General features: G+C 71.2%; 44 protein-coding genes. 22 read left to right on the top strand and 22 right to left on the bottom strand.

Going from position 1 to position 44,952, the window contains the following annotated elements; all coding sequences use genetic code 11:
* Positions 1 to 87: 87 nt before the first annotated feature.
* Positions 88 to 321 (bottom strand): DUF7455 domain-containing protein, encoded by a 234-nt coding sequence (locus Vqi01_RS20315; RefSeq protein WP_093410327.1) that lies wholly within the window; start codon positions 319 to 321, stop codon positions 88 to 90.
* Positions 322 to 564: 243 nt separating this feature from the next.
* Entirely contained in the window at positions 565 to 2,181 is a 1,617-nt protein-coding gene (locus Vqi01_RS20320) for an RNA polymerase sigma factor (RefSeq protein WP_204036409.1), read from the bottom strand.
* A 285-nt stretch (positions 2,182 to 2,466) separates the two neighbouring features.
* On the opposite strand from Vqi01_RS20320, the gene Vqi01_RS20325 reads away from it, so the two are divergent.
* On the top strand, positions 2,467 to 3,288 hold the full coding sequence (locus tag Vqi01_RS20325) for an inositol monophosphatase family protein (protein ID WP_204036445.1): 822 nt from the start codon (positions 2,467 to 2,469) through the stop codon (positions 3,286 to 3,288).
* Positions 3,289 to 3,390: 102 nt separating this feature from the next.
* Here the strand turns inward: Vqi01_RS20325 and Vqi01_RS20330 are convergent, their stop codons facing one another.
* Positions 3,391 to 3,909: a LytR C-terminal domain-containing protein gene (locus Vqi01_RS20330; RefSeq protein WP_204036446.1), complete on the bottom strand. Its 519-nt coding sequence runs from the start codon at positions 3,907 to 3,909 to the stop codon at positions 3,391 to 3,393.
* Positions 3,910 to 4,341: 432 nt separating this feature from the next.
* Between Vqi01_RS20330 and Vqi01_RS20335 the strand changes: the two genes are divergently transcribed.
* Positions 4,342 to 4,638 carry a DUF4193 domain-containing protein gene (locus tag Vqi01_RS20335; RefSeq protein ID WP_007075406.1) on the top strand — a complete coding sequence of 99 codons (297 nt, stop codon included), beginning with the start codon at positions 4,342 to 4,344 and terminating at the stop codon, positions 4,636 to 4,638.
* Positions 4,639 to 4,861: 223 nt separating this feature from the next.
* Positions 4,862 to 5,695 (top strand): hypothetical protein, encoded by an 834-nt coding sequence (locus Vqi01_RS20340; RefSeq protein ID WP_372444383.1) that lies wholly within the window; start codon positions 4,862 to 4,864, stop codon positions 5,693 to 5,695.
* An 81-nt stretch (positions 5,696 to 5,776) separates the two neighbouring features.
* On the opposite strand, the gene Vqi01_RS20345 is transcribed toward Vqi01_RS20340, so the two are convergent.
* A complete protein-coding gene (locus Vqi01_RS20345) occupies positions 5,777 to 6,268 on the bottom strand; it encodes a DUF3093 domain-containing protein (protein ID WP_204036411.1) in 492 nt (163 codons plus the stop codon).
* 85 nt (positions 6,269 to 6,353) lie between these two features.
* On the opposite strand from Vqi01_RS20345, the gene dut reads away from it, so the two are divergent.
* The 4 genes from dut (at position 6,354) to Vqi01_RS20365 (ending at position 8,789) form a co-directional block, all read left to right on the top strand.
* Entirely contained in the window at positions 6,354 to 6,884 is a 531-nt protein-coding gene (gene dut, locus Vqi01_RS20350) for a dUTP diphosphatase (RefSeq protein ID WP_204036412.1), read from the top strand.
* Positions 6,881 to 7,552, top strand: a complete 672-nt coding sequence (locus tag Vqi01_RS20355) for a DUF3710 domain-containing protein (RefSeq protein WP_204036413.1) — start codon at positions 6,881 to 6,883, stop codon at positions 7,550 to 7,552. The genes dut and Vqi01_RS20355 overlap by 4 nt, the downstream gene beginning before the upstream one ends.
* Before the next feature lie 129 nt (positions 7,553 to 7,681).
* Positions 7,682 to 8,062 carry an OB-fold nucleic acid binding domain-containing protein gene (locus tag Vqi01_RS20360; protein ID WP_204036414.1) on the top strand — a complete coding sequence of 127 codons (381 nt, stop codon included), beginning with the start codon at positions 7,682 to 7,684 and terminating at the stop codon, positions 8,060 to 8,062.
* A gap of 31 nt (positions 8,063 to 8,093) precedes the next feature.
* Positions 8,094 to 8,789, top strand: coding sequence for a DUF3159 domain-containing protein (locus Vqi01_RS20365; protein ID WP_204036415.1), 696 nt, complete (start codon positions 8,094 to 8,096; stop codon positions 8,787 to 8,789).
* A gap of 13 nt (positions 8,790 to 8,802) precedes the next feature.
* On the opposite strand, the gene Vqi01_RS20370 is transcribed toward Vqi01_RS20365, so the two are convergent.
* Together Vqi01_RS20370 and Vqi01_RS20375 are read right to left on the bottom strand one after the other, a co-directional pair.
* On the bottom strand, positions 8,803 to 9,498 hold the full coding sequence (locus Vqi01_RS20370) for a potassium channel family protein (RefSeq protein WP_204036416.1): 696 nt from the start codon (positions 9,496 to 9,498) through the stop codon (positions 8,803 to 8,805).
* The gene (locus tag Vqi01_RS20375; protein WP_204036417.1) at positions 9,495 to 10,160 is read right to left on the bottom strand and encodes a potassium channel family protein; all 666 of its coding nucleotides are present in this window, start codon (positions 10,158 to 10,160) and stop codon (positions 9,495 to 9,497) included. Before Vqi01_RS20375 ends, Vqi01_RS20370 begins: the two co-directional genes overlap by 4 nt.
* A 235-nt stretch (positions 10,161 to 10,395) precedes the next feature.
* On the opposite strand from Vqi01_RS20375, the gene Vqi01_RS20380 reads away from it, so the two are divergent.
* The 3 genes from Vqi01_RS20380 (at position 10,396) to dxs (ending at position 15,802) form a co-directional block, all read left to right on the top strand.
* Positions 10,396 to 12,468: an APC family permease gene (locus tag Vqi01_RS20380; protein ID WP_239098530.1), complete on the top strand. Its 2,073-nt coding sequence runs from the start codon at positions 10,396 to 10,398 to the stop codon at positions 12,466 to 12,468.
* Positions 12,469 to 12,485: 17 nt separating this feature from the next.
* Complete coding sequence (locus Vqi01_RS20385) at positions 12,486 to 13,748, top strand: class I SAM-dependent RNA methyltransferase (RefSeq protein WP_204036447.1); 1,263 nt, start codon at positions 12,486 to 12,488, stop codon at positions 13,746 to 13,748.
* 110 nt (positions 13,749 to 13,858) lie between these two features.
* The gene (gene dxs, locus Vqi01_RS20390; RefSeq protein WP_204036419.1) at positions 13,859 to 15,802 is read left to right on the top strand and encodes a 1-deoxy-D-xylulose-5-phosphate synthase; all 1,944 of its coding nucleotides are present in this window, start codon (positions 13,859 to 13,861) and stop codon (positions 15,800 to 15,802) included.
* Positions 15,803 to 15,964: 162 nt separating this feature from the next.
* On the opposite strand, the gene Vqi01_RS20395 is transcribed toward dxs, so the two are convergent.
* Positions 15,965 to 17,140, bottom strand: coding sequence for a hypothetical protein (locus Vqi01_RS20395; protein ID WP_204036420.1), 1,176 nt, complete (start codon positions 17,138 to 17,140; stop codon positions 15,965 to 15,967).
* Between the two features lie 485 nt (positions 17,141 to 17,625).
* On the opposite strand from Vqi01_RS20395, the gene Vqi01_RS20400 reads away from it, so the two are divergent.
* The gene (locus Vqi01_RS20400) at positions 17,626 to 19,422 is read left to right on the top strand and encodes a DUF6311 domain-containing protein (protein ID WP_372444384.1); all 1,797 of its coding nucleotides are present in this window, start codon (positions 17,626 to 17,628) and stop codon (positions 19,420 to 19,422) included.
* Positions 19,423 to 19,690: 268 nt separating this feature from the next.
* On the opposite strand, the gene Vqi01_RS20405 is transcribed toward Vqi01_RS20400, so the two are convergent.
* On the bottom strand, positions 19,691 to 21,538 hold the full coding sequence (locus Vqi01_RS20405; protein ID WP_204036421.1) for a hypothetical protein: 1,848 nt from the start codon (positions 21,536 to 21,538) through the stop codon (positions 19,691 to 19,693).
* 79 nt (positions 21,539 to 21,617) lie between these two features.
* On the opposite strand from Vqi01_RS20405, the gene Vqi01_RS20410 reads away from it, so the two are divergent.
* From Vqi01_RS20410 to Vqi01_RS20425, 4 genes are all read left to right on the top strand, one after another.
* The gene (locus Vqi01_RS20410) at positions 21,618 to 22,928 is read left to right on the top strand and encodes an outer membrane protein assembly factor BamB family protein (RefSeq protein WP_204036422.1); all 1,311 of its coding nucleotides are present in this window, start codon (positions 21,618 to 21,620) and stop codon (positions 22,926 to 22,928) included.
* Between the two features lie 188 nt (positions 22,929 to 23,116).
* Positions 23,117 to 23,785 (top strand): response regulator transcription factor, encoded by a 669-nt coding sequence (locus Vqi01_RS20415; protein ID WP_204036423.1) that lies wholly within the window; start codon positions 23,117 to 23,119, stop codon positions 23,783 to 23,785.
* A gap of 23 nt (positions 23,786 to 23,808) precedes the next feature.
* Entirely contained in the window at positions 23,809 to 24,987 is a 1,179-nt protein-coding gene (locus Vqi01_RS20420) for a sensor histidine kinase (protein WP_204036449.1), read from the top strand.
* Positions 24,988 to 25,008: 21 nt separating this feature from the next.
* Complete coding sequence (locus Vqi01_RS20425; protein ID WP_204036424.1) at positions 25,009 to 25,803, top strand: endonuclease/exonuclease/phosphatase family protein; 795 nt, start codon at positions 25,009 to 25,011, stop codon at positions 25,801 to 25,803.
* Positions 25,804 to 25,907: 104 nt separating this feature from the next.
* Here Vqi01_RS20425 and Vqi01_RS20430 read toward each other — a convergent pair whose 3' ends face one another.
* A complete protein-coding gene (locus tag Vqi01_RS20430) occupies positions 25,908 to 26,756 on the bottom strand; it encodes a hypothetical protein (RefSeq protein WP_204036425.1) in 849 nt (282 codons plus the stop codon).
* A 263-nt stretch (positions 26,757 to 27,019) separates the two neighbouring features.
* Here Vqi01_RS20430 and Vqi01_RS20435 point away from each other — a divergent pair, with 263 nt between their 5' ends.
* The gene (locus Vqi01_RS20435; RefSeq protein WP_204036426.1) at positions 27,020 to 27,403 is read left to right on the top strand and encodes a VOC family protein; all 384 of its coding nucleotides are present in this window, start codon (positions 27,020 to 27,022) and stop codon (positions 27,401 to 27,403) included.
* A 66-nt stretch (positions 27,404 to 27,469) separates the two neighbouring features.
* Here Vqi01_RS20435 and Vqi01_RS20440 read toward each other — a convergent pair whose 3' ends face one another.
* The 4 genes from Vqi01_RS20440 to Vqi01_RS20455 form a co-directional block, all read right to left on the bottom strand.
* Positions 27,470 to 29,539 (bottom strand): 3-hydroxyacyl-CoA dehydrogenase NAD-binding domain-containing protein, encoded by a 2,070-nt coding sequence (locus tag Vqi01_RS20440; RefSeq protein ID WP_204036427.1) that lies wholly within the window; start codon positions 29,537 to 29,539, stop codon positions 27,470 to 27,472.
* Between the two features lie 50 nt (positions 29,540 to 29,589).
* Positions 29,590 to 30,810 carry a thiolase family protein gene (locus tag Vqi01_RS20445; protein ID WP_204036428.1) on the bottom strand — a complete coding sequence of 407 codons (1,221 nt, stop codon included), beginning with the start codon at positions 30,808 to 30,810 and terminating at the stop codon, positions 29,590 to 29,592.
* Positions 30,811 to 31,062: 252 nt separating this feature from the next.
* On the bottom strand, positions 31,063 to 32,388 hold the full coding sequence (locus Vqi01_RS20450; protein WP_204036429.1) for a ribonuclease D: 1,326 nt from the start codon (positions 32,386 to 32,388) through the stop codon (positions 31,063 to 31,065).
* 63 nt (positions 32,389 to 32,451) lie between these two features.
* Entirely contained in the window at positions 32,452 to 33,024 is a 573-nt protein-coding gene (locus Vqi01_RS20455) for a DUF3000 domain-containing protein (protein WP_204036430.1), read from the bottom strand.
* Between the two features lie 135 nt (positions 33,025 to 33,159).
* Here Vqi01_RS20455 and hemE point away from each other — a divergent pair, with 135 nt between their 5' ends.
* From hemE to hemQ, 3 genes are read left to right on the top strand one after another with little or no spacing between them, the layout of a single operon-like run.
* Positions 33,160 to 34,254 carry a uroporphyrinogen decarboxylase gene (gene hemE / locus Vqi01_RS20460; RefSeq protein WP_204036431.1) on the top strand — a complete coding sequence of 365 codons (1,095 nt, stop codon included), beginning with the start codon at positions 33,160 to 33,162 and terminating at the stop codon, positions 34,252 to 34,254.
* 5 nt (positions 34,255 to 34,259) lie between these two features.
* Positions 34,260 to 35,669, top strand: a complete 1,410-nt coding sequence (hemG, locus tag Vqi01_RS20465; RefSeq protein WP_204036432.1) for a protoporphyrinogen oxidase — start codon at positions 34,260 to 34,262, stop codon at positions 35,667 to 35,669.
* Positions 35,666 to 36,367 (top strand): hydrogen peroxide-dependent heme synthase, encoded by a 702-nt coding sequence (hemQ, locus tag Vqi01_RS20470; protein ID WP_204036433.1) that lies wholly within the window; start codon positions 35,666 to 35,668, stop codon positions 36,365 to 36,367. The genes hemG and hemQ overlap by 4 nt, the downstream gene beginning before the upstream one ends.
* 197 nt (positions 36,368 to 36,564) lie before the next feature.
* Here hemQ and Vqi01_RS20475 read toward each other — a convergent pair whose 3' ends face one another.
* The 3 genes from Vqi01_RS20475 to Vqi01_RS20485 all read right to left on the bottom strand — a co-directional run bounded on the left by Vqi01_RS20475 (position 36,565) and on the right by Vqi01_RS20485 (position 38,697).
* Positions 36,565 to 37,662, bottom strand: coding sequence for a lytic polysaccharide monooxygenase auxiliary activity family 9 protein (locus tag Vqi01_RS20475; protein WP_204036434.1), 1,098 nt, complete (start codon positions 37,660 to 37,662; stop codon positions 36,565 to 36,567).
* Between the two features lie 205 nt (positions 37,663 to 37,867).
* Positions 37,868 to 38,308: a GNAT family N-acetyltransferase gene (locus tag Vqi01_RS20480; RefSeq protein ID WP_204036435.1), complete on the bottom strand. Its 441-nt coding sequence runs from the start codon at positions 38,306 to 38,308 to the stop codon at positions 37,868 to 37,870.
* A 128-nt stretch (positions 38,309 to 38,436) separates the two neighbouring features.
* Complete coding sequence (locus Vqi01_RS20485; protein ID WP_204036436.1) at positions 38,437 to 38,697, bottom strand: metallothionein; 261 nt, start codon at positions 38,695 to 38,697, stop codon at positions 38,437 to 38,439.
* A 193-nt stretch (positions 38,698 to 38,890) separates the two neighbouring features.
* On the opposite strand from Vqi01_RS20485, the gene Vqi01_RS20490 reads away from it, so the two are divergent.
* Together Vqi01_RS20490 and Vqi01_RS20495 are read left to right on the top strand one after the other, a co-directional pair.
* On the top strand, positions 38,891 to 39,166 hold the full coding sequence (locus Vqi01_RS20490; protein WP_204036437.1) for an isoamylase early set domain-containing protein: 276 nt from the start codon (positions 38,891 to 38,893) through the stop codon (positions 39,164 to 39,166).
* Between the two features lie 98 nt (positions 39,167 to 39,264).
* Entirely contained in the window at positions 39,265 to 40,011 is a 747-nt protein-coding gene (locus Vqi01_RS20495; protein ID WP_204036438.1) for a lytic polysaccharide monooxygenase, read from the top strand.
* Positions 40,012 to 40,141: 130 nt separating this feature from the next.
* On the opposite strand, the gene msrB is transcribed toward Vqi01_RS20495, so the two are convergent.
* On the bottom strand, positions 40,142 to 40,552 hold the full coding sequence (gene msrB / locus Vqi01_RS20500) for a peptide-methionine (R)-S-oxide reductase MsrB (protein WP_204036439.1): 411 nt from the start codon (positions 40,550 to 40,552) through the stop codon (positions 40,142 to 40,144).
* Positions 40,553 to 40,599: 47 nt separating this feature from the next.
* On the opposite strand from msrB, the gene ligD reads away from it, so the two are divergent.
* A complete protein-coding gene (gene ligD / locus Vqi01_RS20505; protein WP_204036440.1) occupies positions 40,600 to 41,625 on the top strand; it encodes a non-homologous end-joining DNA ligase in 1,026 nt (341 codons plus the stop codon).
* 467 nt (positions 41,626 to 42,092) lie between these two features.
* On the opposite strand, the gene Vqi01_RS31635 is transcribed toward ligD, so the two are convergent.
* From Vqi01_RS31635 to Vqi01_RS20530, 5 genes are all read right to left on the bottom strand, one after another.
* Positions 42,093 to 42,209, bottom strand: a complete 117-nt coding sequence (locus Vqi01_RS31635) for a ribosomal protein L7/L12 (protein WP_204036450.1) — start codon at positions 42,207 to 42,209, stop codon at positions 42,093 to 42,095.
* Positions 42,206 to 42,394, bottom strand: coding sequence for a hypothetical protein (locus Vqi01_RS20515; protein ID WP_204036441.1), 189 nt, complete (start codon positions 42,392 to 42,394; stop codon positions 42,206 to 42,208). Before Vqi01_RS20515 ends, Vqi01_RS31635 begins: the two co-directional genes overlap by 4 nt.
* Positions 42,395 to 42,450: 56 nt before the next feature.
* Complete coding sequence (locus Vqi01_RS20520; protein ID WP_204036442.1) at positions 42,451 to 42,648, bottom strand: DUF397 domain-containing protein; 198 nt, start codon at positions 42,646 to 42,648, stop codon at positions 42,451 to 42,453.
* Positions 42,641 to 43,510 carry a helix-turn-helix domain-containing protein gene (locus Vqi01_RS20525; protein WP_204036443.1) on the bottom strand — a complete coding sequence of 290 codons (870 nt, stop codon included), beginning with the start codon at positions 43,508 to 43,510 and terminating at the stop codon, positions 42,641 to 42,643. Before Vqi01_RS20525 ends, Vqi01_RS20520 begins: the two co-directional genes overlap by 8 nt.
* Before the next feature lie 702 nt (positions 43,511 to 44,212).
* Positions 44,213 to 44,665, bottom strand: coding sequence for a GNAT family N-acetyltransferase (locus tag Vqi01_RS20530; RefSeq protein WP_204036444.1), 453 nt, complete (start codon positions 44,663 to 44,665; stop codon positions 44,213 to 44,215).
* Positions 44,666 to 44,952 lie beyond the last annotated feature (287 nt).

The following is a 44,952-nucleotide window of genomic DNA, read 5'->3' on the forward strand; positions in this document are numbered from 1 at the left end:
GGGGGGGGGGGGAGGGGGAGGCCGGCAGGGAGAAAGGGGCGGCCGGAGACATCGTGGATGTCTCCGGCCGCTAGGTCGAGCTGTGATTCAGTTCGCCATCAGGTCGGCGCCGCGCCACGTGAATTCCGGGTCCGTCGCATACCGCACAGTGATCTTCACGAGATCCTCGGCGTACTTGTTCGCGTGGTGTCCGCAGAACACGAGCTCACTACCACCCGCGAGGGTGATCCGGAGCTTGCCGGCGGCATTGCAGCGGTCGCACCGTTCATCGGCGGCCGGGGGGCTCACCGTCTCGGGCGGCGGCGTGAGGGTCGGGGTCATCGCCTTCCTCCTCTGGTCGTCACCGATGAACACTCTCTTCGGTCTTGGTCACCTATCGTGCAACACCCTTGGCGGGCCTCGCCTTCCCTGTGTGCCCTCAGGGGACCGAGGTCACACCTGGCACGGACAGTGTGCCGTGCACCCAGGGTGCCACGTCAACGATCACATTCGGGCAATCGCCTGATCACCATCCGGCGTTGTCGTCAGGTGATCAAAACGACACGATCTGTTGACGGATGCTGATCAATCGAGGTAATCCCGCAGCACCTGGGAGCGCGACGGGTGCCGCAGCTTGGACATGGTCTTGGACTCGATCTGCCGGATCCGCTCGCGGGTCACGCCGTAGACCTGGCCGATCTCGTCAAGAGTACGCGGCTGGCCGTCGGTCAGGCCGAACCGCAGGCGTACCACGCCCGCCTCACGTTCGGACAGCGTCTGGAGCACCTGCTGGAGCTGGTCCTGCAACAGCGAGAACGAGACCGCGTCGACCGCCACGACGGCTTCCGAGTCCTCGATGAAGTCGCCGAGCTGGCTGTCGCCCTCGTCGCCGATGGTCTGGTCGAGCGAGATGGGCTCCCGGGCGTACTGCTGGATCTCCAGCACCTTCTCCGGTGTGATGTCCATCTCCTTGGCCAGTTCCTCCGGAGTGGGCTCGCGGCCCAGGTCCTGGAGCAGCTCGCGCTGTATCCGGCCCAGCTTGTTGATCACCTCGACCATGTGCACCGGGATGCGGATGGTGCGGGCCTGGTCGGCCATGGCGCGGGTGATGGCTTGGCGGATCCACCAGGTGGCGTAGGTGGAGAACTTGTAGCCCTTGGTGTAGTCGAACTTTTCGACGGCGCGGATGAGGCCGAGGTTGCCTTCCTGGATGAGGTCGAGGAAGGCCATGCCACGGCCGGTGTACCGCTTGGCCAGCGAGACGACCAGCCGGAGGTTGGCCTCCAGCAGGTGGTTCTTGGCCCGCTCACCGTCGCGCGAGATCCAGAGCAGGTCGCGTTGCATCTCGCGGACGAGCTTCTCCTCGCCCTCGTCGGCCGCGCGCAGCCGCTCGGCCGCGTAGAGCCCGGCCTCGATCCGCTTGGCCAGCTCCACCTCCTGCTCGGCGTTGAGCAGCGGGACCTTGCCGATCTGCTTGAGGTACGCCCGGACCGAGTCCGCGGAGGCGGTCAGCTCGGCGTCCCGGCGCGCCTGCTTGAGCGCCTCGGACTCCTCGTCGTCCCACTCGAAGTCGTTGTCGCTGGCGGAGTTCGCGGCGTCGGCCTCGGCCGCCTGGGCCAGCTCGGCCGGCTCCTCGACCACCACGTCCTCGATCTCGGCGGCGAGTTCCTCCGGGTCCACCTCGCCCTCGGGGGTGCCTTCACCCTTGGCGGCCTTGCCGGCGGCCTTGGCGGGCTTGGTCGCGCTCGCCGCGGCGGCCACCGTCGCCTTGGTGGCCCGGGTGGTCTTCTTGGCCGGCCCGGCAGCCTTGGCGGCCACCTCGGCGGTGGTGCCGGCGGCCTTGCGCGAGGTCGCCTTCCGCGGCGCCGGGGCTGCCGAGGTCTCCTCGGCCGCGGGCGCCTGCTTCGGAGCGGGCGCGGCCTTCTTGGTGGTCTTGGCGGTGGTGGCCCGCGACGCGGGGGTCGCGGAGCGGGCGGCGGCAACCCGGCGGCGGGTGCTGGCCGAGCCGTCGACCACCACGGTCACCCCGGCCTCGGAGAGCGCTCGCAGGATTTTCTTGGCCTGGGCCGGAGTCACCTCGGCGGACTCGACGGTGCGCGCGAGCTGGGCCGACGTGAGCTGGCCGCCGGCGCTCTGGGCGTGGGCGATCAAGGTGTCGGTGAGCGAGCGAACGTCGGCGCCGGTCTGGCGGGGTTCTGTCACGAATGACCTTCCGGAGGCGAAGAGCGAGCACGGCCGGATCGTCCGGCGCAGCGCGGGGCACCGCGCCGGGCGATGTGATTGAGGACCCCGTGTCCCCGGTCGGCCGGTCACTTGGCCGCCCGTGGCGCGTGGGCAGGGCTGAATTGTAACGCCGTCTGCGGCGATCATCCCGCGCCGCACGGCTGATCGGTGGCCGAGGCCGCCGATCCGGTGTTTCTGTGGACTTTGTAAGGATGATACCCGCGTGGAACCCGGAAACCCGGCCGCGTGGGAAGGGGACGGATGATGGAGCACTCGACACCCCCCTCGTCAGAGCTACTGGAGATCGCGATCGGGGTGGCGCGGGACGCGGCGGGCACCGCGTACCGGATGCGGGCCGAGGGTGTCTCGGTCGCGGCTACCAAGAGCACCATCACCGATGTGGTGACCGCGGCCGACCGGGCTGTGGAGCGCCAGATCACCGCCGCGTTGCGCCAGCTGCGGCCGGCCGACGCCGTGCTGGGCGAGGAGTACGGCACGGCGGAGCGCGGCAATCAGCCGCCGGCGCGGGTGCGGTGGATCGTCGATCCCATCGACGGCACGGTCAACTACCTCTACGGGCTCCCGCACTGTGCGGTGTCGATCGCTGCGGAGGTGGACGGCCAGGTGGTGGCGGGTGTGGTGCGCAACATCCACACCGGCGAGGAGTGGACCGCTACCGTCGGCGGCGGCGCCTGGCGGGCCGGTCAGCGACTGCGCTGCTCCACCGAGACCGACCTCGCCCAGGCGCTGGTGGTCACCGGGTTCGGCTACGACCCGCGACGCCGGGCCCACCAGGCCCGGGTGGTGGCCGAGTTGATCGCGCACGTGCGGGACATCCGTCGGCTCGGTGCGGCAGCCGTCGACCTCTGCCTGGTCGCCGAAGGGCGGGCCGACGCCTACTACGAGAAGGGCCTGGCGGCCTGGGACCAGGCGGCTGGTGCGCTGGTGGCCGCCGAGGCCGGACTGCGGATCGGCGGGCTCAAGGGCCTGGCGCCCGGGCCGGACATGGTCGTCGCCGCCCCGCCGGCACTGTTCGACGCCCTGCACGACCACCTGGCCCGGTTGGACGCCTCCGGCGGACCGTGACCCGACCGGCTGATCATCGCCGCGACCGCTCGTCCGGTCAGATCGACCCGTTCGGCCGGACGATCCGTCCTGTCGCCCGACAAGGCGGACCGCTCGGCCCGATCACTTCTCGTTCACGACGGGGCAGGAACCCGGCGGGGCGACCGGGGCACCGAGGTCGCCGAGGGACTGGTTGACCTCGGTGGTGGTGGCCAACTGCTGGAACTCGTTGCCGAGCATCACCCGGACGACGTCCGCGTCGTCGTAGTTGGGGTCGTACTCGAGCTTCGCGCGGCCCAGGAAGTACGCCTGCAGCAGGTGCGCCGACCCGACCCCCTGTGGGCCGTAGCGCAGCACCGCCACCTCGTCGATCTTCTTCTTCGAGTTGGCGTGCGACTCCACCTGGAAGTCGCGGTTGCGGAAATCGTCGCCGACCACGGCGGCCAGACCGGGGCGATCCGTGCCGTTCAGCACCTTGATCTTGACGTCCTTGCGTTCGCGTAGCGTGACATCGGCGCGCGGCCAGTCGTCGGGGCAGCCTTCGGCGATGCCGGCGTTGCTCTGCGTGTCCCGAATCAGGGCGGCGACCACGAAGACCAGGGCGAGCACCGCCAGCAGGCCGACGGCAACGAGTGCTCGCACTCGCGCAAAGCTCATCAGTGCGCTCCCCGCAGTGGATGGGTGGCGGCGGCCGTCGACGGTGAGGCGTCCCGCCGGCCGTCGGGTACGCCGCTGAGGTTAGCGGTTGTCCGACCGTCGCGTGGAAACAGTCCGACATGCCGGCGCGCCATCCGATAACCGGGTAGTACTACCCCTATCTTCGTGTCGCCTGAGTCACATTGGGAACAACTTCCCGTCCAGGGGCGTACATCTCAGCCACGAGGGCGGTATACATGCCTCGCCCAAAGGGGGGGTAGGGTTCCGCGCTCGCCGGGGAAGATCCTCCGGCGACCTGCCCCGAGCGGTCATCGGGTCAGGTGGCCGACACTAGCGGTAGCCGGCCAGCGGAACCGAAACAGCGTCGTCCGGCGTTACAACCGGAAGCGACAACATCGAAATGGGAGAGTGAAACCGATGGCCACCGACTACGACGCCCCGCGCCGCGACGAGGTCGACCTCGGCGAGGACAGCCTGGAAGAGCTCAAGGCCCGGCGTGTCGACTCGCAGTCGGGCGCCGTGGATGTCGACGAGGCCGAAGTGGCTGAGAGCTTCGAGTTGCCCGGAGCCGATCTGGCCGACGAGGAGCTCACCGTCAAGGTACTGCCGATGCAGCAGGACGAATTCCGCTGCGCCCGCTGCTTCCTGGTGCATCACCGCAGCCAGTTGGCAGTCGAGCGCAACGGCGAGCTGATCTGCCGCGAGTGCGTCTGACCGACGGATCGACAACACCGGCACATGCGGCGGCTCCATCCGGGAGCCGCCGCTGCCCGGCTCGGCGAGCACCGCGTGGACTGACCTGATTCACTCGTAGGCAGGCCGCCGTGCCGGCGGTCGTCCAGCCGGGAGGTCGGGGCATGAGCGAGCGCCAGCGAGCGAATCATCGGCGCAGTGCGGTGGTGCCTCATGGCGGCATGGAGCGCAGCGGAGTGCCGGCATGAGTAGGCGCGAGCGAGCGAATCATCGGCGCAGGCGCGAGCGTGATGCCGCCGTGGGCGGGGGCGATGGCGAGCGTGGTGCGGACCAACTGGGTGCGACGATCGCGGCGCTGACCGCCGACGAGATCGAGCCGGCCACCCGCCGGCAGTTGCTCGGCCGGCTCGTCGACCAGGCCCGGGCCCGGGGGGTGCGCGACCTGTTCAAACCGCGGGCGGCGCTGCGCTGGATGGTCGAGACGGTCGCCGAGATCGCCCCTCACGTGCCGATCCGTGACCTGGCCACCCTGCGCCGGCATTTCCCCGATCTGGACGGCGAGGAGTTGGCCGACCGGCTGGTGCGCAACGCGGCCCGGGCGACCGCGGGAGTCGGCGCGGCCGGTGGCGGCGCCTCCGCCGTGCAGTGGACGGTCGCGCCGGCGCTGTTGTCCGCGCCGATCCTGCTCGCGGCCGAAACGGTGGCCGTGGTGGCGATCGAGCTGAAACTGACCGGAGAATTGCACGAGGTCTATCGCACCCCGCTGCCTGCCGGGGGCACCCAGCGGACGGTGGCCCTGGTGCAGGCCTGGGCCAACCAACGTGGGGTCAACCCGATGATGCCCGGCGTGGGCGTCGGCGCCGTGCTGGGCACGGCCGCGCGGCGAGAGCTGCGGGAAACCCTGCTGAAGCGCTTCGGCCGGAACATGACCACGCTGGGCCCGTTCCTCACCGGTGCCGCGGTGGCCAGCTACCTGAACCGGCGGGCGACCCGAACGCTGGCCGAGCAGCTCCGCGCCGATCTGCGTCGGCAGCGGCGTGCGCTGCCGGGTGCTCCACCTGCGCTGCCGGGCGCTTGACCCGCGTCGCCCGCAGCGCACCCTGAGACGCCACCGTCGGATGGCGTCCCGGCGTCGCCCGGGCAGGCAACGTACGCCGGATCAGCTCGCCGCCTGCCGGGCGGTCAGGATCGCCTCCGCCAGCTCGACCGGGTGCCGCGAGCTGACCACCCAGAACGGGGTGGGGTCGGCCGGATCGTCGAGAACCACCTGGACCGCGCCGGGGACCCACGGCCGCTGGACCACGAAAGCCAGCGGATCGGCCCCGACGCCGAGCACCTCACGCCGTCCGTCGGCGTCCAACGGGATGGCGTCGGCGACGAACCGGACCGGCAGCCGGGCGTCGTCGACCCGCAGCTCGCCGTCGCTGACCGCGATCCGGATCCGGCCCAACCACGCCATCGCGGCGATCGCGGCCGGCAGCAGCACCGCGAACGGCAACCAGGCGCGTACGCCGATGCCGCCCATCCACACCTCGACGGCGACCAGGGCGGCGACGGCCAGCCCCGCGAGCCACAGCCACCAGGGCAGGCGAAGCCGTTCGGCGTAGGCCGCGGGTGCCGTGGTGGAGGAAGCAGACGGTGACTGGCTCACTCTGCCAGGGTACGGCGCGGGCTGGCCCGGGTACCGGGCAGGATGGCAGGGTCACCCCAGCCAAACAGACGAGAGAGGGAAACCCGTGACCGACCTGGTGCCCGTGCTGGTGCGGCAGCTCGACCCCGAGCTGCCGCTGCCGGCGTACGCCCATCCCGGTGACGCCGGTGCCGACCTGGTGGCGGCGGCCGACGTCGAGCTGCCGCCCGGTGGTTGGGCGCTGGTGCCGACCGGCGTGGCGATCGCATTGCCCGAGGGGTACGTGGGCCTGGTCCATCCCCGATCGGGGCTCGCGGCGAGACTCGGCGTGACGGTGCTCAACGCGCCCGGTACGGTCGACGCCGGCTATCGGGGTGAGATCCTGGTCAACCTGATCAACCATGATCGGGCCGAGCCGGTGAAGATCTCCCGGGGCGACCGGATCGCGCAACTCGTTGTGCAGCGAGTGGCACGGGCCGCGTTCCGGGCGGTGGACGAGTTGCCCGCGTCCGGACGCGGGACCGGCGGCCACGGCTCCACCGGCGGGCACGACGGCCTGGTGCCGTCGCCGGGGACGGATGGCGCGGACGGACGAGACGGCACCGTGGGTGCGAACAGCGGAGGGTGGACGCAGTGATCTTCTCCCGAAAGCGGGCCGCGGGACGGCACGCCCGCGACGAGCGAGCCGCCGAGATGCCCGAGACCACGGAGGTCACCGAGGAGGCCCCGGCGGCGCCGGCGCGCGGGCCGTACGACGTCACCGAGGCGCCCGAGGGGGTGCAGCGACTCGACCTGGGTAGCCTGCAGATCCCCGCGGTGCCCGACGTCGAGGTGCGGGTGCAGGCCGACCAGCAGGGTGTGATCCGGCAGGTGATCCTGGTGCACGGACGCAGCGCCCTGCAGGTCGGTGTCTTCGCCGCCCCGCGTAGCGAGGGGATCTGGGACGAGGTGCGCGAGGAGATCCGCCAGTCGCTGTTGAACGACGGCGCCGCCGTTCAGGAGGTCGCCGGCGAGTACGGCACCGAGCTGCATGCCCGGGTGCGGAGCGAGGACGGCCTGACCGACCTGCGGTTCGTCGGCATCGACGGGCCGCGCTGGATGGTCCGCGCGGTGTACCAGGGTGAGGCGGCCACCAACCCGGCCAAAGCCGGCCCGCTGGCCCGGTGCCTGGACGGGCTGGTCGTCGACCGGGGGGCGGAGGCCAAGCCGGTGCGTGAGCCGCTGCCGCTGCGGTTGCCGCGTGAGGCGGGTCAGCAGGCCGGCCCGGCGACCGCAGACGCCCCGTCGACTCCGGGCGGTCGCTGATCGCGGTGCTCCCGTCGGCTGCCGGGGCGGCCCCGGTCGGCGTACGCTGGCGGGAAGCCGTCCCGGCGCCGCCGGCACGGCCCGACCCCGGCACCAGCCGGCCGGTGTGGAGAGGGTGACGCGGAGGTCATGACCGCCGACGAGGGGCGGGGTTCGCTGCGCCGGATGCTGCGCCGGTTCACCGCGAGCGAGGCCGAGATCGAGGCACAGCAGCTGCAACGGGAGAGCGCCCGGTGCGGCGCGGTGCCGGTGCGGCAATGCGGCCGTGGGCAGATGGCCTCCGTCACCGGTCGGCTGCGTACCGTCGTCTACACGCCGCGGATGAACCAGCCGGCGCTGGAGGCGGACCTCTACGACGGCAGCGATGTGCTGACGCTGGTCTGGCTGGGGCGGCGGCACATCATCGGTATCGAACCGGGGCGGCACCTGACCGCCCGGGGCCGGGTCGCGGTGCGGGACGACCGCAAAGTGATCTACAACCCGTACTACGAGTTGGAGCCGTCGAAGTGAAGTTGCGGGCGAGGCGGATGGAAGGCAGGCGATGACCACGGAACAGCCCTCGGCTACACAGCCGGAGACGGGGTCGGCGGAGGAGGAACGGCTGCCCACCGTCGCCGAACAGATGGCCGACCAGCTCGGCGGCTGGCGAGGGCTGTTCGAGTCGAGCATCCCGGTGGTGGTCTTCGTGATCGCCAACATCGTCGGCGAACTGCGGCCCGCGGTGATCGCGTCGGTGGCCGTGGCGCTGCTGATCGGCGGACTGCGGCTGGCCCAGCGCCGACCGGTGCGGCACGCCGTCAACGGGCTGTTCGGCATCGCCATCGGCGCCGCCATCGCCTGGCGTACCGGCGAGGCGCGCGACTTCTACCTGCCGGGCATCATCTACGGCATCGGCTACGGGGTGGTGTTGCTGGTCTCGGCGGCGATCCGGCAGCCGCTGGTCGGCTGGCTCTGGTCGGTGCTGGTGGCCAAGGGCAGTGCGCAGTGGCGTGACGACCCGAAGCTGGTCCGGACCTTCACCGGGTTGACCGTGCTGTGGGGGGTGGTCTGGCTGGCCAAGGTCGGCGTGCAGGCCGGGCTGTACATCGCCGAGCAGGACACGGCGCTCGGCGTGGCGCGGCTGGTGCTGGGTTACCCGCCCTACGTCCTGCTGCTGTTGATCACGGTGTGGACCGTGCGCCGGGTCACCCGGCAGCCGCATCCGCACGGGCAGCCGACGCCGCTGCCCGGCGGCTGACCGGCCCGGGCCGTCATCGCGACTCGCGGGTACGTTCCACGCTGTCCGGGCCGAGCACGACCGCCCGTACGGCGTCCTCCATCTCGGTCGTGCAGACGAAGATCAGCTCGTCGCCGGCCTCGACCGGGTCGTCGGGAGTGGGGACCAGCACCCGCTTGCCGCGCAGGATCGCCACCAGCGCGGCGTCCCGGGGCAGCGGCACCGCGTGCAGCGGCTCGCCGACGTACGGCGCGCTCGGCGGCAACGTGATCCCCACGAGGTTCGCCTCGCTCTGCCGGAACGTCATCAGGCGGACCAGGTCGCCGACGGTCACGGCTTCCTCGACCAGCGCAGCCATCACCCGTGGCTTGCTGACCGCCACGTCGACCCCCCACTGCTCGGTGAACAGCCATTCGTTCTCGGCCCGGTTGACCCGGGCGACCACCCGGGGTACCGCGAACTCGGTCTTGGCCAGCAGCGACACCACCAGGTTGACCTTGTCGTCGCCGGTGGCGGCCACCACCACGTCGCAGTCGGCGAGTTCGGCCTCCTCGAGGCTGGTCAGCTCGCAGGCGTCGGCCAGCACCCAGCGGGCCTCCGGCACCCGGTCGGGTCGCAGCATCCGCGGCTGCCGCTCGATCAGCAGTACCTGATGGCCGTTCACGATCAGCTCCTGGGCGATGGACCGACCCACGTTGCCCGCGCCGGCGATGGCGACCCGCACGATCACTGCCCCCCTTCCGGCGGCGCTGCCACCACCGTGGTCACCGCGTCCACCATGTCGTCGGTGACCAGCATGAAAACCTGGTCGCCCTCCTGCACCACAGCGGAGGCGGTGGGCAGTGTGCCGATGCCGAAGCGGATCAGGTACGCCACCCGGGCTCCGGCCGTCTGCTCCAGGGCCCGCACCGGGTGGCCGATCCAGTCCTTGTGCACCGCTACCTCGATGATGGAGACGGTGCTGGTCGAGTCCCGGAAGATCTCCACGTTGCCCTCGGGCAGCAGGTGTCGCAGCATCCGGTCGGCCGCCCACCGGACGGTGGCCACGGTGGGGATCCCCAGCCGCTCATAGACCTGCGCCCGGCGCGGGTCGTAGATGCGGGCCGCCACCCGGGACACGCCGAACGTCTCGCGGGCCAGCCGGGCGGAAATGATGTTGGAGTTGTCACCGCTGGAGACGGCGGCGAAGGCGTCCGCCCGCTCGATGCCGGCCCGGCGGAGCACGTCACCGTCGTAACCGGCACCGGTCACCGTGATCCCGGCGAAGTCCGGGCCCAGCCGGCGGAAGGCGTCGGCCTCCTGGTCGATGACCGCCACCGAGTGCCCTCGGGCCTCCAGGTTGTGCGCCAGGGTCGAGCCGACCCGGCCACATCCCATGATCACGATATGCACGCTCGCCTCCCAGGCTGCCTGCCGCTGCGCCTCGTTGTCTGCGAGCCTGCCACGTCCGGACCGCTGACGGGGACCGACGCTACTGCGGGCGCCCGTCCGTCGGCAGCCGGCCACCCAGCCACCCCCGTCGGCAGCCGGGCACCGTCCATCCCCGTCGGCAGCCGGGCACCGTCCATCCCCGTCGGCAGCCGGCCACCCCGTCGGCGGCCGGATGCTGGCCGTACGCTTGGCGGTCGTGGCCCGATCCACCTCGCTGCTGAAGCGGCTGCTCGTTGGTCGACCGTTCCGGTCCGACCGGCTCAAGCACACCCTCCTGCCGAAGCGCATCGCCCTGCCGGTCTTCGCCTCGGACGCGCTGTCCAGCGTGGCGTACGCACCGGACGAGATCCTGCTGATGCTCTCCGTCGCGGGCGCCTCGGCCTTCGTCTTCTCGCCGTGGATCGCCCTGGCGGTCGTCGTGGTGATGCTGACCGTGGTGGCCAGCTACCGGCAGAACGTGCACGCCTACCCCTCCGGCGGTGGGGACTACGAGGTGGCCACCGTCAACCTGGGCCCCCGCTTCGGCGTCGGGGTGGCCAGCGCGTTGCTGGTCGACTATGTGCTGACGGTCGCCGTGTCGGTCTCCTCCGGGGTGGCGAACCTCGGCTCGGTGATCCCCTTCGTGGCCGACCACAAGGTGCTCATCGCGGTGATCGCCGTGGCCCTGCTGACCACGGTCAACCTGCGCGGCCTGAAGGACTCCGGCATCGTGTTCGCCATCCCCACGTACGGCTTCCTGATCGTCGTCATCGGCATGATCCTCACCGGGCTGGTCCGGATCGTCGTGCTCGGCGAGGACCTGCGCGCCCCCAGCGCCGACCTGACGATCGCGGCCGAGTGGCACGACACCACCGGTTGGGCCATGGCCTTTCTGCTGTTGCGCAGCTTCTCCTCCGGCTGCGCCGCGCTCACCGGCGTGGAGGCCATCTCCAACGGTGTGCCGGCGTTCAAGGCGCCGAAGAGCCGCAACGCCGCCACCACGCTGCTGCTGCTCGGCCTGGTCTCGGTGAGCATGCTGGTCGGCATCGTCTGGCTGGCCCGGCTCACCGGGTTGCAGTTCGTCGAGAACCCGCGGCTGCAGATCCTCTCCGGCCCCGAGGGGTACGTGCAGAAGACCGTCACCGCCCAGCTCGGCGAGACGATCTTCGGCTCCGGTTCGGTGCTGTTGTTCCTGGTCGGCGGAGTGACCGCCACGATCCTCTTCGTGGCCGCCAACACGGCCTTCACCGGTTTCCCGGTGCTCGGCTCGATCCTCGCCCAGGACCGCTACCTGCCCCGGCAGCTGCACACCCGCGGCGACCGGCTGGCCTTCTCCAACGGCATTCTCTTCCTGGCCATTTTCGCGATCGTGCTGATCGTCGGCTTCCAGGCCGAGGTGACCAGGCTCATCCAGCTCTACATCGTGGGTGTCTTCGTCTCGTTCACCCTCTCCCAGGGCGGCATGATCCGGCACTGGAACCGGCTGCTGCGCACCGAGCGGGACCCGCGTGGGCGCGGGCGGATGCGGCGGTCCCGGGCCATCAACGCCTTCGGCATGGCGATGACCGGCACGGTGCTGATCATCGTGCTGGTCACCAAGTTCCTGCTCGGCGCCTGGATCGCCATCGTCGCGATGGGCGTGATCTACCTGCTGATGCTGGCCATCCGCCGGCACTACGACCGGGTCGCCGTCGAGCTTGCCCCGGACGACGGCCGGCCGGTGCTGCCCGCCCGCAACCACGCCATCGTGCTGGTCAGCAAGCTGCACCAGCCGACCCTGCGCGCCGTGGCGTACGCCCGGGCCACCCGACCGGACACGCTCACCGCGGTCACCGTGAACGTGGACGACACCGACACCCGGCAGTTGCAGGCCGACTGGGAACGGCGGGACGTGCCGATCCCGCTGACCGTGATCGACTCACCGTACCGGGAGATCACCCGCCCGATCCTGAACTACGTGGCCGGCGTGCGTCGCGACTCGCCGCGCGACGTGGTCACGGTCTTCATCCCCGAGTACGTCGTCGGGCGCTGGTGGGAGAACCTGCTGCACAACCAGAGCGCGTTGCGGCTGAAGGGGCGGCTGCTGTTCGAGCCGGGTGTGATGGTGACCAGCGTGCCCTGGCAGCTCGCTTCCACCGCCGGTAAGGACCTCGACCGGATGGACGCCACCCTGGGCCGTGGACCGGCCCGGGGACCCCGGGCCGCGCCGCGCAGCGCGCTGCCGCCGAGCGTCCCGACGGCGAGCAGTAGCGCCGATCAACGACAACAGGAAGGCGGTGAGCCGCGGTGAGCGCCGAGCGCGGCGGGATGGTGGGCCTGGAGGAGGCCGAGCGGGTCGAGCTGACCGTGGCGGCGGTCGCCCCCGGTGGGCACTGCGTGGCCCGCGTTGACGGCCAGGTGGTCTTCGTCCGGCACGCGCTGCCCGGGGAGCGGGTGCTGGCCGAGGTCACCGAGGTGCACCGGGGCTTCGTCCGGGCCGACGCGGTGGCCGTACTGGAGGCCGCGCCCGAGCGGGTCGCCCCGCCCTGCCCGTACGCCCGGCCGGGCCGCTGCGGTGGCTGCGACCTGCAACACGTCGCCCCGGAGGCCCAGCTGCGCTGGAAGGCGGCCGTCGTGCGGGAGCAGCTCATCCGTCTCGGCGGCCTCGACGAGACCGCGTGCGACGCGCTGGGCGTACGGGTCGAGGCGTTGCCGGGCGGCCAGCTCGGCTGGCGCTCTCGGGTCCGGTACGCGGTGGACGCGGCGGGCCGGGCCGGGTTGCTCAAGCATCGCTCGCACGAGGTGGTGCCGATCGACCGGTGCCTGATCGCCCACCCGGCCATCCAGGAGCTGCCGGTGCTCACCTCGGCCGGGGCCAGCTGGCCGGACGCCGAAGCGGTGGAGACCGTTGCCTCCAGCGGCGGCGACGTGGCGGTGACCGCCGTCGCGGCGGGGCGTACCGATCTGGTGCGGGGACCGGAGCGGGTCCGGGAGCGGGCCGCGGGCCGGCAGTGGCGACTGCCCGTCTCGTCGTTCTGGCAGGTGCACCCGGCCGCCGCGGACACCCTCGTCGACGCGGTGCTGAAGTTGACCGGGCCGCGAGCGGGGGAGACGGTGTGGGACCTCTACGGCGGCGCCGGGCTGTTCGCGGCGGCGCTGGCCGACCGGGTCGGTCCCGGCGGGCGGGTGACCCTCGTCGAGGCGGCCGGTGACGGGGTCGCGGCGGCCCGGGACAATCTGGGCGATCTGCCCCAGGTCGAGGTGGTGGCGTCGCGGGTGGAGACGGCCCTGGCCCGCCGCAGGCTCACCGGCCCGGTGGACGTCGTGGTGCTCGACCCACCGCGATCGGGGGCCGGCGCGCGGGTGGTGCGCGGCGTGGTCGCGGCCGCGCCCCGGGCCGTGGCGTACGTGGCCTGCGACCCGGCCGCGTTCGCCCGCGACCTGCGGGTCTTCGGTGATCTCGGCTGGCGGCTGGCGGCGCTGCGGGGGTATGACCTGTTCCCGATGACTCAGCACGTGGAACTGGTCGGGCTGCTGTTGCCCGGTGGCGAGCCCGGCGAGCCCGAGCCCGGCGCGCGTGCTGCGCGTTAAAAGCGCGTGCTGCGCGTTAAAAGGGGGCCCTTCCTCTACCGCAGGCGTTAAGAAGGGGCCCTTCCTTGCGCCGGCTGCATTGCAGGGAAGGGCCGATAGACTCTGCGGTCATGAGTGTTGATGAGGACACGGCCAACCAGGGCCGGCTGCTGGCCGCGGTGCACGGTCCCCAGGATGTCAAGCGGATGTCGGGCACCGAACTGGACATCCTCGCCGCCGAGATCCGTGATTTCCTGATCGCCAAGGTGTCACGCACCGGCGGGCACATCGGCCCCAACCTGGGCGTGGTGGAACTCACCCTGGCCCTGCACCGGGTCTTCGACTCTCCCCGTGACCGGCTGCTGTTCGACACCGGTCACCAGGCGTACGTTCACAAAATCATCACCGGTCGGCAGGCCGGTTTCGACCAGCTGCGCCAGCGCGGCGGGCTCTCCGGCTACCCCAGCCAGGCCGAGAGCGAGCACGACATCATCGAGAACTCGCACGCTTCGACCGCCCTGTCTTACGCCGACGGGCTGGCCAAGGCGTACGCCCTGCGCGGGGAGTCGCGCAGCGTGGTGGCCGTGGTCGGCGACGGGGCGCTGACCGGCGGGATGTGCTGGGAGGCGCTGAACAACATCGCGACCGCAGGCAACCCGCTCGTCATCGTCGTCAACGACAACGGTCGGTCGTACTCGCCGACCATCGGCGGGCTCGCCGACCACCTCTCGACGCTGCGGCTGAACCCGGGCTACGAGAAGGTCCTCGACACCGTCAAGGACGCGCTCGGTTCGACCCCGCTGGTCGGCAAGCCGATGTACGAGGTGCTGCACGCGGTCAAGAAAGGCATCAAGGACGCGGTCGCGCCGCAGGCCATGTTCGAGGACCTCGGCATCAAGTACGTCGGCCCGGTCGACGGGCACGACGTCGCCGCGGTCGAGGCGGCGCTGCGGGCGGCGAAGCACTTCGGCGGTCCGGTGATCGTGCACGCGGTCACCCGCAAGGGATACGGCTACCGCCCGGCCGAGGAGGACGAGGCGGACTGCTTCCACAGCCCCGGTGCCTTCGACATCAGCGACGGCAAGGCCACTGCCGCGCCGGCGGTGAAGTGGACGCACGTCTTCGCCGACGAGCTGGTCGCGATCGCCGACGAGCGGCCCGACGTGGTGGGCATCACCGCCGCGATGGCCGAGCCGACCGGCATCGCGAAGATGGCCCGCAGGTACCCGGAGCGCACCTACGACGTGGGCATCGCCGAACAGCATGCGGCCACCTCGGCGGCCGGTCTGGCGCTCGGTGGGCTGCACCCGGTGGTGGCGGTCTACGCGACCTTCCTCAACCGGGCCTTCGACCAGGTCCTGCTGGACGTGGCGATGCACAAGCTGCCGGTCACCTTCGTGCTCGACCGCGCCGGCATCACCGGCCCCGACGGGCCGAGCCACTACGGCATCTGGGACATGTCGGTCTTCGGGGTGGTGCCCGGTCTGCGGATCGCCGCGCCGCGCGACGCCGCCACACTCCGCGAGGAGCTACGTGAGGCGGTCGCCGTCGACGACGGCCCCACCGTGGTCCGCTTCCCGACCGGTGCGGTCGCCGCCGACCTGCCCGCCGTGCGCCGGGTCGGTCCGGTGGACGTGCTGGCCGAGTCGGCGCGTACCGACGTGCTGCTGGTCGCGGTCGGCTCCTTCGGCCACCTGGGCATGGAGGTCGCCGCCCGGGTCGCCGAGCAGGGCTACGGGGTCACCGTGGTCGACCCGCGCTGGGTCCGCCCGATCCCGGCCGAACTGGTCGAGATGGCCGCCGCGCACCGCATCGTGGTCACCGTCGAGGACGGCGTCCGGGCCGGCGGCGTCGGCGACGCATTGGCCCAGGCCATGCGGGACGCCGGTGTCCGGGTCCCGCTACGCGACCTGGGCGTACCGGTCGACTGGCACCCGCACGGCTCCCGCGCTCAGATCCTGGCCGACCTGGGCCTCACCGCCCAGGACGTGGCCCGCGACGTCACCGGCTGGATCTCCCGCCTCGACACCCACCCCGTCGATCCCCTCCCCCTCAACACCCCCAGCCCCAACTAACCCACCCCCACTCTCTCCTCCCTTCCCGCGCCCCCTCTCTTCTTCCCGCGCCGATCTTGCACTTTCGGTCGCCCTTACGCGGCAGATGCCCCTTATGTGGCGACGAAAAATGCAAGATCGCGCAGCGGGGGTGGGGGCGCGGGAGAGGGGGAGAGAAGGGGGTTAGTCGCGGGGGGAGCCGGCGGAGCGGTAGTGGGTTTTGTCGTCGGTGGCGAGGCTGAAGGTTTCGTTGCGGTGGGGTAGGGGGACCACGACCAGGCCGGGGCGGTCGACCAGGCGGGTCGTGTTCGGCGGCACCGACAGGGTGGTGTCCTTGGTGGAGCGCCAGCTCAGCACAACCAGCGGCTGGTTCGGCACCGGGAGTTCGTAGACCTGCAACGCGTTCGTCCGGTCGGCGGGGGAGAACACCACCGGGCCGTCGTCAGCTGGCCGGTAGACGACGGCGCTCATCGTGCCGTCGGCGGTCTCCCAGGTCAGCTGCTCCAGTTCGGCCGGCTCGCCACCGTCGAGCGTCACCTCGCCGAGGGTACGGATGGCCAGTTTCGCCTTCGGCCAGGACGCCGGCACCAACTGCGGGGCGTTCCGATCCGCGACGCGCCGCGAGACGCTGCCGAACGGGCCGTCCTCACCAGCCAGCTGGCAGGTGTCCAGACCCGCCAGCGCCCGCTTGCCAGAGCCGCTCTCGTCGCGAACCAGCGGGTATCGGGGGTCCGTGGTGCCGGTGCCGAGGTCGATCAGCCGGTCGGCGGCCCGGCCCCGGGGCAGCGACTCGGTGGACCGCAGCGCGGCCGTCACCGTCACCGCCCGGCACGCCGGCACGTCGACCGGATCGGTGAGGCCGTCGGTGCCCGACAGCGTACGGCCGTCCGGGCCGAGTAGCCGCCGGACCCGCTCGGAGGTGAGGTAGCGCCGCCCGTTGGCGGTCTGCACCGGCAGTACGTCGGAGTAGACCAGATAGCCCGGATCGGTGTATTCGGTGGCGTGGCTGACCGTGTACCGATCGCCGTCGGCGGTGAGCTGAAGCAGCCAGGAGGCGGCCTGACCGGGCACCGAGGCGGCGACGAGGGCCAGGGGGACGCCGTCGACCTCACCGGAGAAGAGGATCCCGGACGAGGGCATGTGGACCCGGTCGTCCACAGGTGAGCGCCAGTCGCGTACCGCCTCGGTCACCGCGGCCGTCACCGTCGCGTCCTCGATCAGCGAACCCCGCGGGGGCCAGACGGTCAACGAACCGTCCATGCTGTCGTACCCGATCCGCAGGTCCTGCGGCTGGCGCTCGGCGACGGGCCCGCACGCGGTGGCGGCAGCCAGCAGAACCGACAGGCCGGTGGCCGTCACGCCGCGCCAGCGGAAAGCCACCTGTCATGCCCCCGATCGCCTCGATCGTCTTGTATCGGAGGGCAATAGTACGAGACGTTTCGGCGGTCCTTCGCGTCGCCTCACGCTGCGTTGCGCCCGTCGCACGCCGACCACAGCGGACGCCGGGTTGATTGGGAGCATTATCCCTACTCGGGTAGACTCCGCCGACTGTGATGCCTGCTGAGACCCGCGCCGCAGCACCGCCGGAATCCGACGTCGTCGTGGGCTCGCCGTCCGAACCGGTCACCGTCAGTGAAAGCGTGCGGCACTCCGAGCGTACGCTCCATTCCGCTCCCACCGCCGGCGCTGCCGTCACGGGTGCTCCCACCGTGGCTGCTCCCGTCACGGACGCTCCTGCGGTTGGTGCTCCTGCGGTTGGTGCTCCCGCTGCGGATGCTCCTGCGGGCGGCGCTTTTGCGGGCGGCGGCTCCGCGACCGCAGCGGCATCCGGGCCGACCGTCGACCTGGGCCAGAGGGCGGCGGCCAGCGGGGTGAGCGGGCTGGCGGCACGATGGCGCAGCTTCCGGTGGACGCGCCGCCGGGTGGACCTGGCCGTCTTCGGCGGGTTCCTGCTCGTCGCGGTCTGGGTGACCAGCCAGATCTGGGTGGACCCGGCCGGCCGGGTGGCCTCGCTGTACAGCAGCGACCCGGCCCAGGTGCAGTTCTTCCTCGCCCACTCGGTGCGGGTGGTGCTGTACGGCGAGTTCCCGTTCTTCACCGAGCAGTTCAACTACCCGGACGGGGTCAACCTGATGGCCAATACGGCCATCCTGGCGCTGGGCATCCCGATGGTGCCGGTGACCCTGCTGTTCGGCCCTGCCGTCACCTTCGTGGTGCTGGTGACGCTCGGCCTCGCCGGCACGGCGTCGGCCTGGTATTACGTGTTGTCCCGACACGTGGTGAGCAACCGGCTCGCCGCCGTGGTGGGCGGCTGGCTCTGCGGGTTCTCGCCGGCGATGCTGTCGCACGCCAGCTGGCATCCGAACATCATCAGCCAGTTCCTGCTGCCGTTCATCGTCTGGCGGGTGATGGTGATCACCCGGTCCACCCGGCCGTACCGGGACGGTGCGCTGCTGGCCCTGCTGGTCACCGCGCAGGCGTTCATCAACGAGGAGATCCTGCTCTTCACCGCGATGGGCTGCGGCATCTTCCTGATCGCGGTGGTCGTCCAGCGTCCCGGACTCTGGTCGGCGGCCTGGCGTCCGCTGGCCAAGGCGCTGGCCACCTGCGCGGTGATCGCCGGTTCGCTGTTGGCGTACCCGCTGTACATCCAGTTCGCCGGGCCGATGGCCTACCACGGACTCAGCGACGCCGTACGCGACTACGGCAACGACATCGCCGCGTACCTCGCCCCGGGCTCGCCGACCATCGGCGGCAACCAGCGGGCGAACGTCGACCTCGCCCCGAACTACTCTGAGGAGAATGCCTTCTTCGGCTGGAGCCTGGCGCTGATCGCGGTCGGGATCGTGCTCTGGCTCCGCCGGGAGATGCTGGTCCGGGCACTCGCGGTGACCGCAGCCTTCTACACCGTTCTCTCCCTCGGCGAGCGCATCACCTGGTGGGACCGGGAGTTGATGGTCGGCCCCTGGGAGTGGCTGGTCCGGTTGCCGCTGCTCGACGCGGTGGTGCCGACCCGGTTCGGCATGATCACCAGCGTGGTGGTGGCGATCCTGCTGGCGCTGGCCATCGAACGCAGCCAAACGTTGGACCTGGACCGGCGCGTCGTGCGTACGCTGACCGCCGCCGGCCTGGTGCTCGCCCTGCTGCCGATCGCGCCCATGCCGCTGCCGATGACCTCCCGGCCGCCGGTGCCTGAGTTCATCACCTCGGACCGCTGGCGTGCCTACGTCGGGCCGGATCAGACGCTGGTGCCGATTCCGGTGCCGAGCATGGGCAACACCCACGGCATGCGCTGGGCCGCCGCCACCAACCTCGACTTCAAGATGCCCGGCGGCTACTTCCTCGCTCCGCGTAACGGCAACACCGGTGACCCGGGCCGCTTCGGTGGCCGACCGAGCGGCATCGGGAAGCTGCTGGAGGAGGTCGCGTCGACCGGCCGGACGCCGGAACTGGACGACCGCCAGCGGCGCCGCTCCCTCGACGAACTGCGGTACTGGAAGGCGGCTGTCCTGGTGCTGCCGGTCCGGCAGGCGCACTCCGAGCCGCTGCGGCAGACCGTCGAGCAACTGGTCGGTCCAGCTCGGCTGGAGTTGGACGTCTGGGTGTGGGACGTACGGCCGCTGACCGACCCGAGGAGCTGAGGCCGGCCGGTGGGTTGGCTGCTGAGCCGTACGCCCCCTATGAGCCGGGCGTAAGGTTCGCCCGCGGTTTCGCTGCAGTCTCGCTGGCCGCGTGTTCGGCGAGGAACGCTCTCGCTGAGCGCGCGTTCCGCCGTCGTTCATCTCCACGCCGCCGTCCACCCCCGACGCTCCCCACCAGCTTCGCCACTCGCGGCGCTTGTTAGGTGTTAAAAGGGGGCCCTTCCTCTACCGGAGGCGTTAAAAAGGGGCCCTTCCTTACACCCCATGCCTACACGCGGTCGCGTACGTTCCAGAGCCAGACGTCAGCCGTTCGCTGCGGCTCGCCGAGCAGGGCGGTCATCAGGTCACGCAGGACCGCTTCCTTCGGGTGGGCACCGAGCACCACCACCGAGGCCCGCCAGAAGCGTAGGTCCTCCTCCGCCTGCCGGCGGTTCTCGTCGGTCAGCTCAGGCAGCTCGCCAGCGTCCATCGTGCGGTAGATGAGGGTGCTGGTGGGCCGGTTCGGCGCACCGAAAACGCCGTCACCGTCCTGGTTGGGGCCGATGAAGTAGCCGGCTGGGATCGGGAACTCGTGCTGGGTGAGCGCGCTCCAGCGCAGCGTGGACAGGCCGTGCACGTTGCTGGGGATGGGCACCGGCACCAAAGTACGGCCCTTAGGCACGTAGGGCCGCCAGGCGCCAGAGGTGATGAAGGCCGGCGGCGGGTCCACCGGTTCGGCCGGCAGCGGGGTGGGGATGAGGGGCAGCACGGCGAGCGAGATCGCCGCGTACCCGATCCCGCGCTGCCAGCGTGGGCGGTGCCCGGCGGCGGCCACCGGCTCCCCGGCGCGCGGAGCCGGGATCGGCGAACGTCGGTTGCCGAGCGTGTCCCAGGCCAGCGCGAGCAGGACGCCGAGCGCGGCGGCGGTCACCAGGGTCAGCCGGGTCGGCATCATCATCTCGACCAGCGGCAGATCCGCCGGGATGTACGACCACGGGCCGGCGATCCCGGTCAGCTCCCCGTTGAGCCGGATCTCCGGGCCGAGCGAGGCGACCGAGAAGACCACCACCAGCACGGCGAGGATCCGGGCGATCAGCGAGCGGCGGACCAGCAGCGCCAGGGCCACCACGGTGAGCAGCGCCAGCGGCCAGCCGAACCAGGTGTTCTGCTCGGTCAGCCCGATGGTCGCCTCCACCGCCTCGTCGCCGGCGATGGTGTCGCGGGGAAAGGTGACGAAGGCGGCGAGGTCCTCGCCCCAGCTGTGGAACACCCCGCCCTGAAGGCCGCGGTAGGACTGCGGGCCGTTGAACTGGTACCAGATCGGGTAGGCGGTCAGCAGCAGGGCCAGCCCGCCACCTACGCCGAGTCCCGCGCCGAACGCGCCGGCGCGCTGCCACGCCGCACGCGGTCGCATGATCGCGTACGCGATCACGATGACCAGGCAGGCCAGCGCCGTGAGCAGCAGCATCTCCTCGTTGATGAAGATCTGGTACGCCACCAGCAGGCCCAGCATCAGCCCGTTGCGCCGCCACCGGCCCGGTTCGGTCAGCCGGAACACCCGCACCACGATCAGCGGGAGCAGGAAGTTGGAGACGAAGTTCGGCTGGCCGTTGGCGTGGTGCACGATGCCGGGGGCGAAGCCGAGGAACGCGCCACCGACGAAGGCGGCGGCCCGGGAGCGGACCAGGTGTCGGGAGAGCATCCAGTACGAGGTCCCGGCGGTGGCCGCCAGCGCCCCGCCCAGGTAGAGCGCGTACACCACCTGGGGGCCGAGCAGCCAGGTGAGCGGGGCCAGCGGCAGGGTCACCCCGAGCAGCGAGGTGTTGGCCATCATGTTCACCCCGTCGGGGGCGTTCTGCCGCGTGCTGAACAGCGGGTTCTCCAGGTGCAGCATCGAGTACGCGCCGTGCGAGAACAGCCACTCGAACCAACTGTGGTCGGTGGGCAGGTGCGACGACACGCGGTTGTTCACGTCCACCCAGTAGTGGAGGCAGACGAGGACACCGAGCAGCACGTAGGCTCCGATGGCCAGCACGTCGCTGCGCGCCGGCCAACGCCGGGGGCGTCGTGTCGGCGCTTCCGCTTCGACGGTGTCGGAGACGGGATTCAGCGAGGGGTCTACCACCGGCACAGCCACGACGGGTCATCGTACAGGCGGGTGTCGGAACATCCGATTCCGTCGGGTGCGCGTCGAATGCGCGGTGGGAGGGACGAGCGTGACCGTGATCGACCTCGGTGAGCTGGCCGAGCCGACCGATCCGCCACCGCCGCGCCGCCGACGCCCGGCCGGCAACCGGGGGCTGCCGGCCGCGCTGGTGGCACTGGCCACGCTGCTGACCCTGGCCGGTGCCGCGCCGCCGCCCGCCCGGGTGCACGCGGCCGTGCCCGCCGGCCTGGGTTCCGACGTGTTCCTCGCGGAGGGCCAGATCTTCGCCGTCACGCCGCTGCCCGGGGTGACCGACGGCCGCCAGGAACTGACCGGCTACCGCTGGCCGGAACGGGCCACCGTCCGGCCGCAGCGGCTCACCCCGCTGTGGCGGGTGCCGGTGCCGACCGGCAGACAGATCGTTGCGGTGCAGCCGGTCTCCGCCGACGCCGTGCTGGTCGCCACGCTCGATCGGTTCACCACCACCGGGTCGGCAGACACCCACACCCTGCTTCTCGACCCCCACACCGGGCAGGAACTCTGGCGGGCGCCCGGTATCGCGACGATTGACGGGTCGGGACGTGCCCTGGTGCGTACGTGGCCGGTGGATGAGCCGCTCGTGCTGCGGGCGGTCGAACTGGCCAGCGATCGCGAGCTGTGGTCGAGATCGATGCCGGCGGCCTGGGTGGACTACCACGAGCGCGACGGAATGGTCGACGCGATCGTGGTGTCCACGGTGGTTGGCGACATCGAGGTGCTGGACCCGGAGAGTGGGAAGGCCCGGCACCGCTTGCCCGCCCCCGACGACCTGGTCGGCTATCAGCAGGCGTCGATCGTCGGTGACCTGCTGCTGGTGGTCCGCAACTCGCGGACCGTCACCGCGTACGACCTGGACGGACTCACTCGACGTTGGCAGTCCGTCGTGCCGCTGGCCGACTACGTCACTCATTGCGGCGCACTGCTCTGCGCCCGGGGCAACCGGGGCGGTGGGCAGTTGCTCGACCCGGAGACCGGCGTCGTGCGGTGGAGCAGCCCCGAGGACGTCGACGTCATGCTGGCCGGCGACGCCCGCCTCCTGGGGGTCGACAGAGGTACCGGCGATGCCGGGAAGGTCGTCGCCATCGACCCGGAGACGGGGCAGGCGTCGACCGACTACGGCACCTGGCACCTGGTCTCCCACGACGGGTACGACCGGCACCTGTTCGGGGTACAGCAGCGGCCGGACGTGGGTCTGCTGCTGGCCCGACTCGACCCGGCGCAGGCGCGCCCGCGGATCAGCGACGTGCTGTTCGGCGCCACCGGCAACTGTCAGCATCGGTACGGGCTGATCGCCTGCCGGCGCCAGGACGGTGACATCGGGGTGTGGCGGCTGCCCGACTGACCGCGTGGACACAGGTACCGGGCGACGGTGGTACGACGGCGGGGAGGACGAATGGCCTCATCGACTGCTGATCACCGGCTCCGACTCGGGGATCGGACAGGCCACCGCGAGGTGCGCTGCCGGCGCGGTACGGGCGGCTTGGCCGGCGGCGCTAGGTTGGCGGTGGTCGCGGGCGGAAGGAACTGGACATGCGAGTACTTGTGGTCGAGGACGAGCGCAACCTCGCCGACGCGATCGCGCGCGGCCTGCGTAAGCGCGGGATGGCGGTGGACATCGCCTACGACGGAGACAGCGGTCACGAGATGGCCTTCGTCACCCGTTACGACGTGGTGGTGCTCGACCGTGACCTGCCGGGGATGCACGGCGACCAGATCTGCGCGGAGCTGGCCACCTCCGGCGCGTTGACCCGGGTGCTGATGCTCACCGCCAGCGGTACGGTCGCCGACCGGGTGGAGGGCTTGCAGCTCGGTGCCGACGACTATCTGCCCAAGCCGTTCGCCTTCGACGAGTTGGTCGCCCGGGTGCAGGCGCTGGGCCGGCGGGCCACCCCGGCGGCCCCGCCGGTGCTGGAGCTGGCCGACCTGGTCGTGGACCCGGCACGGCGCACCGCCACCCGGGGCGGGGCGCCGGTCGAGCTGACCAACAAGGAGTTCGGCGTGCTCTGCGAGCTGCTCAAGGCGCGCGGTGCCGTGGTGTCCAGCGAGGAGCTGCTGGAGCGGGTCTGGGACGCCAACACCGATCCGTTCACCACCATCGTCCGGGTCACCGTGATGACCCTGCGCCGCAAGCTCGGCGACCCACCGTTGATAGAGACCGTGGTGGGGGCCGGCTACCGGACCGCCGAGGTATCGGCGTGACTGACGTGTTGCGCCGCCTACGCCTGCGGCCCCGGCCCAGCCTGCGGCCCACCCTGCGGCTGCGGCTGACCCTGCTCAACGGCGTTCTGCTGGTCGGCGCAGGCGTGATCCTGGTGCTGCTGGCCTGGCTGCTGGTCCGCGACGCGCTGCGGCCCACCGACGAACTGCTGCCGGGCACGACGGTGCTGCTGGCCGACGGGACGTCGTTGGACGTAGCCGTCTGGCAGCAGCGGATGGTCGCTTCGGCCTCCGGGGAACTGCTCGCCAAGGGGCTGGCCGTGCTGTTGGCGATCGGGGCGGTCGGCGTGGTCGGCGCGTACGCGGTCGCCGGCCGGGCGCTGCGGCCCCTGCACCAGGTCACCGCGACCGCGCGTCGGCTCGGCGAGACCACGCTGGACCAGCGCATCTGCTACACGGGTGCGGATGACGAGGTGGCCGAGTTGGCGGACACCTTCGACGCGATGCTGGACCGGATAGCCGCCGCGTTCGAAACGCAGAAGCGGTTCGTCGCCAACGCCTCGCACGAACTGCGTACGCCGCTGGCGGTGATGCGTACCGAAATCGATGTGACGCTCAGCGACGACGAGGCGGATGCGGCCGAGTACCGCCGGATGGCAACCGTGGTCCGGGACGCATCCGAGCGAGCCAACGGGCTCGTCGACGCGTTGCTGGTGCTGGCGCGCAGCGAGGCGCAGAAGGGGCGCCGGCTCGGCCGGCGTACCGAATGTGACCTGGCGGTCGGGACCGCCAACGCCTTGTCGGCGGTTCGTCGCGAGGTGGAGCGGATCAAGCTGGATGTGCGGACCTCGCTGGAACCGGCACCGGTGGTCGGCGATCCCGGACTGCTGGACCGGCTGGCCGGCAACCTGATCGAGAACGCGATCCGCTACAACCACCTGCACGGCCGGCTCTGGGTGCGCACCGGATCGGACGGGCACCGCTCCTGGCTGGTGGTGGGCAACACCGGTTTCGAGGTGGATCCGGCGGATGTGCCGGGGCTGTTCGAGCCGTTCCGGCGGGGTGGCCGGGAACGGACCGGGGCGCGCGGGTCGGGGCTCGGCCTGTCCATCGTCCGGGCGGTGTGCGACGCGCACGGCGGTACGGTGACCGCCGTGGCGCAGCCCGGCGGCGGACTGGAGGTGACGGTGACCCTGCCGGCGGCGGACGCTGCGCCAACGGAGCAGGTTTCGATCGGCGGATAGGCCCGAGCCAGAAAGGTGACCATGCGGATCACGAGTGTGAACGCCTGGGGTGGCATGCTCTTCGACGAACTCGTCGAGTGGCTGCCCGGCACCGGGGCGCACGTCCTCTGCCTCCAGGAGGTGACGCGCACCGCCGACCTGACCGGGTGGACCCGTTTCTCCGACGGTGAACGCAAGCTGCCGCAGCGCGCGAACCTGTTCGACGAGGTCCGCGCCGCGCTGCCGCGCCATCAGGGGATCTTCCTCGCCAGCGACTCCGGTCCCGTGTACGACGACACGGGTGGCCGCCATCGGCAGGACTTCGGCCTGGCGGCTTTCGTCGCCGAGCAACTGCCGGTCGTCGGGGTCGACTCCACCTTTGTGCACGGCGAGTTCGTAGACCATGACGAGTGGACGATCCCGGTCCGGCCGCGCGTCGCGCTCGCCGTGCGCACCGTGGACCGCGTCGCCGGCCGGTCGGTGTGGGTGGTGCAGGTGCACGGGTTGCGCGACCCTGCCGGCAAGGCCGACACCCCGGCCCGGCGGGACCAGGCCGAGCGGCTCGCGCACCTCGTGCGCCGGATCCGCGGCCCCCGGGATTTGGTGGTGGTCTGCGGGGACTTCAACCTGCTGCCCGACAGTGAGACCTTCGACGTGCTGGCCGAGGTGGGGCTGACCGACCTGGTCGGCGCGGCCGACACCCGGACGTCCCGCTACCCCAAGCCGGTACGGCACGCGAGCTACCTGCTCGTCTCCGACGTCGCCGCCGTGCAGCGCTTCGAGATCATGACCGCGCCGGAGGTCTCCGACCACCGGGCCCTGATCCTCGACATCTGAGCGGGACCGGCGGTCCGGTCCCGCTCAGAGGGGCTGTCGGGCCGTCACCGGCAGTTCGCCGACGCGGCCGGTCGGTGTCGGGTGCGCTTCGCGGATCGTCCGGCTCAGTCCCGCTTTTCGATCTGGCTGCGGATGGTGACGAACTCGGCCTCGGCCTCGGCGCGGGACGAGAAGTACATCATTACGAGGCCGACGCTGCCGCGGTCCGCCCAGGCGCAGATGCCCATCGGCGCACCCTCCGCCCGGCCGTCACCGCAACTGGCGTCGCCGCCGAGCGGACCCGGCTCGACTGCCGCCATGTTGGTGACGGACAGTTCGCCACTGATCTGCTGGATCGCCTCGTCCAGTTCCTTCTTCGGATCGACCATCATGCCGGAGACCGCGACGAACAGGACGAGGTCCTGCGCATTGAGGTCGCCGTAGAAGCCTCCGACCGCGCCCGTCTCGTTCTCCACGGTGGTCTTGAGCTCCCGGACCATTTCGTCGGAGGCGCTCTGCAACTGCGGATCGGTGACCTTCGGTCGGCCGGCCAGGGTGTCCGGCGCGACCACCCGGGTCCGGCTCGCGTCGATCGTCTCGCTGACCGTGTCCTTGATCGCGAACCAGATGGCCGTGCCGCCGCCGACGCAGAGCACCAGCAGCACCGCGAGAACGATCAGCACGATCTTCCCGGCGCTGGACTTCTTCTTCGGCGGCGGCGGGTAGGCGCCGCCGGGCGGTACGGCACCCGGCGGCGGGTAGGCCCCGCCGGGCGGCACGGCACCGGGCAGGGGCGGGAAGCCGCTGGGTGCGGCGCCCGGCTGCTGCGGCACGGGCCCGGTCGACGACTGCGGTGGGTACGGTCCGGGAGCGGCTGAGGGGTGCGGGGTGCCGCCCGGCGGCGGGTAGCCGGCTCCTGGCGGGTACGGCCCGACGCTCGGCGGGTTCTGGTGCTCGCCCTGGGGCTGGGACATGAAATAGCTCCTGCTGTTTGATGAAAGCGGTGATCCTAACCAGCCAAGGCACGTCGCGCTGTCCGGGTGTTGCCCCCGGGCACGCATCAGTGCGAAGATCCGGTGTCAGCCCGATCCAGGAGGGGGGTGCGTCGATGTTCACTGTGATGCTGTCCGCGCCCCGCCTCGCCGGCTGACCGCTCACCCACGCGGGGCGCCCTTCCAGCGGGTCCCACAGATCAGCGGACCCGGCACGCCAGTTCTGACTGCCAAGAGGGACGACGATGAGCGCACGGATCCACAACATCGGTATCGACTGTCACGACACGTATGCCCTGGCCGGCTTCTGGGCCCAGGTGTTCGAGTGCCCCCGCCAGCCGGACGACTTTCCGGGTGACCCGGAGGCCATGCTGCTGCCCCCGGGTGGGCCGGAGGTGCTCTTCCTGGCGGTGCCCGAGGGCAAGACGGCAAAGAATCGCCTGCACCTGGACCTGGAGCCCACCGACCGGACCCGCGACGAGGAGGTGCAGCGGCTGCTCGGTCTCGGTGCCCGGCACGTCGCCGACCACGTCCGGCCGGACGGCTCCGGTTGGGTGGTGCTCGCCGACCCGGAGGGCAACGAGTTCTGCGTATTGCGCAGCGCCGCCGAGAAGGCGGCGGCGGGGTGACATGACGTGCCGGGGGCTCGGTCGCGTCTGCGACCGGGCCCCCGGCGACGGATCACCTGACTGGGCTCAGCCGGCCAGGCTGGCCACTCCCCTGGGGAGGAAGCGTTGGCCGGTGATCCGCTCGCTGGTGCCGGTCCGATCCAGGTACGGCGTGACCCCGCCCAGGTGGAACGGCCAGCCGGCGCCGAGGATCATGCACAGGTCGATGTCCTGCGCCTCGGCGACGACGCCCTCGTCGAGCATCAGCCGGATCTCCTGCGCCAGCGCGTCCAGCGCGTTGGCGCGTACCTGCTCCTCGGTGAGCGGCTGGTCGCCGACCACCAGCAGCTTCGCCACCTCGGTGTTGATCTCGTCGTCGACCACGATCGGCTGGCCGCTCTCGGCGATCCGCTTGAGGTTCTCGCTGACGGCGAACCGGTCCGGGAAGGCGGCGTGCAGGGTGCCGCCCACGTGGTACGCCACGGCCGGGCCGACCAGTTGGAGCAGCGCGAGCGGACGCATCGGCAGGCCCAGCGGGTCCAACGCCCGGTCGGCGACCTCCAGCGGGGTGCCGGCGTCCACGGCGGCGAAGACCGTGCCGAGGAACCGGGTCAGCAGCCGGTTCACCACGAACGCGGGCGCGTCCTTCACCAGCACGCTCGACTTCTTCAGTTGCCTGCCAACCGCGAACGCGGTGGCCAGCGTGGCGTCGTCGGTGCGCTCGCCTCGGACGATCTCCAGCAGCGGCAGCACCGCGACCGGGTTGAAGAAGTGGAAGCCGACCACCCGTTCCGGGTGCGTCAGGCCCTCGGCCATCGCGCTGACCGACAGCGAGGAGGTGTTGGTGGCGAGCACCGCCTCCGGCTTGACGATCTTCTCCAGCTCGGCCCAGACCTGCTTCTTGACGTCCAGGTCCTCGAAGACCGCCTCGATGACGAAATCGGCGTCGGCGAAGACCGACTTGTCGACCGAGCCGGAGACCAGGCCGTACAGCTTGGCCGCCGTGCCCTTGTCCATCCGGCCTCGGCTGACCTGCTTCTCGATCTGGGCGTGCACGTACGCCACGCCCTTGTCGACCCGGGCCTGATCCAGGTCGGTCATGATCACCGGCACCTGGAGGCGGCGGGCGAAGATCAGGGCGAGCTGGCTGGCCATCAGGCCGGCGCCGACGATGCCGACCTTGGTGACCGGGCGGGCCAGTTCCTTGTCCGGCGCGCCGGCCGGCCGCTTGGCGCGGCGCTGCACCAGGTCGAAGGCGTAGAGGCCGCTGCGCAGCTCCTCGGAGAAGACCAAATCGGCGAGGGCCTCGTCCTCGGCGGCGGTGCCGGTGGCGAAGTCGGCGTCCTTCGCCGTCTCCAGCAGGTCCAGCGCCTTGTACGCGGCCGGAACCGCGCCGTGCAGCCGCTGGTCCAGGGTCTGCCGGGCGAAGTAGAGCACACCCGCCCACATGTCCTTGTCCACCTCGGGCCGGGTCACGGTGACCTCGCCGCGGACCACCCCGGCGGCCCATTCCAGCGACCGCTCCAGGAAGTCGGCCGGCTCCAGCAGCACGTCGGCGATGCCCAGCTCGGCGGCCTGCTTCGGCTTGAGCATCTTGTTCTGCATCAGCGGGTTCTGGATGATCACCTGGGTCGCCGCCGGGATGCCGATCAGGTTCGGCAGCAGCTGGGTGCCGCCCCAGCCCGGGATCAGGCCGAGGGAGACCTCGGGCAGCGCGAGCGCCGCCGCGCCGGCAGACAGCGTCCGGTAGTGGCAGTGCAGGGCCAGCTCCAGGCCGCCGCCCATCGCCGCCCCGTTGACGAAGGCGAAGGTCGGGATCTGGCTGTCCTTCAGCCGGGCGAAGACGCGGTGGCCGAGCCGGCCGATCTCCAGGGCCTGCGCGCGGTCCGCGAGCAGCGGCAGGGCGGTGATGTCCGCGCCGACGCAGAAGATGTACGGCTTGCCGGTGACCGCGATGAATGCCGGGTTCGCCGCCAGGGCGGCGGTGATCGCCTCGTCCAGGCTGGTCAGCCCGGCCGGGCCGAAGGTGTTCGGCTTGGTGTGGTCGAATCCGTTGTCCAGGGTGATCAGGGCGGCCGGGCGGTCCAGCCCCGGCACGTTCACCTGGCGCAGCAGCGCCCTGGTGATCACCTCGTTCGGTGCAGCGAGCGTGCTCACCGTGCCTCCTTCGTTCGCGACTGCGGGGCTCGCAAGCTCACTCCTCGCGCTCACTTGTCGCCACCCTCCTGAGCCGGCTGGCTGGACTCCGTCCAGTGTGGGTTCTCCCAGATGACCGTGCCGCCCATGCCGATGCCGATGCACATGGCGGTGAGGCCGTAGCGGACCTCGGGGTGCTCGGCGAACTGCCGGGCGAGCTGGGTCATCAGCCGTACGCCCGAGGAGGCGAGCGGGTGACCGATGGCGATCGCGCCGCCCCACGGGTTGACCCGCGGGTCGTCGTCGGCGATGCCGAAGTGGTCGAGGAAGGCGAGCACCTGCACGGCGAACGCCTCGTTCAGCTCGAACAGGCCGATGTCGTCGATGCTCAGCCCGGCGATGCGCAGCGCCTTCTCGGTGGACGGGATCGGGCCGATGCCCATCACCTCGGGCTCGACGCCGACGAAGCCGTACGACACCAGCCGCATGGCGATCGGCAGGCCCAGCTCGCGGGCGACCTCCTCGGCGACCAGCAGGCTGGCCGTGGCGCCGTCGTTCAGGCCGGCCGCGTTGCCCGCGGTGACCTTGCCATGTGGGCGGAACGGGGTCTTGAGGGTGGCGAGTTTCTCCATCGAGGTGTCCCGTGGTGCCTCGTCCACCGTGGCCAGGCCCCAGCCGGTCTCGGGGTCGCGGACCGCCACCGGGACCAGGTCGGCCTGGAACTTGCCGTTGGCGTACGCCTTCGCGGTCTTCTGCTGCGAGGCGAGGGCGAACGCGTCGGTGCGCTCCTTGGTGATGTGCGGGACCCGGTCGTGCAGGTTCTCGGCGGTGGCACCCATGACCAGCGCGGACGGGTCGACCAGCTTCTCGGCGATGATGCGCGGGTTGGGATCGACGCCCTCGCCCATCGGATGGCGGCCCATGTGCTCGACGCCGCCGGCGATCGCCACGTCGTACGCGCCCACGGCGATGGCGCTGGCGACGGTGGTCACCGCGGTCATCGCCCCGGCGCACATCCGGTCGATGGCGAAGCCGGGGACGGTCTTGGGCAGTCCCGCCAGCAGAGCGGCGGTGCGGCCGATGGTCAGGCCCTGGTCACCGATCTGGGTGGTGGCGGCGATGGCGACCTCTTCGACCCGCTCCGGCGGCAGCTGCGGGTTGCGGCGCAGCAACTCGCGGATGCAGCGGATCACCAGGTCGTCCGCGCGGGTGTTGGCGTACATGCCACCCGCCTTGCCGAACGGGGTGCGGACGCCGTCGACGAAGACGACATCCCGAACTTCACGGGGCACTGTGAGCCTCCTATTCGACCATAATTCGGCCTCCGCTCCGCCAAGCGGCGGTACGGACCGAATGAAGGTCGCCAGCACTGGCGTTTCCCCGATGCTACCCATCAGTAACAATCCCTGCCCGCACCTCCCCCTGTGGCCCAGCCCACACCCACCTCGTTGATCATGAAGTTATTGCCACTCCGACTCGGCGTGTCGTGACAACAACTTCATGATCAACGCGGATCAGGGGGGTGGGGGGGTGGGGGGGTGGGGTCAGGCGGGAGGGTGGGGGAGGAGGGCGTCGGGGAGGACGGGGAGGAGGAGGGCGATCTGCCACTCGCGGGCGTGGTGGGCGCGAAGGAGTTCGGCGACGCTCGTTTCGGTGATCTCCTCCGGGGGCTGCCAGGCGATGCGGCGGACCGTGTCCGGAGTGATCAGGTTCTCCGGCGGCAGGTGGTGCTCGCCAGCGATGCGCAACACCACCTCGCGGCAGCGGACCAGCCGACCCGCGGCGACCGGATCCCGCTCGGCCCACCGGTGCGGTGGAGGCGGGCCCTCCACGGTCGGCGTCACCGGCAAGGCGTCGTCCGGCAGTTGCCGGGCGTCCTCCAGCGCGGCCAACCAGGTGCGGGCCAGCCGGCGCACCGACCGGCCACCGAAGCCGGGAAGGGTGAGCAGCGTCTTCTCGTCCTTCGGGTCCAGCTCGGCCGCCGCGACGATGGCCGAATCGGGCAGCACCCGACCCGGTGCCGAGTCGCGGCGGGCGGCGATCTGGTCGCGGGCGTACCACAGCGAGCGGACCCGAGCCTGCGCCCGCGGCCCGCGTACCCGGTGGATGCCGGAGGTGCGCCGCCAGGGCTCGGCCCGCACCCGGGGCGGCTGTGCCCCGTTACGCACCAGCGCGGCGAACTCCTCCGCCGCCCACTCCGACTTGCCCTGCCGGGTCAGTTCCGCGTCGAGCGCGTCACGCAGATCGACCAGCAGCTCCACGTCCAACGCCGCGTAGGTCAGCCACGACTGCGGCAGAGGTCGGCTGGACCAGTCCGCCGCGGAATGGTGTTTCTCCAGGCTGAACCCGAGCAGTTGCTCGGTGAGCGCGGCCAGGCCCACCCGTTCGAACCCGGCGAGCCGCGCGGCCAGCTCGGTGTCGAACAGTCGGCGCGGGCGCAGCCCCAGCTCGGCCAGACAGGGTAGATCCTGGTTCGCCGCGTGCAGTACCCATTCCGCCTCGGCGATCGCGGCATCCAGGGCGTTCAGGTCGGGCAGGGGCAGCGGATCGATCAGCGCGGTGCCAGCGCCGCCGCGGCGCAACTGTACGAGGTACGCCCGCTGGCTGTAGCGGTAGCCCGAGGCGCGCTCGGCATCCAGGGCCACCGGCCCGGTGCCGGCCGCGAATCGCGCCACCATCTCGGCGAGCTGCTCGGGCAGGACGATCGGTTCAGGCGTGCCCTCACGGGGCGCGGTCAGCGGCACGGACTCGCCGCCGGTGGGTTCGGTCCCCGCGTCCGACGGCTCCGGCCGCGCCGACGGCGGGTGGTGCGTGTCGTTTCCCGTACGGCTTGCGGCGGCCCGACGGTGCAGGGGTGGTTCGTCGGTCACCTGACAACCCTAGTGCGCGAGCGGATCGTGCGGCGCGCACCCGCCCCCGTCGCGTGTCGGCCGTCAGCCGGTGATGGCGATGCGGCGTTCCGGCAGGGCGGTGACGCCCGGCGGGGGCAGGCCGGCTGTGGAGGCGAGCAGGGCGCACCAGGCGTGCAGGTGCGGGGTGAGGTCGACGCCGATCGGGGTCCACGAGGCGCGGATCTCGATGTCACTCGCCGCGGGCGGCCCGGCCAGCTCCCCGAACCGGGTCGACATGGTCTGCGTGATCGTCCCCCCGATGGCCCGGTGCCCGGCCCCCTGGGCGTCCAGGGCGTCGGTGAGCCAGGTCCAACCCACCCCGGGCAGCAGCGGATCAGCGGCGAGGTCGACCTCCAACTCGGCGGTCACGTAGGTGACCAGCCGCAGGGTGCCCTGCCAGGCCTCGTGTCCCGCCGGGTCGTGCAGCAGGATCAGCCGCCCGGTGGCCACCTCGTCACCGTCGCGCAGCACCGACGCGGAGAGCGCGAAAGCGTACGGCGCCAGCCGTTGAGGTGCGGCCACCTCCTCCAGGAGGATCTCCGGCCGGGGCGCTGCCGACCGCAGACCGGCGACCGCGCGGGCGAAGGTGTCCGGAAGCGCGATCGGGGCGGCCATGCCCGCAGCCTATGCCGCCGTCCGCGCTCCGACCCGGACGGCACGCCGACGATCCACTCGCCGATGATCGTGGTCACGTCACAAAGAGGGCGGTGGGCGTGAGGGCGGGGTGGGGCGCGTGGCACGATGGCCGCGATGACCACCGACAACACGGGCACCGCCCGAGACGACGCTCCCCGCACCGGCGGGCCCGCCGACTCGCCCTTCGTACGGGCGTGTCGACGTCGGCCCGTCCCGCACACCCCGGTCTGGTTCATGCGGCAGGCCGGCCGGTCCCTGCCGGAGTACCGCGAGATCCGGGCCAACGTGGCGATGCTGGAGTCCTGCCGCCGGCCGGACCTCGTCACCGAGATCACCCTTCAGCCGGTCCGCCGGCACGGGGTGGACGCCGCCATCCTGTTCAGCGACATCGTGGTGCCGGTCGCGGCCGCCGGAGTCGACCTGGACATCGTTCCCGGGACCGGGCCGGTGGTGGCCGAGCCGGTGCGTACCGCCGCCGACGTGCAGCGGATCCGGCCGATCGACCGCGACGACGTCGCCTACGTGGACGAGGCGGTCCGGATGCTGGTCAGGGAGCTGGGCGACACCCCGCTGATCGGCTTCGCCGGAGCCCCCTTCACGCTGGCCAGCTACCTGATCGAGGGCGGCCCGTCGCGGACCCACGCGAAGACCAAGGCGCTGATGTACGGCGAGCCCGAACTGTGGCACGCCCTGGCCGGTCGGCTGGCCGAGGTGGCCCTGGCGTTCCTGCGGGTGCAGATCGAGGCCGGGGTCTCCGCGGTGCAGCTCTTCGACTCCTGGGCCGGCGCGCTCTCCGAGGCCGACTACCGCCGGTTCGTGCTGCCCCACTCGACGGCCGTGCTGGCCGGGCTCGCCGACGCGGGTGTGCCCCGGATCCACTTCGGGGTGGGCACCGCCGAACTGCTCGGCGCGATGGGCGAGGCCGGGGCCGAGGTGATCGGCGTGGACTGGCGTACGCCGCTGGACGTCGCGACCCGCCGGATCGGGCCGGAGCACGCCGTGCAGGGCAACCTCGACCCGTGCGTACTGCTGGCCCCGTGGCCGGTGGTGGAGGCCGAGGTGCGGCGGATCCTCGACCAGGGGCGGGCCGCGCCCGCGCACGTGTTCAACCTCGGCCACGGCGTGCTGCCGGAGACCGACCCGGAGGTGCTGACCCGGGTGGTCGCCCTGGTGCACGAACTCTCTGCCCGGCCCGCCGACCAGGACTGACCGCCATGACGACGCGGTGGCGGGTGGCGGTGATCGGTGGCGGCATCGCCGGGCTGGCCGCCGCGGTCCGGCTGCGCGACCGCGCCCCCGCCGGCACCGAGATCACCGTGTACGAGCAGTCCGGCCAACTCGGCGGCAAGCTGCGCACCGGTGAGCTGGCCGGCGCTCCGGTGGAGTTCGGCGCCGAGCTGTTCCTGATGCGTGACCCGGCCGGCGGGGAGTCCGCCGCGGTGGCCCTGGTCCGCCGGCTCGGGCTGGCCGGGCGGATCGTGCACCCCACCGTCGGGCAGGCGGCCCTCGCGGTCGACGGCGGGCTGCGCCCGATCCCCGGCGGCACGCTGGTGGGCGTACCCGGGGATCTGGAGAAGGTGGCGACGGTGGCCCGGCCGGACGCGACGGCCGACCGCGACGAGGGCCAGCCGCTGCTCGGCCCCACCGACGACGTCTCCGTCGGCGCGCTGGTCCGCTCCCGGTTCGGCGACGAGGTGGTCGACCGGCTGGTCGACCCGATGCTCGGCGGGGTGTACGCCGGCCGCGCCGACGACCTCTCCCTGGCCACCACCATGCCGGCCCTGGCCCGGGCCGCCCGGGTGGAACACACGCTGCTCGGCGCGGTGCGCGCGGCGCAGGCTGCCACGCCACGCGCCCCCGGCGAGCCGGTCTTCGGCACCCTGGCCGGCGGGCTGAGCACCCTGGTCGACGCGGCCGCGACCGCCAGTGGGGCGACCATCCGCCGGAACGCGGCGGTCCGCGAACTCACCCCGGCCGGCGCCGGCTGGCGGTTGACCGTCGGCCCGACCCGCGATGCCGAGCACGTCGACGTCGACGCGGTGGTGCTGGCCGTGCCGGCCCGACCGGCGGCCCGGCTGCTCGCTGGCGTGGCCCCCGAGGCCGCGGCGGGCATCAGCGCACTGGATTACGCCAGCGTCGCGCTGGTCACCCTGGCGCTGCCCGAGCCGGCGTTGCCGGAACTCTCCGGTTTCCTGGTGCCCGCCACCGAGGGGCTGCTGATCAAGGCGTCCACCTTCTTCACCACGAAGTGGGGGCATCTGCGCCGGCCGGACGGGGTGGCCCTGGTGCGCGCCTCGGTCGGCCGGTACGGCGACGAAACCCAGCTCCAGCGCCCCGACACCGACCTCGCCGCCACCGTGCATCGGGAACTGTCCGCGGTGCTCGGCGGGCCGCTGCCCGCCCCGGTCGACGGGCACGTGCAGCGGTGGGGCGGCGCGTTGCCGCAGTACTCCCCGGGCCACCTCGACCGGGTGGCCGCCGCGCGGACGGTGCTGCGGGCGGCGCATCCGACGCTGACCGTGGCGGGCGCCGGCTACGACGGGGTCGGCATCCCGGTCTGCGTCCGCTCCGGCGAGACGGCGGCCGAGGAGATCATCACAGCACTGGAAGGATCGGGCAGATGACCGAGACGAGCAACGCGGCCCGGCTGCGGGAGCTCAACACCAGCATCCGCTACACCATGTGGTCGGTGTTCCGGGCCAACTCGCCGCTGCCGTCGCTGCGGGACAACGTCACCGGCGAGGTCGAGTCGCTGATCGAGGAACTGGCCGGCAAGGACGTCGTGGTCCGGGGCACGTACGACGTGGCCGGCCTGCGCGCCGACGCGGACCTGATGATCTGGTGGCACTCTCCGTCCAGCGACGACCTCCAGGACGCCTACCTGCGGTTCCGCCGCACCGCCCTGGGTCGGGCGTTGACCCCGGTGTGGTCGCAGATGGCGCTGCACCGGCCGGCCGAGTTCAACAAGAGCCACATCCCGGCGTTCCTGGCCGGCGAGGAGGCCCGCGCGTACCTCTGTGTCTACCCGTTCGTCCGCTCGTACGACTGGTACGTGCTGCCCGACGCCGAGCGGCGGGAGATGCTCGCCGAGCACGGCAAGATGGCTCGGGGCTACCCGGACGTACGCGCCAACACGGTCGCCTCGTTCGCGCTCGGCGACTACGAGTGGATGCTCGCCTTCGAGGCCGACGAGCTGCACCGGATCGTGGACCTGATGCGTGACCTGCGCGGCTCGCGGGCCCGGCTGCACGTGCGCGAGGAGGTCCCCTTCTACACCGGCCGTCGCCGCCCCATCGCCGACATCATCTCCAACCTGACGTAAGGAAGGGCCCCCTATTAACGCCTCCGGTAGAGGAAGGGCCCCTTTTTAACACGCCGGCTGGTCGGCGGCTCACGCTGGCTAGTCGGCTCGCGCTGTCCGGTCGGCGGCTCACGCTGGTCGGGCGGCGGCTCACGCCGGCCGCACACGCCGGCCGGTCGGGGCCGCGCCGGAGGGAGAAGGCGCGACCCCGACCGGGGTCAGGCGGTCGCCGTGCAGGTCAGCGTCGGCGTGTTGTTGGTGCCGCTGCTCGAGGCCAGGAGCCCGAACGTGGTGCTGGCTCCGGCGCCGAGGCTGCCGTTGTAGCTGACGTTGGTGGCGGTCACCGTGGAGCCGCTGGAACTGACCGTGGCGTTCCAGGCCTGGCTGACCTGTTGGCCGTTGGCGTACGTCCAGCTCACCCGCCAGCCGCGGATCGGCGCGCTGCCCGCCGTCACCTGCACCTCGGCCTGGAAGCCGCCGGACCAGGTGTTGGTGACCCGGTACGTCGCCGCGCACGCGCCCGCCGCCGGCGGCGCGGTCGTGGGCGGGGCGGTGGTCGGCGGGGTCGTGGGCGGGGGAGCGGTCGTGGGCGGGGCGGTGGTCGGCGGCGGGCTGCTCGGCGGCGTGGAGCCCCCGCCGAACTGCACGTCGCTGCAGATGTAGTACGACTGGTCGGTGTGACTGGCCTGCCAGATGGTGAAGATGACGTGCCGGCCGGTGCGACCCGGGGCGTTCACCGGCACCTCGACGGATACCCCACCGGGCTCCTGCTGCCACTGCGAAGCCGGCGTGTTGCCGATCTGGCCGACGAGCTCCAGATGCGACCAGGCCAGCGGCGTGGTCAGCGCGTCGTAGCCCTGCCGGGTGGCGTACACCCGGATGTAGTCGGCGCCGTGACTGGCCTGGTCGTAGAACTTGAGCCGGAAGTTGTTGGCGACCGAGGTGGTCCGCCAGGCGCCGGGCACGTCCATCGCCCGGTAGCGCCCGTTCTCGGTGCGCCCGCCGGAGCAGAGTTGGCCGTCCGGGATGGCGGCCTGGTGGTTGCCGGCGACGCCTTCGCGGAACAGGCCGTTCCAGTTCCACATGGCGTTCGTGTCGGTCTGCCACGCCTGCCAGCACATCGGGTCCTCGGTGGCCATCCGCGGGTTCTGGAAGTCACCACCCCAGCGCTGCCAGCAGCCGTAGTTGCGGGAGACGGGGTTGGCCACCGAGCCGTGTGCCGACGCGGGGACGGCCAGCGCGGTGCTGAGCAGCGTGGCGACGGCCGCGACAGCCAGCAGGCACAGCGCGCGCGATGATCTGAGTATCTTGGACATGGAGCCCCCAGGGGAGTCGTTGGATCGACATCGCCCAGACGCCCGGGAGTTGCCCCTCCCGCGCCGGTTTGCGTGGCCCCGATCATGCTGGCTCGATGGGAAGAATGACACAAGCAATCGGCGTACGTCAATGAGGAAAACGTTTTCCGGGAGGTGGCGTGCGATCGCAGCCGACTGTCGGCCGGGCCGACGGCTGACCGGCCGCTCAGGAATGGCGGCGCATCGGGATGTGCGGGATGCCGTCCTCGACGTACTCCGGGCCGCTGGCGGTGAAGCCGTGCCGAGCGTAGAAGCCCACCAGGTGCGACTGGGCGTCCAGGACGCACGGCCGGTCGCCGATCTCGGCCAGCGCCGCGGCCATCAACCGCCCGGCGTGCCCGCCACCCCGGGCCGCCGGTGCCACCACCACCCGCCCGATCCTGGGCACTCCGCCGGGGTCGGCCAGGATTCGCAGGTACGCCACGGGCGCGCCGTCGAGCGCCAGCCAGAGGTGGCGGGTGCCGGGCTCGACGTCCCGTCCGTCGAGTTCCGGGTACGCGCACTCCTGCTCGACCACGAAGGTGTCGACGCGTAGTCGCAGCAGGTCGTGGAAGGTGCGGGCGTCCAGGTCGGCGAAGGCGGCGACCCGTAGTTCCGGGCTCGGCATCCCGCCAGGTTAGGGCGTCCACGACCCGGCGGGCGCTCCCGGGTGGCTGCTTCCGGGGTGGCTGCTTCCGGGGTGACCGGATGTGGGTGACCGCTGCGGGTGGCCGCTCCGGGGTGGCGGTTGTGGGGTCAGCTCGGGCGGGCGCCGACGGCGTCGCGGATCTCGGCACCCTGCTCGGTCTCCACGGCCCGGGCGCAGTGCCCACAGCAGAAGAAGCGGCCGGACACCTCCACGCCGTGCCCGACGATCCTGATCTGGCAGTGCTCGCAGATCGGCGCCAACTTGTGCACGGCGCACTCGAAGCAGTCGAAGGTGTGCACGTCGCCGCTGACCGTGCGTACCTCGAAGGTCATCCAGTAGTCGTTTCCGCAGACCTCGCACGTCGCCACGGTGCCATCCCCCTCGCCGTCGGTGTTTTGCCCAGCGTGCGACCTGCCGGCACCGAAGCCGGGTGGAAACGGTCCAGGTCACCCGGGTGGGGCGGCGTGTCGCGTCGGTGTGTCGGCCGTTGTATTGGATGACCTGGCCGGTGGCGGCGGCCCGGCCGCCGGTCCGTAGAGATCGCGAACCGGGAGGACGATGATGATCAAGCGAAACCGACTCTTCGGCACCCAGACCCGGATCACCTTCTGCCTTCCGCGGGACACCCCGCCCGGCACGGTCAGCGTGGTCGGCTCCTTCAACGGGTGGCAGCCCGGTCAGCACGTGCTGGTGCCTCGCCGGGACGGCACCCGGACGGTGACCGTACGCCTCGGCCCCGGCCAGCACCGCTTTCGCTACCTGGCCACCGGCGGTCTGTGGTTCGACGACGAGTCCGCCGACCAGGTGGATGAGCAGGGCGGCCTGCTGGTGCTGTGAGGGGGGAAGATTTATTGATAACAGTCTTTACTGTTAAGAATGTTTAAATTATGTTGGTGGCACCTCACCAGGCAACACGCCGCTAAGGAGCTGCCGTCATGCGCCGAAGAATCACCCTCGCACTGATGATGACGAGCGCCATGGTCGCCACCCTGGCCGTCGCCACCCCGGCCCAGGCCCACGGCTACGTCTCGTCGCCGCCCAGCCGTCAGGCGCTCTGCGCCCAGAACCGCGTTCCCGACTGCGGGCAGATCCGGTGGGAGCCGCAGAGCGTCGAAGGCCCCAAGGGGCTGCGCAACTGCCACGCCAACATCGCGCACTTCGCCGTCCTCAACGACGACAACCGCGGCTGGCCCGCCACCTCGGTCGGCACCACGGTCACCTTCACCTGGGTCAACACCGCCCAGCACGCCACCCGCGACTGGGAGTACTTCATCGGCAACAACCGGGTGGCGGTTTTCTCCGGCGGCGGGCGTCAGCCCGGCGCCACCGTCTCGCACACCGTCAACCTCTCCGGCTACCCGGGCCGGCAGAAGGTGCTGGCGGTGTGGAACATCGCCGACACCGCCAACGCCTTCTACTCCTGCGTCGACCTGCAGATCGGCGACGGGGGAACCAACCCCACACCCAGCCCGAGCCCGACCAGCCAGCCGGCGCCGTCGCCCACCCCGACGGTCGGCCCGACCAGCACCCCGCCGGCCAGCGGCACCTGGACGGCGGGTCGCGCGTACGCCGTCGGTGACCAGGTCACCTACGACGGGCGTACGTACCGCTGCCGCCAGGCGCACACCGCCCTCGCCGGGTGGGAGCCGCCGAACGTACCCGCGCTCTGGCTCCTGGTCTGATCCGCGCCTGCCCAGCGCCTACAGCGCCTGCCCAGCGCCTGCCCAGCGTTGATCATGAGGTTGACGGCAGTGGTTGATCTTCAAAGTGCCGCTAACCTCATGATCAACGGGGAGGTGGGGGGTGGGGCGGTCAGGTGGTGCTGGGGTCCAGGCGGATGGAGAGGGAGTTCACGCAGTGCCGGGTGTTCTTCGGGGTGAAACCCTCGCCGTGAAAAACGTGCCCGAGGTGGCTGTCGCAGCGGGCACAGCGGATCTCCGTGCGCCGCATGCCGAGGCTGTTGTCCTCGACCTCCTTGATCGCGCCCGGGATGGCGTCGTCGAAACTCGGCCACCCGCAGTGCGAGTCGAACTTGGTGTCGCTCGGGTACAGCTCGGCACCGCAGGCCCGGCACCGGTACATGCCGGGGGTCTTGGTGTCGACATACTCGCCGGTCCACGCCGGCTCGGTGCCGTGCTCACGCAGCACCCGGAACTCCTCGGGGCTGAGCCGGACCCGCCACTCGTCCTCGGTGCGGGGCAGTTCACTGTCGGGAAGACTCACCTCTCAACGGTACGTCGAACGTCGGACCCATCGCATATGGTCGCGCAATGGGCGCAACGAAGGCCGCGGCCGAGGAGATCGAGGTGGCCGGGCACACCGTACGGCTGTCGAGCCCGGACCGGGTGATCTTCCCGAAGCGCGGCTTCACCAAGGCCGACGTCTTCCACTACTACCTGAGCGTCGGTGACGGCATCATGCGCGCCCTGCGCGACCGACCGACGACCCTCCAGCGCTTCCCCGACGGCGTCGAGGGCGAGATGTTCTTCCAGAAGCGGGTGCCCGGCCGGGGCGTGCCGCCCTGGGTGCGTACCGCCGAGATCAGCTTCCCCAGCGGGCGCAAGGCCGCGGAGCTCTGCCCGGCGGATCTGGCCCACGTGGCCTGGGCGGCGCAGATGGGCACCATCGTGTTCCACCCGTGGCCGGTGCGCGCCGCCCACGTCGACCACCCGGACGAGCTACGGGTCGACCTTGATCCGCAGCCCGGCACCGACTTCGCCCACGCGGCTACCGCCGCCACCGAGCTGCGCGCGATCCTCGACGAGCTGGGGGTGACCGGCTGGCCGAAGACCTCCGGCGGCCGAGGTGTGCACGTCTACCTGCGCATCCAGCCGCGCTGGACGTTCGTGGAGGTGCGCCGGGCCACCATCGCGCTGGCCCGGGAATTGGGCCGCCGCCGCCCCGACCTGGTCACCACCGCCTGGTGGAAGGAGGAGCGCGGCGAGCGGGTCTTCGTGGACTACAACCAGATGGCCCGGGACCGCACCATCGCCTGCGCGTACTCGCTGCGGGCCAACGCCCGGGCCACCGTCTCCACCCCGGTCAGCTGGGACGAGCTGTCCGACGTCGACCCGGACGACTTCGACCTGCGTACGGTGCCGGAGCGGCTGGCCCAGCGGGGTGACCCGCACGCCGGCATCGACGACGCCGGGTGGGACATCACGCCGCTGCTGGAGTGGGCCGAACGGGACGCCGCTGTTGGCGAGGGCGACCTGCCCTACCCGCCCGACCACCCGAAGATGCCCGGCGAACCGAAGCGGGTTCAACCCTCCAAGGACCGCGACCGCCCCCGCTGACCCGCGCACCCGTCATGCAGTGGATCTTGGACCCGGAATGCCCCTCTGGGGGCAGCAACGGTCCAAGATTGCCGTGGGGGCGAGGGGCTAGCTGGGGCCACGGGAGGAGAGCCGTCCGCCCTCGCTCGGTGAGCCTCAGCGCTGGGCGGGTGACCTCGACCGATGACCAGTTCCTTCGGTGTAGGACGAGGCAGAAAACATTGAAGAGAACGGCGTAGAGAACGCCTGACGCGACGCCGCTCATCAGGTCGGCAGGCGGCCGCCCAGCGACGAGTGACAGCACGGCTTGAACGAGAACCCAGGCCAGCATGCCGATCACTAGCATGAAGAGGAACACGAGACGGGCGGACGTGCGGAACACTGTCCCGTTGCTCTCGTCCATGAAGGTCCTTCCGTCCGCAGTCACTGTGGGGCAGTCCAGCCGTCCATGGACCGCGATCGCCTCCGCTGCCCCGGGTTGGTCAGGTTCACCCTTGAGGGCCTCGACGAACCGCTGCCTCAACCGCCTCCTTGGCTTCCGCCAGGCCGACACCGGTGACCTCCCGGTACGCCGCGATTGCCTTGATCTTGTCGCCCCGGGTCAGGTGCTCCCGGACTCGACCGGCAGCGTGTCGGGATCAGGGACTCCCAGATGCTGCGCCACCAGCGCCAGACGGCGCTCCAGTTCGGCCAGCCGGTACGCGGTGCGGGCCGACTCCCGCCGGCTTGGCATCTGCGCGAGCAGGAGGCTGATCGCGAGCACGAGGAAGAAGGCGAGAAGGAAGTCCATGCCGGTGATCGAAGCAGGCCGCTCTGCGGCGGGGCAAGGGAACTCCGCGTCAGGAGTCAGCTCGGGGCGCCGCCCTTCACGCCGCTCACGAAGGACCGCCATTGGGAGGCGTCGAACAGCAACGCCGGCCCGTCAACGTCCTTGCTGTCCCGGACAGCCACGACGCCGGGAAGATTGTCCGCCACCTCAACACAGTTGCCCTGGGCGGTGCTCCGGCGGCTCTTGCGCCACGTCGCGCCGGTCAGATCAGTCATGGTGCCTCTCTTTGATCCGCCGCATAAGAGTGCGGGATTCCTCGACGCTCAACGCCTCGGCGCTGAGCTGGTTCCAGACCTCGGCATATGCTCGAACCTCTGCCACCCGGTCAAGGTATAGCGCGCCGGACAGGCCCTCGTTGTACACGGTTGTGGGCTCGGCTGACCTGGCGCCCTGTGTTGGAAAATCCAGGATCACGAAGTTCCCCGCCACAGCCACGTCGCTGAGTCTTCTGCGGAGTGGCAGCACCCTGACCGTAACGTTGGGAGCATCGCTGGCGGTGATCAACTTGTCGATCTGATTGGTCATACCTGGCGTGGTCTTGTACAAGAGACCTTCTTCCAAAATTGCCTCCACCATCGGAGCCGCAGGCCGATTCCTGGTGAGGATGCGTTGGCGTTCCATCCTCAGTTCGACGTGCTTCGCGATCTCCTCGTCGGTAGCGCCGCCGGCTTGGGTCCGCGCCAGTTCCGCGGTGTACTCGGGAGTCTGTAGTAGGCCCGGAACCAGGGCGTGCTCGTAGGTACGGATGCGGCTTGCGGCTGCCTCAAGCCCCACGTACAGCTGGAACCAGCGGGGGATCACCTCGCCATAGGCGTGGTACCAGCCCTTGCCCTTGGACTCTTTGGCGAGGCTGACCAGAACCTCCGACATCTCCGGCGAGGCGCCGTAGAGCCGGCACATCTGCTCGACGTCCAATGCCCGGATCGGGGTCTGGCCCGACTCGATGCGGTACATCTTGGCCCGGGACCATTCAAGATCTGCGGCGGCGGCTTCCAAGCCGATCCCGGCCTGCTCCCGGGTCTGGCGGAGCAGCCGCCCAAGTTGCCGTCGAGGCACCGTAGAGCCGACTTCAACCATCGGTCGCCCTCCCTGTCTCATGCTGACACGTCATCGGGCTCGCCGTGAGACGGCTTATGCATCACAAAGCGAAAGGAGTGTCCCAAGCCGACTGTCTCACGAAGAGCATTGCGTAGTCCATCGAGCTGCCCGGATTCTGGCTGCGGGCAGATTGACCGCTGGCTTTGGGAGGTTCGGCGTGGCTCGGTGGAAGTGGTTCCAGAGGACGGATGAAGCGATCGACGTGGTGGTGAGATCCGCCGGTGCCGGCAGGGAGCGTGCCGGCAGGGAGCGTGCCGGCAGGGAGCGTGCCGATCGGGGCGCGGCCGGCCGGGCGGATCGGTCGGTGGGAGACATGGCCACGGGCCAGGCTCGGCAGCGACGACTGCTCAGGGCGCGGGCGGGACAGCGACATGTCGAGCAGCCGACGTGGCGATGCAATCGGGCGAGCTACCGGTGAGCGAGGAGCAGGAGCGGTGGCCCGTCGGGGTGGAGGATCTGCCCGAGATCGAGGTCGACAGGAAGCCGGAACTACTGGTGCTCGCGGCGGAGGACGGTGACCCGATCGGCTGGGCGATCGTCTTGCCCGAAGGTGACTTCTGGTTGATCCGGAACTCCACCCGGACCATGACCCACGGTTCGGGCCTCGCCACGCTGACCGGCTTCTGGGCGTCGGTCTTTGCCTGCGACGTCGGGCGGCCCCGGCTGGTCCGACGACAGGGGTCAGAGGTTGAGCTTCATGCCCTCGTGGCTGGCGACGAAGCCGAGACCGAGATAGAAGCGGTGCGCGTCGTGGCGGGTCTTGTCGGTGGTGAGCTGCACCAGACCGCAGCCGCGCAGCCGGGCCTGGTCGATCGCCCAGGTCATCATCTTGCGGCCCAGGCCGCGGCCCCGGTGGTCCGAGCGGATTCGGACCGACTCGATCAGCTGCCGCTCGGTGCCGTGCCGCCCGAGCCCGGGGATGTAGGTGAGCTGCATGCAGCCCAACAACTCGCCGCCGGACTCGGCGACCACGAGCTGATTGCGCGGGTCGGCGGTGATGTCCGCGAACGCCTTCTCGTAGGTGGCGTCGACCTCGCCGACGTCACGGGTACGCCCCAGCATGTCGTCGGCGAGCAGGTCGAGCACGGCGGGCAGATCGGCCCGGACCGCCTCACGGAAGATCACGTCGCTCATCCCGCGAGAATCCCATACCGGCCCGGACCGATGCACGGCAGAGCCAGGCCCGCCAACCACCACCTGCTGTGGCGGCCGAACCGCACCGATTGGTGTGGCGGACAACTTCCCCGAAACTGTCGTCGGTTCGCAGGTGTGCGGGGGCGGGGACGACGAAAGGGCCGCCCCCTTGTGGGGGCGGCCCTTTGGTGTGTGTGTTCGGTTGTTGGATCGTCAGCTGGTGGCGGAGTAGCCGCGGGTGGCGATCCAGTTGGCGAGGGTGTCGATGTTCATCTGGTAGGTGGCTT

This window comes from Micromonospora qiuiae (assembly GCF_016863555.1).
Classification (GTDB): Bacteria; Actinomycetota; Actinomycetes; order Mycobacteriales; family Micromonosporaceae; genus Micromonospora; species Micromonospora qiuiae.

Excerpts from the sequence above, each read along its gene's own strand:
- Vqi01_RS20315 (WP_093410327.1), bottom strand. The coding sequence starts at position 321 with ATGACCCCGACCCTCACGCCGCCGCCCGAGACGGTGAGCCCCCCGGCC.
- Vqi01_RS20325 (WP_204036445.1), top strand. The coding sequence starts at position 2,467 with ATGGAGCACTCGACACCCCCCTCGTCAGAGCTACTGGAGATCGCGATC.
- Vqi01_RS20335 (WP_007075406.1), top strand. The coding sequence starts at position 4,342 with ATGGCCACCGACTACGACGCCCCGCGCCGCGACGAGGTCGACCTCGGC.
- Vqi01_RS20340 (WP_372444383.1), top strand. The coding sequence starts at position 4,862 with ATGAGTAGGCGCGAGCGAGCGAATCATCGGCGCAGGCGCGAGCGTGAT.
- Vqi01_RS20360 (WP_204036414.1), top strand. The coding sequence starts at position 7,682 with ATGACCGCCGACGAGGGGCGGGGTTCGCTGCGCCGGATGCTGCGCCGG.
- Vqi01_RS20365 (WP_204036415.1), top strand. The coding sequence starts at position 8,094 with ATGACCACGGAACAGCCCTCGGCTACACAGCCGGAGACGGGGTCGGCG.
- Vqi01_RS20385 (WP_204036447.1), top strand. The coding sequence starts at position 12,486 with ATGGTGGGCCTGGAGGAGGCCGAGCGGGTCGAGCTGACCGTGGCGGCG.
- dxs (WP_204036419.1), top strand. The coding sequence starts at position 13,859 with ATGAGTGTTGATGAGGACACGGCCAACCAGGGCCGGCTGCTGGCCGCG.
- Vqi01_RS20415 (WP_204036423.1), top strand. The coding sequence starts at position 23,117 with ATGCGAGTACTTGTGGTCGAGGACGAGCGCAACCTCGCCGACGCGATC.
- Vqi01_RS20425 (WP_204036424.1), top strand. The coding sequence starts at position 25,009 with ATGCGGATCACGAGTGTGAACGCCTGGGGTGGCATGCTCTTCGACGAA.
- Vqi01_RS20430 (WP_204036425.1), bottom strand. The coding sequence starts at position 26,756 with ATGTCCCAGCCCCAGGGCGAGCACCAGAACCCGCCGAGCGTCGGGCCG.
- Vqi01_RS20435 (WP_204036426.1), top strand. The coding sequence starts at position 27,020 with ATGAGCGCACGGATCCACAACATCGGTATCGACTGTCACGACACGTAT.
- Vqi01_RS20455 (WP_204036430.1), bottom strand. The coding sequence starts at position 33,024 with ATGGCCGCCCCGATCGCGCTTCCGGACACCTTCGCCCGCGCGGTCGCC.
- hemE (WP_204036431.1), top strand. The coding sequence starts at position 33,160 with ATGACCACCGACAACACGGGCACCGCCCGAGACGACGCTCCCCGCACC.
- hemG (WP_204036432.1), top strand. The coding sequence starts at position 34,260 with ATGACGACGCGGTGGCGGGTGGCGGTGATCGGTGGCGGCATCGCCGGG.
- hemQ (WP_204036433.1), top strand. The coding sequence starts at position 35,666 with ATGACCGAGACGAGCAACGCGGCCCGGCTGCGGGAGCTCAACACCAGC.
- Vqi01_RS20475 (WP_204036434.1), bottom strand. The coding sequence starts at position 37,662 with ATGTCCAAGATACTCAGATCATCGCGCGCGCTGTGCCTGCTGGCTGTC.
- Vqi01_RS20480 (WP_204036435.1), bottom strand. The coding sequence starts at position 38,308 with ATGCCGAGCCCGGAACTACGGGTCGCCGCCTTCGCCGACCTGGACGCC.
- Vqi01_RS20490 (WP_204036437.1), top strand. The coding sequence starts at position 38,891 with ATGATCAAGCGAAACCGACTCTTCGGCACCCAGACCCGGATCACCTTC.
- Vqi01_RS20495 (WP_204036438.1), top strand. The coding sequence starts at position 39,265 with ATGCGCCGAAGAATCACCCTCGCACTGATGATGACGAGCGCCATGGTC.
- ligD (WP_204036440.1), top strand. The coding sequence starts at position 40,600 with ATGGGCGCAACGAAGGCCGCGGCCGAGGAGATCGAGGTGGCCGGGCAC.
- Vqi01_RS20515 (WP_204036441.1), bottom strand. The coding sequence starts at position 42,394 with ATGGACTTCCTTCTCGCCTTCTTCCTCGTGCTCGCGATCAGCCTCCTG.
- Vqi01_RS20520 (WP_204036442.1), bottom strand. The coding sequence starts at position 42,648 with ATGACTGATCTGACCGGCGCGACGTGGCGCAAGAGCCGCCGGAGCACC.
- Vqi01_RS20525 (WP_204036443.1), bottom strand. The coding sequence starts at position 43,510 with ATGGTTGAAGTCGGCTCTACGGTGCCTCGACGGCAACTTGGGCGGCTG.
- Vqi01_RS20530 (WP_204036444.1), bottom strand. The coding sequence starts at position 44,665 with ATGAGCGACGTGATCTTCCGTGAGGCGGTCCGGGCCGATCTGCCCGCC.